Origin of the sequence: Pedobacter endophyticus, assembly GCF_015679185.1 — a bacterium.
Lineage (GTDB): Bacteria > Bacteroidota > Bacteroidia > Sphingobacteriales > Sphingobacteriaceae > Pedobacter > Pedobacter endophyticus.
This window is the reverse complement of the sequence record NZ_CP064939.1, coordinates 5,247,794-5,305,464: the sequence shown is the minus strand read 5'-3', so window position 1 is coordinate 5,305,464 and position 57,671 is coordinate 5,247,794. Positions and strand designations below refer to the sequence as shown.

47 protein-coding genes and 1 tRNA gene (2 of these 48 running past the window's edge) are annotated in these 57,671 nt (G+C 41.8%); 20 read left to right on the top strand and 28 right to left on the bottom strand.

Going from position 1 to position 57,671, the window contains the following annotated elements:
* On the top strand, positions 1 to 466 hold the 3' portion of the coding sequence (locus IZT61_RS21650; protein ID WP_196099077.1) for a lipid A deacylase LpxR family protein. Its footprint begins 482 nt before the window's first position; the window shows 466 of its 948 coding nt (coding positions 483-948); its start codon lies off the left edge, out of view; its stop codon occupies positions 464 to 466.
* 202 nt (positions 467 to 668) lie between these two features.
* Here the strand turns inward: IZT61_RS21650 and arfB are convergent, their stop codons facing one another.
* On the bottom strand, positions 669 to 1,079 hold the full coding sequence (arfB, locus tag IZT61_RS21645; RefSeq protein ID WP_196099076.1) for an alternative ribosome rescue aminoacyl-tRNA hydrolase ArfB: 411 nt from the start codon (positions 1,077 to 1,079) through the stop codon (positions 669 to 671).
* 73 nt (positions 1,080 to 1,152) lie between these two features.
* Between arfB and cmk the strand changes: the two genes are divergently transcribed.
* The 4 genes from cmk to IZT61_RS21625 all read left to right on the top strand — a co-directional run bounded on the left by cmk (position 1,153) and on the right by IZT61_RS21625 (position 4,387).
* Positions 1,153 to 1,833 (top strand): (d)CMP kinase, encoded by a 681-nt coding sequence (cmk, locus tag IZT61_RS21640; RefSeq protein WP_196099075.1) that lies wholly within the window; start codon positions 1,153 to 1,155, stop codon positions 1,831 to 1,833.
* A 324-nt stretch (positions 1,834 to 2,157) separates the two neighbouring features.
* Positions 2,158 to 2,994 (top strand): 3-keto-disaccharide hydrolase, encoded by an 837-nt coding sequence (locus tag IZT61_RS21635; RefSeq protein WP_196099074.1) that lies wholly within the window; start codon positions 2,158 to 2,160, stop codon positions 2,992 to 2,994.
* 229 nt (positions 2,995 to 3,223) lie between these two features.
* On the top strand, positions 3,224 to 4,219 hold the full coding sequence (locus IZT61_RS21630) for an SH3 domain-containing protein (RefSeq protein ID WP_196099073.1): 996 nt from the start codon (positions 3,224 to 3,226) through the stop codon (positions 4,217 to 4,219).
* 96 nt (positions 4,220 to 4,315) lie between these two features.
* Positions 4,316 to 4,387 (top strand) — tRNA-Arg (locus IZT61_RS21625).
* Positions 4,388 to 4,769: 382 nt separating this feature from the next.
* On the opposite strand, the gene IZT61_RS21620 is transcribed toward IZT61_RS21625, so the two are convergent.
* The 3 genes from IZT61_RS21620 to IZT61_RS21610 all read right to left on the bottom strand — a co-directional run bounded on the left by IZT61_RS21620 (position 4,770) and on the right by IZT61_RS21610 (position 8,493).
* Positions 4,770 to 6,362: a beta-N-acetylhexosaminidase gene (locus IZT61_RS21620; RefSeq protein WP_196099072.1), complete on the bottom strand. Its 1,593-nt coding sequence runs from the start codon at positions 6,360 to 6,362 to the stop codon at positions 4,770 to 4,772.
* Positions 6,363 to 6,512: 150 nt separating this feature from the next.
* Positions 6,513 to 8,249, bottom strand: a complete 1,737-nt coding sequence (locus tag IZT61_RS21615; protein ID WP_196099071.1) for an APC family permease — start codon at positions 8,247 to 8,249, stop codon at positions 6,513 to 6,515.
* A 79-nt stretch (positions 8,250 to 8,328) separates the two neighbouring features.
* Positions 8,329 to 8,493 carry a hypothetical protein gene (locus IZT61_RS21610; RefSeq protein WP_196099070.1) on the bottom strand — a complete coding sequence of 55 codons (165 nt, stop codon included), beginning with the start codon at positions 8,491 to 8,493 and terminating at the stop codon, positions 8,329 to 8,331.
* 216 nt (positions 8,494 to 8,709) lie between these two features.
* Between IZT61_RS21610 and IZT61_RS21605 the strand changes: the two genes are divergently transcribed.
* From IZT61_RS21605 to IZT61_RS21595, 3 genes are all read left to right on the top strand, one after another.
* Positions 8,710 to 10,608, top strand: a complete 1,899-nt coding sequence (locus IZT61_RS21605; protein WP_196099069.1) for a mechanosensitive ion channel family protein — start codon at positions 8,710 to 8,712, stop codon at positions 10,606 to 10,608.
* Positions 10,609 to 11,106: 498 nt separating this feature from the next.
* Positions 11,107 to 11,676, top strand: a complete 570-nt coding sequence (gene infC / locus IZT61_RS21600; protein ID WP_196099068.1) for a translation initiation factor IF-3 — start codon at positions 11,107 to 11,109, stop codon at positions 11,674 to 11,676.
* A gap of 267 nt (positions 11,677 to 11,943) precedes the next feature.
* A complete protein-coding gene (locus tag IZT61_RS21595; protein WP_196099067.1) occupies positions 11,944 to 12,831 on the top strand; it encodes a mechanosensitive ion channel family protein in 888 nt (295 codons plus the stop codon).
* A 63-nt stretch (positions 12,832 to 12,894) separates the two neighbouring features.
* On the opposite strand, the gene katG is transcribed toward IZT61_RS21595, so the two are convergent.
* Together katG and IZT61_RS21585 are read right to left on the bottom strand one after the other, a co-directional pair.
* Positions 12,895 to 15,177, bottom strand: a complete 2,283-nt coding sequence (gene katG / locus IZT61_RS21590) for a catalase/peroxidase HPI (protein WP_196099066.1) — start codon at positions 15,175 to 15,177, stop codon at positions 12,895 to 12,897.
* Positions 15,178 to 15,960: 783 nt separating this feature from the next.
* The gene (locus tag IZT61_RS21585; protein ID WP_196099065.1) at positions 15,961 to 16,746 is read right to left on the bottom strand and encodes a C40 family peptidase; all 786 of its coding nucleotides are present in this window, start codon (positions 16,744 to 16,746) and stop codon (positions 15,961 to 15,963) included.
* A gap of 109 nt (positions 16,747 to 16,855) precedes the next feature.
* Here IZT61_RS21585 and IZT61_RS21580 point away from each other — a divergent pair, with 109 nt between their 5' ends.
* Positions 16,856 to 17,308 carry a universal stress protein gene (locus tag IZT61_RS21580; protein WP_196099064.1) on the top strand — a complete coding sequence of 151 codons (453 nt, stop codon included), beginning with the start codon at positions 16,856 to 16,858 and terminating at the stop codon, positions 17,306 to 17,308.
* A 382-nt stretch (positions 17,309 to 17,690) separates the two neighbouring features.
* On the opposite strand, the gene IZT61_RS21575 is transcribed toward IZT61_RS21580, so the two are convergent.
* Positions 17,691 to 18,041 carry a 4Fe-4S dicluster domain-containing protein gene (locus tag IZT61_RS21575; protein WP_196099063.1) on the bottom strand — a complete coding sequence of 117 codons (351 nt, stop codon included), beginning with the start codon at positions 18,039 to 18,041 and terminating at the stop codon, positions 17,691 to 17,693.
* 77 nt (positions 18,042 to 18,118) lie between these two features.
* On the opposite strand from IZT61_RS21575, the gene IZT61_RS21570 reads away from it, so the two are divergent.
* The 7 genes from IZT61_RS21570 (at position 18,119) to IZT61_RS21540 (ending at position 25,514) form a co-directional block, all read left to right on the top strand.
* Positions 18,119 to 19,138 carry an acyl-CoA reductase gene (locus IZT61_RS21570; RefSeq protein ID WP_196099062.1) on the top strand — a complete coding sequence of 340 codons (1,020 nt, stop codon included), beginning with the start codon at positions 18,119 to 18,121 and terminating at the stop codon, positions 19,136 to 19,138.
* A gap of 258 nt (positions 19,139 to 19,396) precedes the next feature.
* Positions 19,397 to 21,307, top strand: coding sequence for a T9SS type B sorting domain-containing protein (locus IZT61_RS21565; RefSeq protein WP_230383792.1), 1,911 nt, complete (start codon positions 19,397 to 19,399; stop codon positions 21,305 to 21,307).
* Between the two features lie 52 nt (positions 21,308 to 21,359).
* Positions 21,360 to 21,563 carry a fructose-6-phosphate aldolase gene (locus IZT61_RS21560; RefSeq protein ID WP_196099060.1) on the top strand — a complete coding sequence of 68 codons (204 nt, stop codon included), beginning with the start codon at positions 21,360 to 21,362 and terminating at the stop codon, positions 21,561 to 21,563.
* Positions 21,564 to 21,565: 2 nt separating this feature from the next.
* The gene (locus IZT61_RS21555) at positions 21,566 to 22,249 is read left to right on the top strand and encodes a cell division ATP-binding protein FtsE (protein ID WP_196099059.1); all 684 of its coding nucleotides are present in this window, start codon (positions 21,566 to 21,568) and stop codon (positions 22,247 to 22,249) included.
* A gap of 206 nt (positions 22,250 to 22,455) precedes the next feature.
* Positions 22,456 to 23,037, top strand: coding sequence for a nucleotide exchange factor GrpE (locus IZT61_RS21550; RefSeq protein WP_196099058.1), 582 nt, complete (start codon positions 22,456 to 22,458; stop codon positions 23,035 to 23,037).
* Between the two features lie 171 nt (positions 23,038 to 23,208).
* The gene (gene dnaJ, locus IZT61_RS21545) at positions 23,209 to 24,372 is read left to right on the top strand and encodes a molecular chaperone DnaJ (protein ID WP_196099057.1); all 1,164 of its coding nucleotides are present in this window, start codon (positions 23,209 to 23,211) and stop codon (positions 24,370 to 24,372) included.
* A 218-nt stretch (positions 24,373 to 24,590) separates the two neighbouring features.
* The gene (locus IZT61_RS21540; protein ID WP_196099056.1) at positions 24,591 to 25,514 is read left to right on the top strand and encodes a Ppx/GppA phosphatase family protein; all 924 of its coding nucleotides are present in this window, start codon (positions 24,591 to 24,593) and stop codon (positions 25,512 to 25,514) included.
* Positions 25,515 to 25,891: 377 nt separating this feature from the next.
* Here IZT61_RS21540 and IZT61_RS21535 read toward each other — a convergent pair whose 3' ends face one another.
* The 16 genes from IZT61_RS21535 to IZT61_RS21460 form a co-directional block, all read right to left on the bottom strand.
* Complete coding sequence (locus IZT61_RS21535; RefSeq protein ID WP_196099055.1) at positions 25,892 to 26,452, bottom strand: Maf family protein; 561 nt, start codon at positions 26,450 to 26,452, stop codon at positions 25,892 to 25,894.
* Between the two features lie 72 nt (positions 26,453 to 26,524).
* Complete coding sequence (locus tag IZT61_RS21530; RefSeq protein WP_196099054.1) at positions 26,525 to 26,926, bottom strand: hypothetical protein; 402 nt, start codon at positions 26,924 to 26,926, stop codon at positions 26,525 to 26,527.
* A 234-nt stretch (positions 26,927 to 27,160) separates the two neighbouring features.
* Entirely contained in the window at positions 27,161 to 27,688 is a 528-nt protein-coding gene (locus IZT61_RS21525) for a KdsC family phosphatase (RefSeq protein ID WP_196099053.1), read from the bottom strand.
* A 255-nt stretch (positions 27,689 to 27,943) separates the two neighbouring features.
* Positions 27,944 to 28,186 (bottom strand): Fe-S cluster assembly protein IscX, encoded by a 243-nt coding sequence (gene iscX / locus IZT61_RS21520; protein WP_196099052.1) that lies wholly within the window; start codon positions 28,184 to 28,186, stop codon positions 27,944 to 27,946.
* Between the two features lie 135 nt (positions 28,187 to 28,321).
* Positions 28,322 to 28,654: a 2Fe-2S iron-sulfur cluster-binding protein gene (locus IZT61_RS21515; RefSeq protein ID WP_196099051.1), complete on the bottom strand. Its 333-nt coding sequence runs from the start codon at positions 28,652 to 28,654 to the stop codon at positions 28,322 to 28,324.
* Positions 28,655 to 28,694: 40 nt separating this feature from the next.
* Positions 28,695 to 29,459, bottom strand: coding sequence for a Rossmann-like and DUF2520 domain-containing protein (locus tag IZT61_RS21510; RefSeq protein WP_196099050.1), 765 nt, complete (start codon positions 29,457 to 29,459; stop codon positions 28,695 to 28,697).
* Between the two features lie 4 nt (positions 29,460 to 29,463).
* On the bottom strand, positions 29,464 to 31,932 hold the full coding sequence (locus IZT61_RS21505) for a heme lyase CcmF/NrfE family subunit (RefSeq protein ID WP_196099049.1): 2,469 nt from the start codon (positions 31,930 to 31,932) through the stop codon (positions 29,464 to 29,466).
* A gap of 4 nt (positions 31,933 to 31,936) precedes the next feature.
* The gene (locus IZT61_RS21500; RefSeq protein WP_196099048.1) at positions 31,937 to 32,371 is read right to left on the bottom strand and encodes a cytochrome c maturation protein CcmE domain-containing protein; all 435 of its coding nucleotides are present in this window, start codon (positions 32,369 to 32,371) and stop codon (positions 31,937 to 31,939) included.
* 1,838 nt (positions 32,372 to 34,209) lie between these two features.
* On the bottom strand, positions 34,210 to 35,631 hold the full coding sequence (locus IZT61_RS21495) for a Glu/Leu/Phe/Val family dehydrogenase (protein ID WP_196099047.1): 1,422 nt from the start codon (positions 35,629 to 35,631) through the stop codon (positions 34,210 to 34,212).
* 134 nt (positions 35,632 to 35,765) lie between these two features.
* Complete coding sequence (locus tag IZT61_RS21490) at positions 35,766 to 35,984, bottom strand: CcmD family protein (RefSeq protein WP_196099046.1); 219 nt, start codon at positions 35,982 to 35,984, stop codon at positions 35,766 to 35,768.
* Between the two features lie 54 nt (positions 35,985 to 36,038).
* Positions 36,039 to 36,734 (bottom strand): cytochrome c biogenesis protein CcsA, encoded by a 696-nt coding sequence (ccsA, locus tag IZT61_RS21485; RefSeq protein WP_196099045.1) that lies wholly within the window; start codon positions 36,732 to 36,734, stop codon positions 36,039 to 36,041.
* Positions 36,735 to 36,900: 166 nt separating this feature from the next.
* A complete protein-coding gene (locus IZT61_RS21480; RefSeq protein WP_196099044.1) occupies positions 36,901 to 37,566 on the bottom strand; it encodes a heme exporter protein CcmB in 666 nt (221 codons plus the stop codon).
* A gap of 718 nt (positions 37,567 to 38,284) precedes the next feature.
* Positions 38,285 to 38,998, bottom strand: a complete 714-nt coding sequence (locus IZT61_RS21475; protein WP_196099043.1) for a DUF421 domain-containing protein — start codon at positions 38,996 to 38,998, stop codon at positions 38,285 to 38,287.
* A gap of 688 nt (positions 38,999 to 39,686) precedes the next feature.
* Entirely contained in the window at positions 39,687 to 41,363 is a 1,677-nt protein-coding gene (locus IZT61_RS21470) for a sodium/sugar symporter (protein ID WP_196099042.1), read from the bottom strand.
* Positions 41,364 to 41,384: 21 nt separating this feature from the next.
* A complete protein-coding gene (locus IZT61_RS21465; RefSeq protein ID WP_196099041.1) occupies positions 41,385 to 42,536 on the bottom strand; it encodes a galactokinase in 1,152 nt (383 codons plus the stop codon).
* 10 nt (positions 42,537 to 42,546) lie between these two features.
* Positions 42,547 to 43,608, bottom strand: a complete 1,062-nt coding sequence (locus tag IZT61_RS21460) for a UDP-glucose--hexose-1-phosphate uridylyltransferase (RefSeq protein WP_196099040.1) — start codon at positions 43,606 to 43,608, stop codon at positions 42,547 to 42,549.
* Between the two features lie 153 nt (positions 43,609 to 43,761).
* Here IZT61_RS21460 and IZT61_RS21455 point away from each other — a divergent pair, with 153 nt between their 5' ends.
* Positions 43,762 to 44,460 (top strand): NUDIX hydrolase, encoded by a 699-nt coding sequence (locus IZT61_RS21455; protein ID WP_196099039.1) that lies wholly within the window; start codon positions 43,762 to 43,764, stop codon positions 44,458 to 44,460.
* 449 nt (positions 44,461 to 44,909) lie between these two features.
* On the opposite strand, the gene IZT61_RS21450 is transcribed toward IZT61_RS21455, so the two are convergent.
* Positions 44,910 to 45,680 (bottom strand): SDR family NAD(P)-dependent oxidoreductase, encoded by a 771-nt coding sequence (locus IZT61_RS21450; RefSeq protein WP_196099038.1) that lies wholly within the window; start codon positions 45,678 to 45,680, stop codon positions 44,910 to 44,912.
* Between the two features lie 618 nt (positions 45,681 to 46,298).
* Positions 46,299 to 46,934, bottom strand: coding sequence for a hypothetical protein (locus tag IZT61_RS21445; RefSeq protein ID WP_196099037.1), 636 nt, complete (start codon positions 46,932 to 46,934; stop codon positions 46,299 to 46,301).
* A 315-nt stretch (positions 46,935 to 47,249) separates the two neighbouring features.
* Between IZT61_RS21445 and pta the strand changes: the two genes are divergently transcribed.
* The 3 genes from pta (at position 47,250) to IZT61_RS21430 (ending at position 50,888) form a co-directional block, all read left to right on the top strand.
* Complete coding sequence (pta, locus tag IZT61_RS21440) at positions 47,250 to 49,337, top strand: phosphate acetyltransferase (protein ID WP_196099036.1); 2,088 nt, start codon at positions 47,250 to 47,252, stop codon at positions 49,335 to 49,337.
* Between the two features lie 3 nt (positions 49,338 to 49,340).
* The gene (locus IZT61_RS21435) at positions 49,341 to 50,537 is read left to right on the top strand and encodes an acetate/propionate family kinase (protein WP_196099035.1); all 1,197 of its coding nucleotides are present in this window, start codon (positions 49,341 to 49,343) and stop codon (positions 50,535 to 50,537) included.
* 120 nt (positions 50,538 to 50,657) lie between these two features.
* Positions 50,658 to 50,888, top strand: coding sequence for a hypothetical protein (locus IZT61_RS21430; protein WP_196099034.1), 231 nt, complete (start codon positions 50,658 to 50,660; stop codon positions 50,886 to 50,888).
* 1,091 nt (positions 50,889 to 51,979) lie between these two features.
* On the opposite strand, the gene IZT61_RS21425 is transcribed toward IZT61_RS21430, so the two are convergent.
* The 3 genes from IZT61_RS21425 to IZT61_RS21415 all read right to left on the bottom strand — a co-directional run.
* The gene (locus IZT61_RS21425; protein WP_196099033.1) at positions 51,980 to 54,391 is read right to left on the bottom strand and encodes a GAF domain-containing protein; all 2,412 of its coding nucleotides are present in this window, start codon (positions 54,389 to 54,391) and stop codon (positions 51,980 to 51,982) included.
* A 586-nt stretch (positions 54,392 to 54,977) separates the two neighbouring features.
* The gene (locus IZT61_RS21420) at positions 54,978 to 55,202 is read right to left on the bottom strand and encodes a hypothetical protein (RefSeq protein ID WP_196099032.1); all 225 of its coding nucleotides are present in this window, start codon (positions 55,200 to 55,202) and stop codon (positions 54,978 to 54,980) included.
* Between the two features lie 97 nt (positions 55,203 to 55,299).
* A protein-coding gene (locus tag IZT61_RS21415; protein ID WP_196099031.1) for a BamA/TamA family outer membrane protein crosses the window boundary here: on the bottom strand, positions 55,300 to 57,671 show its 3' portion. The gene runs 1,234 nt beyond the window's last position; the window shows 2,372 of its 3,606 coding nt (coding positions 1,235-3,606); its start codon lies beyond the right edge, outside the window; the stop codon is at positions 55,300 to 55,302.

The window sequence follows — 57,671 nt, the reverse complement described above, 5'->3', positions numbered from 1 at the left end:
TTTAGCAGCCAACTACAGCAAACTTCTCATTCGATCATCAGATCGTTCCGTTGATCTTGTTGGACAAGGCTATGCAAATTTAGGGACGACGTTTTCGGGGCTTGGGGCTTCTGTGCTATTCAGGGCCGGAAGACTAAATCAATTGTTCAATAGTGCATCATACAATGCCGTAATCGGCAATTCGAGAACCGAGGCTTTCAACAAATCCGAATTTTTCTTTTATGTAAAACCACAGCTTAACTTTGTTGCGTACGATGCAACCATTCAGGGCAGCTTGTTCAATAGTAACAGTCCCGTAACGTTTGGCGTAAAACCTATTGTTTTCGAACAGCAGTTTGGCGTAAACTATAGCTCACAACGATTTACGATAGATTTCAACATTATTTTTAAAACCAGGGAAGTGAAGAGTTCGGCCAAAGCGCAAAATTATGGCGGCCTGAGTTTGTATTACAGGTTTGGAAGGTAGCTCGGTTAACTGTTTAACTGCCTATTGCTTATTGTCTATTGCTAATTGATTATTGCATTGAGTCATCCGATGAATATAGGCAGCCTGTTCATATTCATCGGATGACTTCCCTTGCGTACTGCCCATTGCTAATTGTTAACTGAAAACTATTAACTGAAAACTCCCAACTGACAAAACTGTCAACTGAAAACTAGAAAGCTGCTCACTCAACATTCGGCTTTTTGCGGGCCTCTTTTCTTTGCGCCGTAACAGATTTTGTTTTTAACCTTTTTTCGATAACCGTTTTCGGGACTTTTGTAGGTTTTCGTTTCTTTTGAATTTGCAACGATCGCTTCAATAGTTCAATAAGTTTTGCCACTGTTTTTTCCTTATTTAAAAGCTGGCTCCTATCCTCTTGCGAAACAATGTGCAGCAAACCATCGCTATCCAGCCTGTTCTCTAATTTCGATTGCAGCAAAAGTTTTTCCTCTTCGGTTAAATTCTCGTTGTTTTCAATGTTAAAAATCAGCTCAACCTTACTCGAAACCTTATTTACATTTTGCCCGCCTTTACCGCCGCTTCTTGACGTTTTGAACGTAGCCGATCGCAATATTTCTTCTCTGGTGGGTAGCATATTCACAAAAGTATAAAGAATACTGATGTAAAAAAAGTTGTAAATCGATCGCTTTTTTTACCTTTGCACCATCATGACAAAGAACTTAGTTATAGCTATTGATGGCTATTCATCTTGCGGAAAGAGTACTTTAGCAAAGGCATTAGCTAAAAAATTAGGTTTCATTTATGTCGATAGCGGCGCCATGTATCGTGCAGTAACCTTATACTTTTTAAGGAACAATGTTGATATTAGCAATGATGATGCTGTGGCCGATGCGCTTCAACACATTGAACTCAACTTTCACTCCCGCGATTATGAATCGCACATTACCCTAAACGGTGAAGAGGTTTCTGATGAAATTCGTTTAATGCCTGTTTCTGAAAATGTGAGCGAAGTATCTGCGCATAAAATTGTTCGCCATGAAATGGTGAAACAACAACAGCGCATGGGCAAATCAAAAAACATTGTTATGGATGGTCGCGATATTGGCACAACCGTTTTTCCTGATGCGCCGCTCAAATTTTTCATGACTGCGGATCCGAAGATCAGGGCCGAGCGCCGATTTAAGGAACTAGAAAGCAAGGGTAACAACGAAACCACCTTAGAAGATGTTTTCGAAAACCTGGCCCACAGAGATTATGCCGATACAACCCGAAAAGAAAGTCCTTTAGTAAGGGCCGAAGATGCTGTTATTCTCGATAATACCGATTTAACACAAGATGAACAATTGGCATTCGCGTTAGAAAGAGTGGAGCCGTTGTTGGTTCATTAGTTCACTGGTTCATTAGTTCATTGGTTTAACTGTCTAATTGGTTAACTGTTGAATCGGTTTTCCAACTAAAAACTGTTAACTGCCAACTGTCTACCGTCAACTGACGCATTTACCAGCTCATCACCATCATATCTGCGGCACTGCCTTCTGTCTTCAACATCGCCCCGCTCGAATACGCCTTCAATTACAAACGAAGCCCGTTTATCCTAATCAAGTGTTTCAAAATTTACATCCCAAAATATTCGTTTTTCGAACCTGGGTTTATTTTTAATTTCCGACATCACACAAATTTATGTATTATTACCAGTAATAACCTTTTTGTACATGAAATATCCGCTAAAGCATATCACTTTCCTATTTGTATTTTTCGCTTGTTTGTCGTTTACCGCCAATGCACAAAAAGGCTGGATCAATCTCTTCAATGGGAAAGATTTAAAGGATTGGAACATTAAAATCGCTAAACACGATTACAAAGAGAATTACGCCAACACCTTTAGGGTTGAGGATGGCCTGATAACGGTAAGTTACGATGGGTACACAGAATTTGATCAACAGTATGGTCATATATTTTATAAAAAACCATTCTCCTATTATCTGTTAAAAGTTACGTATCGCTTTATTGGCGAGCAAGCTAAGGGTGGCGAGGGTTGGGCTACGCGAAATAGTGGCGCAATGTTGCACTGCCAGGATCCGGCTACGATAGGCAAAAACCAAAATTTCCCCATTTCCGTTGAGGCACAAATTCTTGGTGGCGATGGTGAACACGAGCGCCACACCAGTAACGTTTGTACGCCAGGAACACTAATTGATTATAAAGGAAAATTGTTTACCCCGCACTGTTTAGATTCTAAATCAAAAACGTACGCCGGAGATCAATGGGTTACTGCCGAGTTCTTAGTTCTGGGCGATTCGGTTATTAAACACATTATAGACAATGAAGTTGTATTGGAATACACGAAACCGCAAATTGGAGGCGAGGGTGTCACCAATTTTGATCCAAAAGTTAAGGTTGATGGTACGCCGTTAACGTCTGGATATATTTCGCTGCAAAGTGAGAGCCACCCCATCCAGTTTAAAACCGTAAAACTCTTCGATTTGGCGCCGTATGCTAAGGATAAAGCCAAATTAGACCAAGTAGTGGAAAAGATTCTAAAAAATTAATCGACGATTCACTTCACCCGATTGAAACGAATAACTTTAAGATACTTCAGTTCACCGGCTGATAAAGTTGGCGTTACGGGCTAAAAAGTGCCAGTTAGGTAAATGAAATTCAATTAATCCAGTCATATAGCGTCGTAATTAAAAGTATTTTATAATTTTGAAGCGCATAGCAACATGTTTGTTTTTAACGATGCCTATTTTATAAATGCTCTGCTGAAATCCGAAAATTATGACTAGAATTCTCTTCCTTTTAACTGCTCTTTTTATTTTTTCGAACGGCCTAAGCGCACAAGACGTTTACCGTGTAACTGCCGATAAGCTGAGAGTCAGGGAAACGAACGACTTAAAGAGCAAAGTGATCGGATCGATTCTCCAAAATGAAAAAGTGTCGGTTTTGGATGCGAGCAACCCTAAGTTTTACAAGGTAAAGTTTAAAAACGGACAAGGTTGGGTGAGTAAAGACTTTCTGGAAAAAATTTCGACAGCAGCAAAACCCACGACCCCGCAAACTACCGCCCCATCGTCGGCCACACCACCACCAAGCGCAACAACTGCCGATTCTACAAATGATGTAATTTATCGCGTAACTGCCGATAATTTGAGGGTGAGGGAAAAAGCCGACCCAAAAAGTAAGGTAATCGGGTTTTTGCCCGAAAATGAGAACGTGGCGGTTATCGATTCGACAGACGCGAGTTACTTCAAAATTAAGGTTACGAATGGCCAGGGCTGGGTAAGCAAAGAATTTTTAACCAGGATTTCACCAGTAAAAGCAGTCGTTAAAAAATCAACCGTTGCTGTAGAAATTCCAAAAATCGACAAAGATTACTCAAGCATCATATTTTTTGTCATTGTTGCCCTCATCATGGGTACCATTTTATATTTCATTTTTAAGTACTCTAACCAGAACAGGTTTTTAATTGGCATTTCTGCCATTGTAGTTTTAATTGTTATCTATTTTTGCTTTGTAACCTTCATTCAGGAAAGAACCGTTTCTGGAATGTATGTAAGCGACAGCGAAACACAGTATCGGAGCTTTGATTTTGGCGCCAATGATTCGGTTACGGTTAAAGATATTTATACCGATTCGACCTTTAAATCGAAATATGTAATTGATGGCGACATGATTAAAATGTACGACCAGCAAAACCTTATTTTATTGTTGATTAGAGATGAAAACACGTTAATTGGCGAGGGATTTACCCGGGGAACGTTTAACAAAAAGTAGATTGTCATTTTGCTACACCCCGTACACGGATGAAGCAATATTTTTATAAAAGCAGCGAAATATAAGCGTTTGAATCCCTATATTTGCAGCCCTTACGCTCCCGTAGTTCAATGGATAGAATTATGGTTTCCGGTACCATCGATATGAGTTCGAATCTCGTCGGGAGCACAATAAACATAAAAGCCACATTTTTGAGAAAAAGAATGTGGCTTTTTGATGTTTGCGTTTTTTTAAAAATAGTTATCCAAACGAAATCGTTGTCAGTCTGAGCGGCCGCCCGATGTCGTTTAGTTAAGCATGAAAGGTCAGTCTGAGCCTTTCGACTTGAGCTTGTATTGAGCGTAGTCGAAATGCTCAAGATAAACTCAGTCGAAGACTTTTTTCTAGGATAAATCTATAAACATGTGCCCAACTAAGCCTATATTAAGCGGAGTTCAAATGCTCAGGGTGACAATATTTCTCGGTTTTTTGCTTTCGAAGCAACACTGAGCGCTCGCCACACACAAAGAGTCGAAAATTCAGTTTCACTAAATGACACTAAGTTTTGGCGCTAATCTTTATAATCTAACGATTGCTTACTTTTCACCGGTAGCTCGGGGTTTTGTAGGGGTTTGGCAGGATTGTAATAATAAAGCCCTGCCTTTCCGTAAAGCAAAAAATGAGGCTGCATGCGAGTGTTAAACTGTTTGAAATCCTTATTTTTGGCTTCAGTCCACGCCGCTTCAGCCAGCGCTGCTATTCGGGGAAACAGTAAATAATCCAGCCGAAACTCATTGTCTACAGTTTCTGTCCATATATTGGCTTGAATGCCTAAAATCAATGATTTTTCCTTATCAATTTGGGCAAATGACTTTGCATCAAAATTGTAAACGCTTTCGATCGGATTATACAGTTTATTCCATTTACGGCCGTATCGGTGCGTACTATCCTGAACAAAATCTAAATATAATGGCAGCCGAGGGCAAAGAACCGTTTGGTAGCCTTTACTCAAAGCGGTTTGCAACTGAACGGGTTTATCATGTCGCCACCAAAAAATGATCGTTTTATCTTTCGGTAAATCAGTATCTGCCATTTCATCCCATAAAAGTGCCTTTGCGTTTAAGTGATAAACCGAATCGGCCATTCTTTTCATAAAATATCGCTCAACCGCTGTTTCGTCCTTTAAATGTTCGCGTAGCTTAAGCTTTAAAATATCGGGGTTAACTTTCCACTTTTCGTTACCAAAACTAACCTCGTCGCCACCAAGATGAATTAATCCCGATGGAAACAGCACATTGGTTTCTTTTAATATGTTGGTTAAATACCCGTAGGTCGACTCGAGGCCGGGGTTGAAGGTAAACGCTGGATGAGCAGCCGAGCCACCGCCCGAGTACTCCGGGTAAGCCATATTTGCTGCTGTGGCATGACCGGGCATGTCAATTTCGGGTATTACGGTAATGTACCGCTCGGCTGCATAAGCAACAATTTCATTTATATCAGCCTGTGTATAAAACTGTGCCGGTAAATTCGGGTTGAGGTAATCGCCAATGCCACCAACCAGCGATAGCTTCGGGTATTTCTTAATCTCCAAACGCCACCCAGGTTCGTCGGTTAAATGCCAGTGAAAAGTATTTAACTTATAAAAGGCCATCCAATCTAAAATGGATTTCACCTTTTGCTTACCAAAAAAGTGCCGCGATTCATCTAACATAAAACCACGCCACGAATAGGCTGGACTATCGTTAATTTCGCAAACCGGAATTTTATTGCCCTCACTGGTCAACGCCATTTGCAAAACGGTAATCAAGCCATAAAAAATGCCGTTCGGATGCGATGCCGAAATTAAAATGTGATTGGGTTTTACACTAATTTTGTAAGCGGCCGAATCTGCCCCCCTTTTTTTTGGCTCTACCGATAAGCGGATAGCTGGAGAAGCTGTGTTTTGCTGAATGGTGATGCCCCGTTGCCTCAATAATTGGTTTTGCAAATAATAGATCGATTGTTTCAGTCGCGAATCATTAAAGCCGATTGTTTTTTCGCTATTCAATTGAAAAAAACCTTTTGCTGCAACTAACTTGACAGGTTTAGGAATTATTGCCGGGACTGTTTGTGCGAATACATTTCCTGAAATGAATACTAAAATAAGGTGTAAAATCTTCTCCATTTGGTTGTCGTTTATCGTCGGGTATAGGTTCAATTCAAAACTAGAATTTTATCAACTAAAAATGGATGAAAATACAAAGGTAAAGGGTAGAAAATTGCCTTAAATATTTGTACATGGCCGTGCTACTTGCTATCGGCAGCATCAAACGCTCTAAATAATCAACCTCACACCTCCCAAATCAGACACCCTGTGGCTAAAACTATCGCTTGGAGAACTGATAAACATGAAATTGATCGGAATTTGCCAATCTGCACTCAATTGTTCAATAAATTCGGGGCCGAAGTCACCTTCGAGACTGAGAAATTCAATTTTTATTTCGGGATAGGCCCGATCGAGCACGCTAAGATCATCTAAGAAAGCCTTCGAAACCTCACCTCTGCCGCCCAAAACGGTCACAATCCTGAGCTTTTTGGTAATCTCATTCTCCTGTACATAAATCATTACCTTATTAAGCACCGAAATGTCGTCAGCCTTCGTAAAATACACAAACTCCTGGTCGTTCAGTTTTTTCAAATTACGGCTAATGTGCAGCCTTGTTAACGCTGCAGCTCTTTTAAGCGTATTAAAAAAGCCATCAACTACAATCAATAAGTACTTAAGCATCACGTTCCTGCTCAGCAGTATAAAGATGATAACCATGGCGGGTACAAAGTATTGTAAAAAAACGATCAGATAATCTGCATGCATAATCACGTTGCCGTAAAGCGCCGCAGCAACCGCCAAAATGGCCAATGCTACCGACAAGGTTGAGGCCGTTTCGGGGCGGGGTAACCGGGCCCGTTTAATTTTTAGCAGAAAGTTTCCGAAACCGAAATAAATCATTACCAAAAGAAACGATATCGTGTATACGCCAGCAAGCGGCCCCAGCTCGCCCTTGGTAATGAGCAATACCGAAATGCACAACAGATAAAACAATATCAATATCCGCGGCGAACTGCCTTTTTTGTTCTCTTTAAGCAGAAATTGCGGCAAAATCCGGTCAAGCGTCATCCGTTTAATCAATCCGTTTACGCCCACGTACGAGGTTAATAAAGCGCCGCTAAGCACCAACACCGCATCGATAGAGATAAAGGTGGCCAACCATTGCCCGCCTGTATTGGCACCCATATGCGAAAGCAGTGCTTCCTGATGACCTGCAATTTCTGCAATAGGCAACACAGCCACCGCCGTAAGAGCCATTAAAGGGTTTATTACCGATACCGCCACCCACATATTGCGAAGTGTTTTCCTAAAAACACCCTGCTTTTGTTCTTCCACAAAATTGGCAGAGCTTTCGAAGCCCGAAATCCCAAGCATGGCCGTGCTAAACCCAAGAAAAAGTGCCGTACCGAAACCATTTTTCAATGGCTGGCTAAAGTTCAGCTTCGCTACATCGAGGCCATTGTGCATTACAAACCACACCCCACTCCCAATCAGCAGTAGCATGGCTAAAATATGCAGTACAAAAATAACAATGGCTACTATTGATGATTCGCTTATGCCGGACATCACCAAAAACAAAAACAGGGTGATTAAAACCGCCGTGGCCGCCATTACCGGAACACTTGGAAACACGTTGTGCAAATAATGCATTCCTTCGCTGGCAGAAATTACAGCCGTAGTCATATAAGAAAGAATGGTTAAACAGGCCGCAATAGAGGCATTGCTTTTACTCGTTGTATTAAGCAACACGTTATACGCGCCTCCATTTAGCGGAAGCGCTCCGACTACCTCGCCGTATATTTTCCTGAAGATGAACAAAACAGCGGCTACAATAAGTAAGGCCAGCCAGGCGTATTGGCCCGCGTAAATGATCGTTAAGCTTGATACATAAAGGCACGAAGAGGTAATATCGTTACCACAGATTGCGGTTGCAGCAAGTTCGGAGAGTTTTTTATGGTGTTGCATGTTTAAGTGTAATAATTGGCCAGAGAACAAAGATGTGTGTTAGAAAAATTGGTAGAGGTAAAGAACGGGCAACGTGGCGTTAAGGCTGAAAAGCGATAACTTTTAACCCCACGGCATTGGCATGGTTGACGCCAGACATGAAGAATTTCGACAATTTCGAGATTCGGATGCCAGTTGTTTCATCATTAAGTTTACCAAAACAGATCGGCAACCAGCGGTAACCGACGAGCATTTTTTTTTGCATGGTTGTTTTTTATGTCAAATAATTAGCGGCATGGAAACCCCAGAGGAAATAACTACCGCGATATAATTAGGAAACTCCGTTTTGGGATGGAGGTAAAAAGCGTTATAGTTAACGGAATTTTTACAAAGGTAATAAAATTGATTACTTTTTTTTAGAAAGATAGCAGTTTTGTAATCGCGATGCTTTAATTTTATCTTTTCAGGATAAACCAACAAAATGATCAAAATCTTTGCCGCATTCTTCTTTCTTTCCCTTTCTGCATCTATCACCTGCCTTGCACAGAAAGACAGTACCGCATCGAGGCAGGATAGCCTGATCGACAAAAAACTTGACAACAGTCTGGATGGTGTTCGCCAATTAGCCGCTGAGCGACTTTCTGATTCGCTAAAGCGATCGGAGCTTGAACGAAAATTTAGCGACCTAGGAACAGACGATAAGGCCCAAAAAGCTGCGCTGATGAAAGAGCTGAACCAACTTAAGCAAAGAGATTCTGTTCATTTGGCCCGCCAGCTTCATCAAATAGACTCGTTGCGGGCTATTGTTAAGGGAATGCCGGTGGTATTTGATGCCGATACCATTTTCTACATATTTGCAAAGTTTGGCAGTTTCAGCGCCAGCGACCGGGCGCATGCTATTACCGAAAGGCTCGAGCGTATTAGCGAAACGCCTGGTTTTTCTACAGATTCACTAAAACTTAGCCCCGGCGAACAAGCAATCGATTTGCTTTATGGCAACAACTTGCTGCTTTCTATAACCGAGCAGGATGCCATGTGGGCCAGAAAAGACCGCAATTCGTATGCTGCCGAGATCAAACGTAAAATCTCCGCAAGTTTAAATAAATTTAAGGAAGAAAATAGCTGGCAGGTGCTGCTAAAAGAGATTCTGCTAACCTTACTCGTTATCTCTGTTGTAATTGGGCTTATTTATCTGATAAACAAGCTCTTTAAAAAATTAAAAAGTAAAATTTTATCTACAGACAATAAGTTAGGGAAGGGAATAAAAATAAGAAATTATGAGCTTCTGGATTCCGAAAGGCAGCAGGGCGCACTTAATATCCTGATCAGAACTATTCGTTACATTGTTATTTTACTGGTCATATACCTTGCAATTCCGGTTTTGTTCGGCATATTTCCTTTCACCCGCGACCTTTCTGTAAACCTAATCAATTACATTCTTAGCCCCTTAAGAAAAATAGGTGTATCAATATGGAATTACATTCCAAATTTGATGACAATACTGGTGCTGCTTTTGGTATTCCGGTACGTAATCAGGTTAGTCAGGTTCCTTAAAACGGAAATTGAGCGAGGCAAGCTCACCATCCCCGGGTTTTACAAGGATTGGGCAAATCCTACTTACCAAATCATTCGGGTGCTTATTCTTGCCTTTATGCTTATCGTTATCTTCCCCTATCTTCCCGGGTCTGATTCTGGTGTGTTCAAAGGCGTATCGGTTTTTGTTGGGGTGCTTTTTACTTTCGGCTCGGCAGGGGCGCTCGGCAACCTGGTGGCTGGCCTGGTACTTACTTATATGCGTGCCTTTAGAATTGGCGACAGGGTACGAATTGGTGATGTAACGGGGGATATTATCGAAAAAACCTTGCTGGTAACCCGGGTGCGCACCATTCAAAACGAAGTGGTGTCTATCCCAAATTCGACGGTAATGAACAACCACACTATTAACTTTAGCATAGAGGCTGCCGAAAAGGGCCTTATTGTAAATACTACGGTTACTATCGGCTACGATGTGCCCTGGAGACAGGTGCACCAATTGCTGATCGATGCCGCACTTGCTACCGAATTGATAGAGGCTGAACCCGCTCCGTATGTACTTCAAACCAGTTTGGATGATTATTATGTGAGCTACAGATTAAATGCGCACACAAAATCGCCCAACCGCCAGGCGGTGATTTATTCGGGTTTACATGCCAACATTCAGGATGAGTTTAACAAGGCCGGTGTGGAAATTATGTCGCCGCACTACAAAGCCCTCCGCGATGGAAATGCCACCACCATTCCTTCAGCGTATTTGCCAAAGGATTATGATGCGCCGAAGTTTAGAACCGAAAGCTCGGCAACCAGGCAAAAAACGCCTTCCGCAACGAAAGAAAGCAACTAATACTGTTCGGGTAGTAAGCAATCACCAGGCGCAAGAAAAACTATTGGCCAATTTTTAGTCACAACCTTTATTCTGCTCGCGAGCGAGAATTTGGTAACAGCTATAATGGTTTGAGGATCTTTCACGTCATTAATTGCAAAAATATTTGGTATTCTGCGCTAAAAATGCTATATTTATAATTATGGATAACTTCCATTAGTAAAAGCTTCCCGAAAATTAGGTCGTTAAAGAACACCGCTGTCATTCCGGCGTCCGGAAAATTTTCACGCTAAAGCTGGTTTTTATCAACCAGATGTTATCAATTATATGCCTTCTGATTGCCCATCATCATCAGAATGCGTTCTCAACCCAGTACATCGCTGGCTTTAATCATGTTTAACTAAAATTAAAACCTGGTTAATGAAATTAATATAATATAATCGATGCAAACGACGGCACAAAACGCCACCAATTTTGAGGAGCAATAAATAACACATTTTTAACTAAAACCATTTTAATTTGGCATTACGAAAATCAGGATTTTACAAAGGGCCACGCTTGCCTTTCAGAAAAAAACAAGCAGCACACAGAATTAACGAATTGATCATCTCTCCGGAGGTGCGTGTAACAGGTGAAGATATCGAAGCAAAGATATTCCCAATTGAGGAAGCCATTCAAATGGCGAAAGAACAGAATCTCGATCTGGTCGAAATTTCTCCGAAGGCCGTACCCCCAGTCTGCCGCATTATCGATTACAATAAGTTTCTTTACGAGCAGAAAAAAAAGCAAAAAGAAATTAAATCCAAGGCGAAGCAAACTATTATAAAGGATATCCGCTTCGGACCGAATACCGACGATCATGATTTTGACTTTAAGCTTAAACACGCCGTCTCATTTTTAGAAAGCGGCGAAAAAGTAAGGGCCTTTGTCCATTTTAAGGGAAGATCTATTGTTTATAAAGACCGTGGTGAGATTTTACTTTTAAAATTTGCGCAGGGTTTGGAAGAGGTCGGCAAAGTGGAGCTGTTACCCAAAATGGAAGGAAAACGAATGTTTCTTACCATGGCCCCTAAAGCAGTAAAAAAATAAAATAAGTAAACTAATCAGTATTCAAATCCATAAAGTAAAGAAGCTTTGCGTGAGCGAAGTTTTTTTACTTTTCAACCCCCAACCATTTGCATTTAAGAAACTAAATCGTGTTCTTTGCAAAAAATCCCCCCTATTGTTATCTGATAACGCCTGATGTTGTTCAATTGTATGTATGATTAATAACATTAACCCGGGCCATAAACAAACTTTGTAGGTGTAAAAACTCCGCCTACAACGCCAATAAACGCCTTCCTTTAACAGATTATCATGGATTTTAACAATGCCTATCATTTAATTACTGATAAGTTACTCTCGTGGGCAAGAGACATTATCAAACTGTTGCCGAACATTGCGCTGGCCATAATTATTTTAATTCTTGGAGTACTTATCGCCAGGTGGCTAAAAAAGCTGATCAAAAAACTAATTGGGCGGTTTGTACAAAACCAAACGCTTGAGCACCTCTTTGCCTCAATAAGCTATATTATTTTAGTTGGGATAACCATTTTTATTGCGTTGAGTGTACTTAAACTCGATAAGGCCGTGACCTCTATTTTAGCAGGTGCCGGAATACTCGGGTTAACCATTGCCTTTGCCTTTCAGGATATTGCCGCCAACTTTATGTCGGGCATATTAATTTCAATTAGAAAACCGCTGCATGTTAACGATACGGTGAAAATACAGGATTATATGGGCGAAGTTGAAGAGATTAATTTAAGGGACGTAGTAATTCGCACCTATCAGGGCCAAATGGTCATCATCCCAAATAAACAGATTTTTCAAAATCCGATTGAAAATTTCACCCTACTTGGTAAGCGCCGTGTAGACCTGGAAGTGGGTATATCGTACGGCGAAGATCTGGAAAGAGTTAAAGCCATAACGCTCGAATCGGTTAAGGACATTGACGGACTTTCGAGAACGGACGAAGTGACTATGTTTTATACTACATTTGGCGACAGCTCTATTAATTATGTAATTAGATTGTGGGTTAGCAATACGCAACAACCCGACTTTTTAGAAGTTAGAAGCCAGGCGATTATTCGCATCAAAAAAGCTTATGATAAGAATAACATCATGATTCCTTTCCCAATCAGAACGTTAGACTTTGGGATAAAGGGCGGTGTTCCTTTAAACGAAGTGACACAAAAACCGGCCTAAGATCTGGCAAAAAGCATCAACAAAAAAAGGCATCCGAAGATGCCTTTTTTTATTGCTAACTGATTACGATTGAACAAGATCAAATCGATCGAGATTCATTACCTTATTCCATGCCTTTGCAAAGTCGTTTACAAACTTTTCTTTCCCATCGGCACTTCCATAAACCTCTGCAATAGCTCTCAATTCGGCATTAGAACCAATTACAAGATCGGCACGAGAGGCCGTCCATTTTGGCTGACCGGTTTTGCGGCTGCTTCCAATGTACACCTCTTTATCATCCGACATGGCTTTCCATGCTGTACCCATGTCGAGCAGGTTTACGAAGAAATCGTTGCTCAGCTGACCGGGCCTGTCGGTAAACACACCATTTTTCGAACCATCAAAATTGGTATCTAAAACCCGCATACCGCCTAACAAAACAGTTAATTCGGGCGCAGTTAGGGTTAGCAATTGTGCTTTATCAATTAACAATTCTTCGGTTAAAACAGTGGAACCCGTTTTTTTATAATTCCGGAAACCATCAGCAATTGGTTCCATATACCGGAACGACTCGACATCGGTTTGCGCTTGAGAAGCATCCATACGGCCCGGCTTAAATGGCAAGGCAACACGGAAACCACCATCGTAGGCTGCCTTTTCGATAGCTGCGTTGCCCGCCAATACGATTAAATCGGCCAAAGAGATCTTTTTTCCCTCAACTTGCGCAGTATTAAATTCGCTTTGAATTTTATCCAAAACCGCCAGCACTTTTTGCAATTGCGCCGGATTGTTTACTGCCCAGTCTTTTTGTGGAGTTAGGCGAATACGGGCACCATTGGCACCGCCACGCTTATCGCCTCCTCTAAAGGTAGACGCCGATGCCCATGCGGTTGATACCAGTTCAGCCACGCTCAATCCTGCGGATAAGATGGTTGATTTTAATGCGGCAATATCTCCCTCATCAATCAACACGTGATTAACTGCAGGTATCGGATCTTGCCAAAGTAATTCTTCTTGCGGCACATCGGGCCCTAAATAGCGTTCTTTGGGGCCCATATCGCGATGGGTTAACTTAAACCATGCCCTTGCAAATGCATCAGCAAATAAATCGGGGTTTTCTAAAAACTTGCGGGATATTTTCTCGTAAGCAGGATCGAACCTCAGTGCCAAATCGGTGGTAAGCATAGTCGGAAGATGTTTCTTCGATTGATCGAAAGCATCGGGAATAATCGCTTCCGCATTGATCGCCTTCCATTGGTGCGCTCCGGCCGGGCTTTTAGTTAATTCCCACTCAAAGCGGAACAAGTTTTCGAAGAAATTGTTGCTCCATTGCGTTGGCGTAGTTGTCCATGTAACCTCCAGGCCACTTGTAATGGTATCGGCACCTTTTCCGGCTCCATAACTGTTGTTCCAGCCAAATCCCTGACTTTCGATATCGGCGGCTTCGGGCTCTTTGCCCACATGATCTGCCGAAGCCGCACCGTGGGTTTTGCCAAAGGTATGCCCGCCGGCAATAAGTGCAACCCTTTCTTCATCATCCATTGCCATTCTGCCAAATGTATCGCGAATATCTTTCGCCGAAGCAATTGGATCGGGGTTGCCATCCGGGCCTTCAGGATTCACATAAATCAATCCCATTTGTACCGCAGCAAGTGGTTTCTGCAAATTACGGGTATGTTCATCACCGTCTGCATCATCATCACTCACCAATACGCCATGGTTTTCGCGTACGCCTTTGGAACCATGTGCATAGCGTTTGTCGCCACCAAGCCAAGTCGTCTCCGCTCCCCAAAACACCGATTCATCAGCTTCCCAAACATCCTCTCGCCCACCCGCAAAGCCGAAGGTCTTAAATCCCATCGATTCTAAAGCGACGTTTCCGGTTAAGATTAATAAATCGGCCCACGAAATTTTGCGCCCATATTTTTGTTTTATTGGCCAGAGTAATCGCCGGGCCTTATCTAAACTTACATTATCGGGCCAACTGTTTAATGGTGCAAAACGCTGTAACCCGGCGCCCGCTCCTCCCCGGCCATCGCCTACCCGGTAGGTACCGGCGCTATGCCAGGCCATTCTGATAAACAAACCTCCGTAATGGCCAAAATCGGCAGGCCACCAGTCTTGCGAATCGGTCATTAAAGCATGCAAATCGCTTTTTACGGCATCCAGATCAAGGCTATTAAAAGCCTCTGCATAATTAAAGTCATCGCCCATTGGGTTTGAAAGCGACGAATGCTGACGCAAAATATTAAGCTTTAACTGATTTGGCCACCAATCGCGATTGCGGGTTCCACCGCCGCCTACACTGCTTTTCTGCGAACCGTTATGAAACGGACATTTACTGATATCGTTTGATTCTTCTTCCATGTTCTTATTATTTTATAGTTTGAAATTGGTTTAACTTCTGCTTAAACTATAAATTTAAGGTATTGATCGCAATAAACACAATCATTTAATTCTATGGATTGATAGGCAAAATCTATAAGCGGTGTAACTTTTTCGAAATTAAACGTTTAGAGCGTGGCCCGACCAGCTTCTTTTGGAAATGAACGATTCGGTTTTCTTGGCGGCCAGCAGACCCGCTCCCGCTTCTGCCGATAGAAAAATCCGATAGCTATCGGATCGGGATCTCGCTTCGATCGGGTTTAGAAACAATGGTTTATCCGAAGAAATGAAAACTTGTTTTGGTTACCGACCGCTGTTAATAAACGCGACAGCAGCGGCAGCCCCAAATTTTTCTTGCGGGCTATAGCGAATGGTTCCAAAAGAGTGCCTTCGGCACGGGGCTACAGTTGCCACAGTGCTGCTGTCTGTTCGTTTCCAAAAAGAAAAACAAGAAAATATCTGTAATGCGCAAACAACCTATCTGGTTTGCGTCTCATAGATTTGTCCAAATGACCGGATTTCTCGGGAAAGCAATCTCTTTTCGTAAATCAGATTGCTTCTGCTGAGTTTATCCTGAGCGTGTCCGAAAGGCACAAGCCCGGCCTCGCAATAACGACCTTTGGGAAGAAATGTGTCAACACAACCGGCTAGGTCATGAAAAGTGGCTCAGGCGAAACATTGCTTTGGCAAAAAACCGGTTTTGCCAAAGTAATTATAGAATAGCTATTAACTAATTTAATGGGTTTAGAATCGGAAAATAAAATGCTACTGCACAAAGCGTTTTATAATCCTCAAATTATGGCTATAAACACCCAATTCCTTGTTAAAAATGCCTTGATCATCTATGGGATCTATTTTTACCTTAGCTGAGGAATGAATAATTTCGCTCGGGCTTAGCATAATGCCCACATGGGTAATTTTACCTTCCGCATTATCGAAAAACGCAACATCGCCCGGCCTGCACTCGGCTAAAAAAGCCACAAGTTCGCCTTGTTCGGCTTGTTGCGAGGCATCTCGGTTAAGCTTAACGTTGAGCATCTTAAATACGGTTTGCACAAAGCCCGAGCAGTCTAACCCGAACAAATGCCTGCCGCCCCACAGGTATGGAACGTTCTGAAAAAATCTGGCTGTTGCCTCAATGTCTGCTTTGAAATCGCTTTTCGAAGCATCGTGTGGCGTAAAACTGAGCTCGAATTTTTCGGCACCGGCATAACAAAAACCATCTTTTAAATAAGGTAGGTTACTACCCGGGCTTAAGTGGTAAACACTTCCGTCGGCCGCTGTTAACACATTGTTAAAACTCAATGGCGCCAGCAATTTACAATCACTCTGCTCTTCAAACTGGCTTTGCGTAATCGAAGCCAATTGCCTGAAGTCTATCCAGCCCCGATAGGCGTCGTAACCGTTCTCAACCAGCCACCAGCGTTCGTCTTTCTCTACAACTTTTACCGGCTCGCCAAAGAGTAGCTGCGAAACGATCTCTGCCCTATCTGATGGTTCGGCTCTTAATGGTGCCACTGCTATTCTACAAATACCGTACTGATTTTCCATTTAATTATGCTCGTGAATGATTTAGTAAAACTAATAAATAACTACGATTGCCTAACATTTTACGTATAATTTTGTTATTTTTATGATATTACATTTAAAACTGCTCGTTATGAATTTTAAGAAAATATTAATTGCCGTTGATAATAGCACCTGCTCAGAAAAAGCAGCCAAGGCCGGTTACGACATGGCCGAAACCTTCGGCGCCGAAGTGGCACTGGTAAACATTATCGAGCCAATTCCCGCAAATGTGAACCCCGATTTAACATTAGCGCCTGTATTTTTAGAAACGTACGACAATAGCGAAGAAAACAGCCATTTGCTTTTGAAAGAGATGGAAGCGAAATACGGTAATGGCATTACAACAACGTATTTAAGTGTGGTTGATACTGCGGCACACGGCATTATTCAACAATCTGACGAATGGGGATCGGACTTAATTGTTATCGGTACCTACGGCCGTACAGGATTGTACCACTTTTTGATGGGAAGCGTAGCTGAACACGTGGCCCGAAAATCGGCTTGCCCGGTTTTGATTATCCCGAATAAATGTGACGTGGACTAGTTCGCTGGCTCATTAGTTCATTAGTTCATTGGTCATTGCGAATTGTCCTTCGACTCCGCTCAGGATGACAATTGGTTAATGAGTCACTGGTCATTGGTTATTGCGAATTGTCCTTCGACTCCGCTCAGGATGACAATTGGTTGGTTAATTGGTTATTGGTTATTGCGAATTGTCCTTCGACTCCGCTCAGGATGACAACTGGTTAATTGGTCATTGTTTATTGCGAATTGTCTTTCGACTCCGCTCAGATCCGATAGCTATCGGATGACAATTGGTCATTGGTTCAATAGATTGAAAACTGCCAACTAAAAACTGGAAAAACTCATAAATAAAAAAATCCCGATGAAAATCGGGATTTTTTGCTGTAATATATTTCTTCAGCTTATCCTTCCTGGTGTAGCCAAGCTTTCTTAGCCAATAGTTCTTCTTCTGTTTCACGAATATCTTCATCATCAACGCAACAATCTACCGGACAAACGGCAGCGCATTGAGGCTCATCGTGGAAGCCTTTACATTCGGTACATTTATCAGAAACGATGTAATATACCTCATCAGAAACCGCTTCTTGCGCAGCGTCTGCTTCTATTTGTTGATTTCCAAAATTAATGATGCCTTCTAAATTGGTTCCGTCAGAAAAACGCCATGCAGTACCGGCATCGTAAATTGCATTATTTGGGCATTCTGGTTCGCAGGCCCCACAATTTATACACTCATCTGTTATTTTAATCGCCATGTCTTCGTCTAATTCTTTTGCTTAAGTTACCTTTGCAGGTGCAAATATAAGATATAATCAATTAATAATAGTTCTAAATGTCGGCATTAACTCACGAAAAAGTAATAATTGCGTTCAAGAAATTAGGTCAAATGCTTAGTAACCCTACTGACATACTAGGAAATGCATTTTTTAGTGCCGAAAGCAACAATCCGTGGTTCACCAGAGAAAATATAGAAAAATCAATTTTGTCGTTTTCGGAGATGTTGAACGAGCATGATATCGACGTTTGGATCGAATCTGCAAAGTTCACTCCCACGCCAAAAAAAGTTGGGCTTATCCTTGCCGGAAACATCCCGATGGTGGGTTTTCATGATGTATTATCAGTTTTGGCTACGGGAAACATTGCACTTATTAAATTATCCTCATCTGATGATAAACTGATTACCGCCGTTATTTCCGAATTAATCAAAATAGAGCCTGCTTTTGAGGATAAGATAGCATATGTTGAACGGTTGAAGGATTTCGACGCGGTAATTGCCACTGGGAGCAATAACTCATCGAGATACTTTGATTATTATTTTTCGAAAGTGCCGAACATTATCAGAAAAAACAGGAATAGCGTTGCGGTACTCGATGGTTCGGAGACATTTGAAGATATACAACGACTGGGTTCGGATATCTTTGATTATTTTGGATTAGGCTGTAGAAATGTTTCAAAAGTGTACTTCCCTAAAGGTTACGATGTGGCAAACTTGTACCAGGGAATTGAAAGCTTTTTACCTGTTATTAATCATTTCAAATACCAGAATAACTACGACTACAACAAGTCGATCTATTTAGTTAATGCGGCGAAACACTTCGATAATGGCTTTCTGCTTTTAAAGGAAGACGAGAATCTGGCTTCGCCACTGGCCGTGCTTTTTTACGAGGAGTATGAAAGTTTGAAAGCGGTTTCGGAAAAACTCGGTTTACAGCGCGAAAATATTCAATGTATCGTTTCTAAGACAGATCTTAACCTGCCAACTTATGCTTTTGGCGATAGTCAGCATCCAAAACTTTGGGATTATGCCGATAACGTAAACACGATAGCGTTTTTGAATGAGCTGGCAGATTAGTTAAAAACTGGCAGGCGTAATTTACTTTTTACCATCCTTGCTCACTCACCGCCCTCTCTGGGCAGTAGCGAGTTGAGGTGCTAATTTGCGCACTCATCACAATTCCCTTATGTTCTGAAAGTGCAATTAGCCGTAATTTCGACTGTAGCAAAATTCCCGAACTGGCTCGTATTGGTAAGAAATGATGGCGAGAACTTCTCGTTAACCAATTGAAATCTAATTTTTTATTTGGATATTCGCTAAATCCCTTTTAAAGCAATGCGTTATCCCTGTATCGTTTTGACTTTCATGATGTTGTTATGCACTTCGAACGTACTGTTTGGGCAATGCAGTGGCACGCTCGGAGATCCGATTATTAAAAAAGACTTCGGATCGGGAACCAGCACCTTCGGCCCTGCCCTTACCAACGGAGAAACAAACTACGGTTTTATTGCGGGCTCGCCAGACGACGGGCAATATGCCATCGTAAAAAGTACCGCAGGATTGAACAGTGGCTGGATTCAAAATATCGTAAATCATACACCCAACGACCCGAATGGATACATGATGCTGGTGAACGCCAACGACGTGCCGGGCATCTTTTACCAATCTGCAGTTAACGGTTTATGCCCAAACACCACTTACGAATTTTCGGCCTGGATAATTAATGTGTTACGGAATCCCGGAATTAAACCTAAAGTTAAGTTTTCTATAGAAAATAATGGGGTTAACATTGTGCCGCCATTAGTTACTCCCGATATTATTGAGGGCAACGCAAGCAATTGGATTAAATACTCGTTAACGTTTACAACTCCGGCAAATCTGGGCAACATTACCCTAAAAATGACCAATGAAAACCCTGGTGGCAGGGGTAACGATCTGGCCTTAGATGATATTACGTTTAGCGCCTGCGGCCCCTCCTTAACCCCATCGATAGGTGGAAGCAATGCTACTTTTACCTCGATATGCGAGGGAACAGACGCAACGTTTGAGTTTAAAACGGAGGTGAGTCCCGGCGTTTATCAGGATGCCCGATATCAATGGCAGATTAATACAGGTTCAGGTTTTTCGGATCTTGACAGGGAAACGTCGACAACACTAAATGTAAGGTTTCAGAATGCTGCCCGTGGCGTTTACCAATACAGGTTGCTGGCTGCCGATGGCGCAAATATCAGCGCTGCAAATTGTCGCATCGCCGGATCACCATTAACGGTACAGGTTACTCCCCGCCCTATTGCCAACATCGAAACGCTTGCGCCCATCTGTGCAGGAAACGCTATACAATTAAGGGCCTCGGGCGGAACAACCTATAAATGGACGGGACCAAATGGGTTCACATCAACAGCCCAAAATCCAATTATCCCAAACGCCACAACGGCTATGACAGGCAACTACACGGTTAATGTATCTGCCAACAGCTGCGATGCTGCAGCCACCATCAATGTTAGGGTTTTACCAGCGGTATTGCCAGCGGTAAATGTACAATCGGCAACCATTTGCGAGGGAAACGCCATTCAGTTGGTGGCATCGGGTGGTACCGCTTACCTTTGGCAGCCGGCACTGGGCTTATCAGATCCGCAAGCTCCAAACCCGATTGCCTCGCCTACAGAAACCACAACTTACCGCGTTCGCATATCAAATTCCGCCTGCACTGAAACTGTTGAGGTTAATATTAAAGTAAACAAAAAAGCTTTTGCCGATGCAGGCGAAGACCTGAAAATTATCAGCGGGCATTCGGTTTCGCTAAATGGTAAAGTAAGTGGCGAAGATTTTACTTATTACTGGACGCCCGCGGATTATTTAGACGACCCGACAAAACTTAACCCCGTTGCGAGTCCGCCAACTGATATCACTTACACCCTACACGCCATTTCGAATTTAGGCTGTACGAATGGTGTAGACGAGGTGTTTGTAAAAGTATATCCGAAAATTGTTATTCCAAATACTTTCTCACCCAATGGCGATGCCGTAAATGACACTTGGAATATTCCAGCCGCTTCGGCATTTGCAAGTCCGCTTGTAAGAATAAGCAATAGAAATGGGCAGTTGGTGTACGAAAGCAAAGGCCCGTTTAAGCCCTGGGATGGGAAATTTAAAGGCAAAGACCTTCCGCCCGCCCCGTATTATTACACCATTTACTTCAACCAAGATTTCAAAATGTTTAGTGGCTGGGTAATGCTGATGCGATAAAAAAGGCAGGCTGGCTTCGGCTTATCATTTGGAAATGCTATTTTTGAGCACAATGTATATCATCAAAGTTAAGGGCATAGCCAAAATTCCGGATTACGTACAGCTTAGAGATGACAAGTTTACGCTATTGGCTTATTTTAGGGTCGATAGGCCGGATAAATCTTTGGAGAAGCTTGGCCTTGGCGATCAGCAGGATTACATTATGGAAATGGTTAAGGACTTGCCTTTTGGGCAAATAGCTAAATTAGAAATATAAATATGGCAGGAAACGCAGTAATTCATTTAAGCAATGTTGATGTTTTTCAACAAAAACACTTAGTGCTCTCCAACGTAAATTTGCACATCGAAAAAGATGAGTTTTTATTTTTGATCGGTCAAACCGGCTCCGGAAAAAGCAGCTTGCTTAAAATATTATATGGCGATTTGCATATTGGCAATGGCGAAGGAAATATCGCGGGTTTCGACTTAAAAAATCTTAAAGAAAGTCAGGTTCCTTTTTTACGCCGCAAGTTGGGCGTAGTATTTCAGGATTTTCAGTTGTTGACGGACAGAACGATCGAAAAAAACCTCGAATTTGTTTTGAAGGCAACGGGTTGGAAAGATGCAAAACTGATTGATGAGCGCATTAAAGATGTTTTGGACAAAGTAGGTCTTCGCTCAAAGATCAAAAAAATGCCGCATGAAATATCGGGTGGCGAACAACAAAGGATTGTAATTGCAAGGGCTTTACTTAACGACCCCGAGATTATTTTGGCGGATGAACCAACAGGAAACCTGGATCCGGAAACGGCCGAGGGAATTGTATCGCTGTTAAAACAAATTAGTCAAAACGGTACTGCGGTACTGATGGCCACTCACGATTACCAGATCCTCCGCACCCTACCTTCGAGGATTATCAAATGTGAAAACGGACTGGTTTTAGAGGGTGGGCAAATTGTTTAATTTACGATTTTAGATTTACAAATCACGATTAGCGAAAATTGTACACCACTCACTCTTTAATATAGAACCGTAAATCTACAATCGTAATCTCTTGTCAGTCAATCAGCCAATCTGTTCACATAAATTCAAATAAATGTGACAGCTTGGCTGATTTTCGTTTATGGCAAAATAGTTGAGATTGATTGGAAAAAATTCAGCCTAATATTATGTTTAATAAGAAGAAAAATAACGATAAAGACGAAAATATAATGAATACTGAAAATACATCAGAAAATGCTGCAGAAAATGTAGAAAATGCTGATGCTCCTGCGAATGAGACAGAACAGGCTGCAGAATTGTCTCCTGAAGAAAAACTACAGGCAGAAGTTCAACAGCTTAATGATAAATATTTACGGTTATATGCTGAGTTTGACAACTTTAAGCGTCGTACACAGAAAGAACGTGTTGAGCTGTTACAAACTGCTGGTAAAGACGTCATTGTATCCTTATTGCCGGTTTTAGATGATTTTGATCGTGCGTTAAAGGCCATGGAAACAGCTTCTGATGTTGCTCCGGTTAAAGAAGGTATTCTTTTGGTGAGCAGTAAGTTGAAAAACACGTTGGCGCAAAAAGGCTTAAAAGATGTAGAAAGTATTAATCAACCTTTCGATACCGATTTCCACGAGGCCATTACCAATATTCCGGCACCTACCGACGAGCTTAAAGGCAAAGTGATAGACGAGGTTGAGAAAGGCTATACCTTAAACGATAATGTAATTCGCTTTGCGAAGGTAGTAGTTGGAGCATAGAAGGAATTGTTGAATGATTGAATTTTGATTGAGTGAATGAACATTCTATCATTCTATCATTTAATCATTCTTTCATTCAATCCTAAAAATAGTTATTGGATGATAGATTTTGACTGAGTGAATTAACATTCTCTCATTTAATCATTCGATCATTCATTCATTAAGAAAAAGATGAGTAAAAGAGATTATTACGACGTACTAGGCGTTAGCAAAAGTTCTTCGGCAGATGAAATAAAGAAAGCCTATCGCAAGATGGCGATCAAATATCACCCTGATAAAAACCCAGGTGATAAAACTGCGGAAGATAAATTTAAGGAAGCGGCAGAGGCTTATGAGGTTTTAAGTAGCCCGGAGAAAAAGCAACGATATGATCAGTTTGGTCATGCAGGAGTTGGCAGCAGTGCATCCGGAGGTTATGGTGGCGGAAGCATGAACATGGACGATATCTTCAGTAATTTTGGAGATATTTTTGGCGGTCATAACCCTTTCGAAAGCTTCTTTGGCGGTGGTGGCGGCGGTCAGCAGCGTGGTGGCCGCAGGGTGGCCAAGGGTTCTAACCTGCGGATCAAAGTAAAGTTAACGCTCGAAGAGATTGCACATGGAGCAGAGAAAAAAATTAAGGTTAATAAACTGGTTGGCTGTAAAACCTGCGATGGTACGGGAGCAAAAGATAAATCATCAGTAAGTACTTGCGGTACCTGCGGCGGTAGCGGACAGGTGCGAAGGGTTACCAATACCATTCTGGGCCAAATGCAAACGGCTTCAACCTGCCCTACCTGTAACGGCAGTGGGCAACAAATTACGGCGAAATGTGGTGTTTGCCACGGCGACGGCGTAGTGCGTGGCGAAGAAACCATTACAATTAACATTCCGGCCGGTGTTAGCGAAGGCATGCAGTTAAGCATGAGCGGAAAAGGTAATGCCGCACCAAACGGTGGCATACCAGGCGATTTGATTATATTGATCGAAGAAACCCCGCACGAAACATTGAAACGCGAAGGAAACAATATCGTTTACGATTTGCACCTCAGTTTTGTTGATGCAGCCCTCGGAATGAGTATTGAGGTACCGACGATAGATGGAAAAGCGAAAATCAAGATCGACCCGGGAACGCAAAGTGGCAAATTGCTGCGCTTAAAAGGAAAGGGATTACCTGAGGTGAACTCGTACCACAGGGGCGATGAGATTATTCATATCAATATCTGGACACCAAAGGCCTTGAGCAGCGATGAACGTAACGCCCTCGAAAAGCTACGCGAATCGCCTAACTTTAAGCCGCAACCAGGCAAAAACGACAAGAGCTTCTTCGAACGAATGAAAGAATACTTCGAGTAGTAAATTAAATATAAATTGAAAAACCGATGCCGAAAGCATCGGTTTTTTGTTTGAAAGGTCAATATTCATCCGATGAATAATTGGCGTGTTGCATATATTCATCGGATGAATCAAGGCAGCAATATCATTATTCCGATGAACAATTGGCGTTTTGCAGCTATTCATCGGATGAATGGCACGAAAATTAAACGACGTATTTAACACTAAAACTTTGTACTATGCGCATTGCAGCCATCGATCTTGGAACCAACACTTTTCATTTGCTTATTGCCGAAGTGGGTGGGGCGAATATTAACGTGCTGTTTAAAACAAACGTTCCGGTAAAGCTGGGTGAAGGAAGAATAAACGAGAACGTTATTATCCCGGCGGCATTTGAGCGGGGAATCAGTTGTTTGAAAGACTTTAATTCGAAGATTATTGATTTTGGGGTAGATACGGTTGTTGCGACCGCTACATCGGCGGTTAGAAGTGCCCAAAACGGGCAAGAATTTGTTGCTGCTGCGAAAGCCGAAGCCAATATCAGCATAGCGGTAATTAGTGGCGATGAAGAGGCGGAACTGATTTATAAGGGCGTAAAGCTGAGCGGCGCAGTAAGCGCTCGATCGTTAATTATGGATATTGGAGGGGGTAGCGTAGAGTTTATATTGTGCGATGAAGATGAGCTGATTTGGAAGAAAAGTTACAACATTGGTGCCGCCCGGCTGATGCAACAGTTCTTTAAAACCGATCCCATTTCTGATAACGACAAAAATGCTATTCTCTTCCATATCCAAAACGAATTGGCCGATTTATTTGAAATTGCAGCACAGTTTCAACCTACAACTTTAATTGGGTCGGCAGGTGCTTTCGAAACTTTTGCAGAGCTTATTGAGCGGAAACACCTTCGGACGATTGATCTTGCAAACTTAAAAACCTACCAGTTCAATTTTGATGATTACATTGCAATAAGTTTGCAATTACTGAACGCCACGCACCAGCAACGGGCTGAAATGCCGGGCATGATTCCGTTACGTATAGACATGGTAATGATGGCAACGCTGATTACCAACTATGTGCTGGGCAGACTAAAAATCAACAACTTAGTGCTTTCTACCTACGATTTAAAAATGGGAATTATAGCGAATGCACTTAACAATGCTTGATTTGATGAGCTATGTTTGTTGACTTTCCGAGTTTCAATCTTGAATAAAAGACTGCTAGTCAGGACGAGGAACCCTGTCATCCTGAGTGCAACGCGTGTCCCGATAATTCGGGGAAGGCTGTTCCTCAGCATGACAAAACCTTCTAGCTCTGGATTTTAAAACCAGCGTTAGCCAGGAACTCCACGGCTCACATCCGATAGCTATCGGATGTGAGCCTTTCGACTTCGCTCAAGATAAACTCAGTCGAAGACCTTTTATGTAAGAAATAACAAATAAACACCCGCCAGTCAGAATTTGTAATCCCGACTCCCCTAGCTCTGGATTTCAAATCCAGCATTAGCTAAGACGAGACTGCAAATCTCCATCAACATAGATTATTATAATCTCAAAAGTGCCTGGTAAAGCTTCTCTGTGGGCAAGCCCATTACATTGGTATACGATCCCTCTATGCGCTGCACAACGGTGTTGCCCCACCAATCTTGAATGCCGTAGCTTCCGGCCTTATCAAAAGGCTTGTAATTTTCGATATAGAAATCAATTTCGTCTGCGGTAACTTCCCTGAAATATACTGTTGTACGGTCGAAGAACGACTCGATATATTCGCCCTTAACAAGGGTAACGCCAGTAAAAACCTCGTGTTTTTCTCCAGAAAGCTTTCTCAACATTTCCCGGGCTTGGGCAACATCTTTCGGTTTGCCCAAAATCTCTCCGTTTATGGCCACAATGGTATCGGCTGTAATTACAATCTCGCCTGCAGCTTCAAAAGCTTTCGCCTTTTGTTCGGCAATGTAAACGGCAATCTCCGCAGGTTCGAGGTTTCCGGGATAGCTTTCATCAACGTCTTTAAGCTCCACCCTAAAATTAAGGTCCATTAACGATAAGAGTTCCTGGCGGCGTGGCGATTTTGAAGCCAGTATAATAGGTAAGTGTTTTAACATAATGATCTTAAAAGCCCAAAAATAACAAAAGCGACTGATAAGCCGCTTTTGTTGAAATTCATTTATCGAAAATTAGTTGTTTCCCCCTCCCTGACGTTCTTGCATACGTTTTTGCATTTCAGCACGCTGCTCATCTTGCCAGGTTTTATAGGTTTTTTGCTGATCTGCTGTTAAAACAGCATTCACTTTAACATCGTTATCGGTACGCATCTTTTGCATTTTCTCTCTCATTGCAGCTCGATCGCCACCTTGTCCTTCTTCACGCATTTTTTTCATCGCGTCTGCCTGCTCAGTAAACACTGTGGTTAATTTTGTTTTCTGATCATCGCTAAGCTTCAGCTTTTCATCCAATTGCTTCACCCTGTCTTCGGGTTTCATCATCATTCCGCCCCTGCCCTGACCGCCGCCTTGTTGTGCGTTTGCAAAAGTTACTACTGAAAATAACAGTGCACAAATCATCATTAATTTTTTCATGTTGTTTTTATTAGAGATTTTAGACACGTTTGATGGGCAATGCAATCGAAAGTTTAACGGGCAAATGTAACTTCACTGTTGCATACAATTATTTTTAATCTTCGAGCAATCCTGCCCGTGCCGCCGTATCATTAAGTCAGCTATAGCTGCAAAAAATTGACCACATAGATACATAGGGCACATCGCGTTACGCTAAAATAAAAACGATGCTTTTTGTACCGTTGCGGCTAATACTCAAATGGATGAATCGGCGGCATTGGGGTGTTCGTCGTGCCATTTGCCCTGCACTTTCATTACCTTTTCGATAACGTCTCTAACCGCAGTTTTGCCGCCATTATACGGGGATATAAATTGCGAACTGGCCTTAACTTCTTCAACTGCATCTGCCGGACAGGTCGGCAATCCCACCCTTTCCATAATTTCTAAATCAGGGATGTCGTCGCCCATGTAAAGCACTTCGGCAGCGTTAACGTTTTTATCTTTTAAGTATTGATCAAAAACCGCTCCCTTATCTTCCACCCCTAAAAACACATCAGATATGCCGAGGTTAAGAAAGCGCCTGGCCAACGCAATACCGTTGCCGCCCGATATGATACAAATAGTATATCCGCGTTTAACGGCCAACTGCATGGCATAACCATCTTTGATATTAAAGGTGCGTAATGATTGTCCGTTATCGGTAACTTGCACCGAACCGTCGGTTAAAACGCCATCTACATCGAAGATAAATGTGTTAATTTCGCGTAGCTTTTGTAGAAACATGTTGGGTTGGAAGTGTGTTCAATTAATTGACCATATTTACCTATAGTACATATAGTTTTTATTAGGTGCCCTCATGCCTTGGTGCTTCATATTATTTAGTTGTCGCTATTTAAACCATATAGACATATAGGTCTTATAGTTTTTTGACGCCGCAATCGATGAATCGGCTATTTTTAGACGCTAATTCCTACTTCTAACTATTCAGCGTTGACAGAGATTCACAACTCGAGACTCACGACTAAGACTCCAGACTAACTACTGATTATCTCTCCACTCGTAAACCCAGGCCGATTGAATTTGTTCTAAATGGCCTTCATTACTTTCTTCGCGGGTACCTTTAAAGTTTGGCAATGTTAACACCCACTCCAACAATTCGGTAAAACGGATGCGGTAGATTTTTGTTTCACCAAACTCGTCGCCAAACTTTTCATACAGAGACATCGCAATATCTTCATAATCGTTCCAGTAAAATGGGAGGGCAAACTTATCGTTATTCATGTATAGGAGTTTAAATTGGGTAACTGGGTAATTGGTTAATTGGTCATTAGTTCACTGGTCATTGGTCATTAGTTCATTGGTCATTGGGTCATTGGTTGTCGAAATTTTGACTCAAGACTTCGGACTTAAGACTAATTAATGTCCCATAAAGCCAGATTGATCAGGGATGGTAACCTCAATATCGCCATTAATTACCACACATTGGCAACCTAAGCGGGAGGTAATTCGAGGGCGAACGGCCCGATCGATAAAGTCTTCTTCTTTATCAGAAATTTCCTGAATGTTATCCATGCCCTTGGTTACGTAAACGTGGCAGGTACTGCAACCGCAAACGCCGCCGCAGTTATGCTGAAGCTCGATTCCGTTATCAAGGCAAACATCTAAAACAGATTCTCCGGCTGCTATTGGTAATTCAACCGGCTGGTGATCTGCTTCCTCAAAATTTATTTTCAGTTTAAAAATGCTCATAAGTATTATGCAAAAGTAATAAGCAAAAGCGGCAATTGTACTATTTATGTACTAATTTAATGCTCTCGCTAAGGGATTGATATATTTTCTGCAATTCGGGCAGGTTGTTGAGCATGCTTAAATGCTCATTTATAGTATTTTCATCTTTTCGAACGGCCGGACCAGTTTGCACATCGAAAGGCCTGTTCGTTTCTATTTTTTCGGCAGTTTCTAAAATCAGTGGCCGCATCAAATCAAAATCTAAACCATTCTCGTCCAAAATTTGAGCAGCCAAAGCGTACAGATGATTCGGAAAATTGCAGGCAAATACTGCCGAAAGATGCAATACCTTTCTTTTTCCGCCATCCATTTCATAAACCCTCTGGCTTAATTTTTTAGCCAATTGTTGTAATAGGCTCAAATCACCTGGTTGTTTCGCCTCTAAACAAAGTGGAATCTGATCAAACGATACCGATTTTTCTTTGGAAAAGGTTTGAAGCGGGTAAAAAACGCCTGTGCGCTTGCAGTGCTTTGCCAAAACGTTAATATCGGTAGTACCGGATGTATGTACCACCAATCCGCCAACAGCACTTAACGCAATGGCAAGGCTTTCAATAGCATCATCTTTTACAGCAATGATGTATAAATCGGCGTTCTTTTGTATTTCGTTCACTGCCGAAACTGCAGCTGCGTTCACTTTATTGGCCAACAGTGCTGCATGGCTTAAGTTGGGGCTATAAACCTGCACAATTGTTTCGCCTTTTGCTGTTAAAGCCTTGGCGAGTTGTGTGGCAACGTTCCCCGAACCTAATAAAACAATATTCATTTGCTTATGCAGTTTTCGCTTCTTTTCGTCTCCTAAAAATAGATAACAAAAATCCAATCACCATTACAATGGTTCCTGCCCAATATAAATTGATAAACGGAAATTCGATAGCTTTAAAAACCACCCAATCTTTGGCTTGCTGAGGTTTCTCAAAAATCTGTAATTCTACTTTTTTCTCTTCAGGCAAAACACGCGTAAACCGGAACTTTAAATCGAGCTGATCTATTTTCCGTGCAAAATCGAAAGTGTTGTTGCCTTTGATCAGAAAGATAGGCTCTGTATTATAAACTTTTCCGGCGCTGTTAATCTCCAATGGCAGGCCAACAGCAAAATCGCCTTGTGCCAACGCCAAATCTTTTGCTGTAGGCTTATTGTTTAAACCCTTAACGGTTATAATTCCACTCGATGTGTGGATGGTATCGCCTTCGGACACCTTAACAATACGTGGTGCTTTGTAATTCTCATCGTCTGAATGCCCTTCATGGTCTTCGTGCGATTCTGCCTTTATGGCTGCACTGGTAATGTGGGTATACACATCGTAAGTTAAATAATGCTTGGTATCGGGCGATGCAATCAATCCCATTTTTTCATTATCCTGAACGTGAGGATGCAGGTTAAAATCTTCCTTCACTTTCCCTGTTGCCTCATCCACAACCTTAAAATTAAGCTCGTAAATGGTATTTGGCGCCTCGGTGGTATCGCTAACATAAGTTACGGTGTACTTGCCCATTTTTTTAGGCTCATTTTTATACAACATAATGTTCTCGCCGGGTTTTTCGGTCTTTTCGAAATCCTTAACCGGAATAAACCTGTTTGCATTGATAGACAAAGGCTTATTTGTAGCGGCCGAAATTAATGCGCCAAGAATCAACAAAGCGAAACCAATGTGCGCAATAGCTGAGCCTGCAAGCTTCGCCTTTCCGCCGAAAGCCTGGTACAATACGGCTGCATTTGACAGGATGGCAAACAAACAACTAAACGTTATTAATATGTACATGGTGTTTGTGTACACATCGGCTACGTAAACCAGTGCCGCAGTTAAAACAATAGAAAAAAGTATAACTGAAATGAGGCTGCTGTAAAATTTACGCGGATCGGTCCTTTTGTATTTTAAGTATTGCGAGAAACCGGAGATTAAAGTAATCAATACTGCAAACGGTGCCTGCCACTGGTTGTAATATTTAACGGCATCAATTGGTGGCGAAAAGTTGGTTCCGAAGGCTTTGTTAAATACGGGAACGGAAGTGGAGAATATGACCTGAATACAGGCTATGGTTACTACCAAGGCACCAATAAACATCCAAAATTCACGAGAATAGGTTTCTTCATCCTTTGTGGTAATGGGCAATTCTTTCCATCTCATTACAATTAAAGTAACGGCCAATGCGGCAAAAACAACATTGTAAAGGATCAGGTGACCAAACATACCCATATCGGTAAACGAGTGAACCGAGGTATCGCCCAAAATGCCGCTTCGGGTTAAGAAAGATGCGTAAAGCACCAGCAAGAAACTCAGAAAAACGAGTGCAATTGCGGTAAAATAGGCATGACCTGTGTTTTTATAGGCAATCATAACGTGTACTGCGCCAATTAAGGTAAGCCACGGAATTAACGATGCATTTTCTACAGGGTCCCAGGCCCAGAAACCGCCGAAGTTTAGCGCTTCGTAAGCCCAAAAAGAGCCCATAATAATACCGGTTCCCAAAACCATTACCGCAAAAAGCGTCCACGGCATTGCCGGCTTAATCCATTCTTTGTAGCGTTTTTGCCAAAGCGCTGCAATTCCATAAGCAAAAGGAACCACCATACTGGCGAAACCCAAAAATAAGGTCGGCGGGTGAATCACCATCCAATAGTTCTGCAACAAAGGATTTAGTCCTCGCCCATCGGTAATAAACTTTAAATAGTTAGCGAAGTTTTCGGGGTTGGCGAAAACCACCGGCGCCATCGATTTTAAATCGAGCGAATCTCTTAAAAGGATGAATGGAGAACTGCCGATGCGCTCGCCGAAAATTTCAACGCCCAGCATCATTGAGGTTAAAAACAATTGAGAAAAAGCAACAACTGTCATTACCGGACGCTCCCAGGTTTTTGCCTTCCAAATTAAAAGTGCACCTAAAAACGACTGCCAAAAAGCCCAAAGCCAAAAACTTCCCTCTTGTCCTTCCCAAAAGGCCGAAACGATATAATAAACGGGCAACTGTTTTGATGAATGCCAGTAAACGTAACTGTATTCGTTGTAATGCCCTAAAATGAGGTAAAACAAGGTTACCCCGATACCAATAATACTGGCCCAGTTAACAAGGAATCCAATTCTTCCCAGATTTCTCCACGATTTATCTTCAAGGTTTGTGTTGCGACTGGCGAAAAAGTACGCAACTGTTGATAACAACGATGCACTAAACGCCAAAACAATAAAGAACTGACCGATTTTACCCGGTAATAGGTTTTCGCCTATAAATTGAATATCCATTAAATTAGTTATATTTTTTCTCGCCGTACTTACCTACTTCGTCCACTTTACCATCTTTGTTAATTTCGACGAGGTTATCATTATATTTTGAAGGGCATTTCATTAAGATTTTTGAGGCGTAGAACTTGTCCTGATCCATTTTGCCTATCAGCACAAGCTTTTCCGATTTTTCGAAATCTTGAGGCTTTGTGCCTGAGTAAACAACTTCGCGGATCTCCCCTTTTTCATCTTTCATGTGGAAAGAAAAGTGATTAGGGTCTTTTACTGCATCGTAATAAGTTCCTTGCGATTTTTCCCAGTAACCCATTACATGCTCTTCTTTTTGCGAAGCAGCGGCTTCCTTAAAATTTGAATAAGTGTCTGTATTTGCATTTAAGCTAAATAAGATTCCCACAGAAATAGCAATGGTTATCAGACCAATTATTGCACTTTTTTTCATTTTATATGTTATTGTAAAAGCTGGTAACAAAGATAGAAAAATAGCCATAGTGAACATTCATTTACATTTTTCTTGTCTTTATATTGACAATTAGCTGATAGTGGAAGCCCGAAAGTCTGGAGTCGAAAAGTCCGAAGTCCGAAGTTCAATTGTTCACTAGTCTTCCTATGCCCTTACATCGTCGTAGCGTTTCGACTACACTCGATACAAGCTCAAGCCGAGAGGCTCATTTTCAGGCTCGAAGGGGCGGTCATCTTTCATTAAATATACCGTCATGCTGTTTTGGCTTAATAAACTAACGCCCTTACAGAGAAGTCAAGTTTTTTAAAACTTGACTTCCCCAGTTGCAAACGGAAACAAATAGCAAAAAAACCCCCGAAAATTATACATCTGCAGGGATTTTTTTAAAAAGATTGCCACATCCGATGAAAAATCGGGATTCGCAATGACGGCAGTGTTTAACCGGACTATCGTAATGGCAGATGAAAAATTAACGGCCCTTACAGAGAAGTCAAGTTTTTAAAACTTGACTTCTCTAATTGCAAACCGAAACAAGCAGTACAAAAAAACCCTGCAAATGATACATCTGCAGGGATTTCTTTTAAAAGATTGCCACATCTCGATGAAAAATCGGGACTCGCAATGACGGATGTGTTTAACCGGACTATCGTAATGGCAGACGAAAAATTAACAGTGTTACAGAGAAGTCAAGTTTTAAAAACTTGACTTCTCTAATTGCAAACGGAAACAAATAGCACAAAAAATCCCTGCAAATTATAGACATGCAAGGACTTTTTTAATAAGATTGCCACATCCCGATGAAAAATCGGGATTCGCAATGACGGATGTGTTTAACCGGACTATCGTAATGGCAGACGAAAAATTAACGGCCCTTACAGAGAAGTCAAGTTTTTAAAACTTGACTTCTCCAGTTGCAAACGGAAGCAAATAGCATAAAAAACCCCCGAAAATTATAGACATGCAAGGACTTTTTTAATAAGATTGCCACATCTCAATGAAAAATCGAGATTCGCAATGACGGATGTGTTTAACCGGACTATCGTAATGGCAGAAGAAAAATTAACGGCCCTTACAGAGAAGTCAAGTTTTTAAAACTTGACTTCTCTAATTGCAAACCGAAACAAGCAGTACAAAAAATCCCTGCAAATGATACATCTGCAGGGATTTCTTTTAATAAGATTGCCACATCCCGATGAAAAATCGGGATTCGCAATGACGGATGTGTTTAACCGGACTATCGTAATGGCAGACGAAAGATTAACGGCCCTTACAGAGAAGTCAAGTTTTTAAAACTTGACTTCTCTAATTGCAAACGGAAACAAATAGCACAAAAAATCCCTGCAAATTATAGACATGCAAGGACTTTTTTAATAAGATTGCCACATCTCGATGAAAAATCGGGATTCGCAATGACGGCAGTGTTTAACCGGACTATCGTAATGGCAGACGAAAAATTAACGGCCCTTACAGAGAAGTCAAGTTTTTAAAACTTGACTTCTCCAGTTGCAAACGGAAACAAATAGCAAAAAAACCCCCTGCAAATTATACATCTGTAGGGATTTTTTTTTAATAAGATTGCCACATCCCGATGAAAAATCGAGATTCGCAATGACGGATGTGTTTAACCGGACTATCGTCATGGCAGACGAAAAATTAACAGTGTTACAGAGAAGTCAAGTTTTAAAAACTTGACTTCTTTAATTGCAAACGGAAACAAATAGTACAAAAAATCCCTGCAAATGATATATCTGCAGGGATTTTTTTAAAAAGATTGCCACATCCCGATGAAAATCGGGACTCGCAATGACGGCAGTGGATTAAGGCCACACGCCTAAATTCATATACGAAACAGCAATTTTATCGATCGAGTTTACAAAAGCAGCCGTTCTTAATGTTTCGGTTGCTGGCTTGGTCATTCTCGTTTCACGAATTTCGTGATAAGAATGGATCATTGTATCTTCCAACCCAGAGTTTACCAGTTCCATTTCCGAGGCGCCTTTAACAATCATTAAACGGTGCTCAGGAAGAATGGTTTTACCCGTTAAATTTTCGAGTGTAGCAATTAAGTTTGCGTTCGAGTTGGCTGCATAACGGTTCTCCATACGGCCAAAAGCCACATGCGAAAGGTTTTTTAACCACTCAAAATACGAAACAGTTACACCACCTGCGTTGCAATACATATCGGGGATAATGATACCGCCCATTTGCGTAAAAATAGTTTCAGCCTCTGGTGTGGTTGGCCCGTTGGCACCTTCGGCAATAATTTTAGCCTTAATGTTGCGGATGTTGTGCTCGGTAAACTGGTTTTCTAAAGCTGCAGGTACAATGATATCGCAGTCTTGCTCCAGACCTTCCATTGAGTTTTTAAAATCTGTTGCACCCGGAAAGCCCAATATCGAACCGGTATTTTTACGGTGTGCAAAAACCTCATCAACATTAAGGCCGTTAGGGTTATAAATTGCACCTTCGTATTCGCACAAACCAACAATGGTAGCGCCGAACTCGGCCAAAAATTTGGCAGAATGATAGCCCACATTACCCAATCCCTGAACAATTACTCTCTTATCGCCCAAGCCAGCTTTAAGGCCGATTTTTGCCATATCTTCGGCTACATCAACACATTCGCGAACCGCATAAGCAACACCACGTCCGGTGGCTTCTTTACGTCCACGGATACCATGCAACGCAATTGGCTTACCCGTTACACAACCCAGCGCATCTAACTGACCGGGATTCATTGTCATATACGTATCGGCAATCCAGCTCATTTCGCGTTCGCCCGATCCATAATCCGGTGCAGGAACATCGATGCCGGGCCCGATAAAATTTTTCTTGATTAACTCTGTGGTATAACGACGCGTAATGGTTTCCAACTCGGCAACGCTATATTGTTTGGTATTGATTTTGATTCCGCCTTTTGCACCGCCAAAAGGTACGTTTACGATAGCACATTTATAAGTCATTAACGCAGCAAGGGCCATAACCTCATCTTCGTTTACCATTTCGCTGTAACGAATACCGCCTTTTGTTGGGCTCATGTGGTGCGAGTGCTCTACACGCCATGCATCTATTACTTCGAAACCATTTCCACGGCGAATTGGGAACTGGAAACGATAAACACTATTACATGCTTTAATCTGGTTCAATAACCCATCGGGATGATTGGTGAATTGAGCCGCACTGTCAAAGTTTTTACATACGTCTGCAAAAAACTTGTTCTCGTCTGCTAGATTAGCCATTTTTTATTTTTTAAGAATTAAAGTATGGCGCAAAATTGCCTAAAAAAACTGCATATATCCAAATCGAAAAGTACTTAGTGTATAGCAAACACCAATAAAAAACGTTTTAAAAAACACTTTTAAACCGTTTAAACTTAGTTTTTAGGTAGGTTTTCTTTCTCTATTTTTTTTAATCTTTTGTCGATTGTGAAAAGATAAGCCAATAAACCGAGCAAGATAATGACGATGCAGGTTACCACAACGTAAATTTTACCATCCGTACGCATTTTATCGGCCATTTCTACGCCGTTATCCTGAGCAAACAGTTGTATCGACGAAATCATTAGCAATAGTGAAAATAATATCTTTTTCATTTTTATTTGTGTTGTGTGTCGCTTTTATTTGGTTGTTAGTCCCGTGCCTATTCCTTATAAGCTATTGTCGCCTTTTCTATCTTCAATTTGAGGCGTATTAATTGTGTTTTCTATGGCACGGACTCTGAAACGAATGGTATACACCCAATAACCGATCAAAATCCAGCCCAAACATGCGGGATAGAACACCATGCGCATGCGACTATCGAGATCGTAGCTGTTAAAGCCGGGGTTGCCACCGTTACCCGGATGCAAAGAATCTTTCAATCGCGGTAAAACGAAAAGTAAAACAACCATCATCGGAAACGCGAAGATGTTATAAATGGCCGAGATTTTAGCCCGTTTCTGCTCTTCATCTATCGCATTGCGAAGAATTAAATACGCAAAGTAGAGTAATACGGAAATGGCAGCAAAATTTTGCTTCGGGTCGAAGCTCCAGAATTGCCCCCAGGTGTATTTGGCCCAAATGGCGCCGGTTACGAGCCCCAAAAGACCAAAAATAATACCTGCATTTACACTTTCTACAGCTTTCATATCATCGATTTCGCTTTTGCTACTCAACGACCTGATGCTGTAATAAACCGAAATAGAGAAAAGCACAATCATGGCAAACCACATCGGAACGTGGAAATACAAATTTCTGATTGTTTCATTTAAAATGGCTAAACGCGGAACGCCCATCAATAAGCCAGCAATTGCAGTATAAATTACCAGCACCGAAGCTAAAATTTTCCACCAAGTTTTATTCATGCGTATCTATTTATAGAATGAGTGAGTTTTGAATGAGTGAGTTTTGAATGAGTGAATGTTTATTTTCTATCGTTTTATTTTTTTATGAATGAGTAATTTTGGCTGTTACTTTCCATTCGATCAATCTTCATTCTTTAAATCAATCATTCTCTTATTCAATAATTTCCTAATCCCTCCAAAGGTATGGAAATAACAATAAAGAGGTTGCAACTGTAAGTACATTCACCACCAGTAACATTCCTATTTCATCGTAACTATTTTCCCATGGCAAGCCATCAACCGCATTTTTTGCCAGTTTAATTAAAAGTATCAGCACCGGAATGATGATCGGAAAGCTTAAAATGGCCATTAACATGCCACCGTTGCCTGCTTTACTTGCAATGGCTGAAACCATTGTAAAAACAGTTGAAAAACTAATGCTTCCTATTACCACCGCAACGTAGTATAAAAGCAGATCAGGCGGAGTAAAAGAATCAAAAACCAAAGTGTAGAAACCCAGCGCTATGGTGGTTAAAACGAGCATCAACAAGGTGTTATATACCGTTTTCGAAATTAGCACGGCAGCCGGACTTGCCAACACATAACTGTACAATTGTTGCCCCTTGGTTTCTTGCAAAAAACTTTTTGATACCCCGTTAATCGAAGCAAAAAGCATAATTACCCAAAACAGCGCATTCCAGGCCAGCTTGTCGCCGAGGCTTACAAAAGAAAGGTAACAGGTAAAAATGGTCGACACTACATATAACAGCACCCCGTTGATGGTGTACTTGGAGCGCCACTCTAACAACACCTCTTTGTTGATTAAATATTTAACCTCTTTGGCCAATTGCATAACCGCAAAGATACTTTTATTGGCAAATATTGCGATGGCAAATTGTTGGATTGTTGTAAATTGTTTGAAGATAAAAGCTACTACCCCCCAATGTGGTTTAGTTGGGTAAGACAGGTGTCAGTCTGAGCCTTTCGGCTTGAGCTTGTATTGAGTGTAGTCGAAATGCTCAAGATAAACTCAGTCGAAGACTTTTTTATACGATAAATCTATTAACATCTGCCATTCGATTAAGCCTGTATTGAGCGTAGGCGAAATGCTACCATTGACGTTTTTATGCACTTCGCTCTTTTATAACGCTAGACATGAACGGCCGTCATCCTTCCCGAAACTTTGGGAGGAATGACGACCGCCTTAAAAACGTCATTCACATTAATTTTTATGCAATAAATTCCCCTACCATTGACGTTTTCTGAAAACATTAAAAAAATCGTCATCCGATAGCTATCGGATTCTACCGAAGTGCTCCAAAGGTGCTCCTATGGAGGAGAAACCTTTGAACCTTGAATAAAGATTTCTCGGCTACCCTCGAAATGACGACGCCTCTTAGCGTATTTTCTAAAAAACAATGTCATTCATATTGTTTTTTATGCAATAAATTACCGCTCAGGATGACAATGTTTTTTGTTTTTAGTTAACTGAATAACATTGGACTTGCACCTAACCAGATGTGCAGTAAAGAAAATCAACAGAAAGATAGCTAGCTGTAGTTCTGTGCGTCCTAATCCGGCTCTACAGATCTGCTCCACTCTTTCTCGCCGCAGTTTTTGCACTCACCAAGCTTTGTTAAGAGGCTTACATGGTCAGTATAACCGCAATTTTTGCAACTGAAATGTCCCGCATCCTTTATGGCCGTGCCCGAAGGGATGATGCTGTCTTCGGCAATCTGCTCTTCGGGCAGGATGCCTAAACCCGGGCGCACTTCGGGCTTACTGAAACACCATACAGAAACCAGCCCTGACGTTTCGAAAAAAGCATTTTTAACCTGACCCAAATGCTCAATATCTTTAGTGCGAAGAAACCTGAAAAGATCTTCATGGCTCAGGTTATTGCGATCTAACGAAGTGTTTACGATTAACCCATTTTCGACGAGGCAATCAGGCCGTCCTTCCATAAACGCCTCCAACCGCTTATTTCGGTTAATTACCCACTCGGCTCCTGTTTGTAACAAGGCCACACTGGTAATAACCACCATTCCGTGTATAATCGGAATGTCTTTTCCCATCATTGGATCGCCAACAGCTGAACCAAAACAGATGATGATTGCAAGCTCTAAGGTAGAAAGCTGCCCCATGCTGCGCTTACCTAAAAAACGCAATAGCACAATGGTGTAGAAATACATTATGGCCGTGCGAAACACAATTTCAAGCAAGAAAAGATATGGAAGGTCGCCAAAGAAGATTCTGTGAAAATCGAAAGTTTTAAACTCGTCCATAGATTTAATAATCAAGCCGAAATAAGATTTAGTTGAAAACACACAGGCGACATAAAAGTTTTGACAGCGCCGCTTGATGATAGTCGAAGTGCAGATAAAACGCAGAGCGACCTAGTGATGAAAAGACACCATTCGTCATTCACGCATGTGGTCCCGTATGTAGGCGACAAATGCTAGCGATACTTTTTTTGAATTACGATTCCCCAATCCAGCTGAGTCGTAATTTTTCAGGAAAAAAATCCATATGAATGACGTTTATATTCTTGCCGTCTTTCCCGCGCAGGCGGGAATCCTAATGCCAAGCTAAAGCCTTTCTTTCGCTTTAAGATTCCCAATTAAATTGGGAATGACGGCCGCTTTGTCATTCTGAGACACGAAGAATCTCTTGCCGATTCGCACTAATCTCCGCTTACTCACTTCCTTTTTTGGACAGTGGTTTGTTAGCGTCTGGCATTCATCGCCTGGAGATTCACTTCGTAGCTGCTTCGCGGTCTTCACTGCGTTCAGAATGACAAGAAAAGGTAGCCACTCCGTATTTACCCCACTCATATCAATTTTATGCAATTAATTACTCCTCAGGACCACAATGTTGTTTGTTTTATACCATAACTAATCATGCTATCAATAAAAAAGGGATAAGACCGAATGATCTTACCCCTTTTTTCACTGAATTTTAAGCAATTAAAGCCTACCAATAAACGCTGTAAAGTGCAACCAGCAAACCAATAACTATTAACGAGCCAACCGCGAAGGCAGTTGAAGTTTTAAACATTTTGGCGTCGATTTCAAGTCCTTTAGCTTCGGCCTTGGTTTTATCAGACAGCATGCTGATGATGACCATACCAATGATACAGAACACGAAAACAAATCCCATTCTATCTAAAAAAGGAATTTCGTAGATGCCATCGGCGTTTTTTACCGAAAATCCCATTCCCGATAACCACGAAAGATCTGTCATGTTAGGCAAGAATTTCAACAGGATGGATAAGCCAAAGCCACCAATTGTTGCAAATAAGGCTGCACCCGAAGTGGTTCTTTTCCAAAAGAAACCTAAAATGAACATGGCAAAAATACCAGGCGATACGAAGCCCGTATACTCCTGAATGTATTGAAAACCACCTTTTTTATCGATACCCAAATGTGGTGCTATCAAGACACCCAATATCATGGCTACAACGATAGAAATTTTTCCGGTATTTACCAGATTTTTCTCTGTAGCATCTTCTTTTAATACTTTTTTGTAGATATCTAACGTAAAAATGGTAGCGATGCTATTTGCCTTACCGGCAAGCGAGGCCACTACCGCAGCGGTTAATGCGGCGAACGAGAGGCCCTTTAATCCGGCAGGTAATAAATTTAGCAGTACCGGATAAGCACGATCAGGGTTCACCGACCCATCTTGAAGCATTTCTGTTTGAAAAGCACCATCCTTATACAAAACATACGCCGCGATGCCGGGCAAAACAACTATAATGGGCATCAAAAGCTTTAGCAAAGCGGCGAATAATAAACCGCCGCGGGCCGTTTCTAAGTTTGCACCCAGCGCCCGTTGCGTAATGTATTGGTTGCAACCCCAATAATTTAAGTTTACAATCCACATACCGCCTACAAGTACACTTAAGCCCGGAAGATCGATGTAATTTTCGTTATCTGGCTTCAAAATCATGTGAAAATGTTCAGATGCCTTGGCAGTCATTAAGCTGTAGCCTTCAAAAATTCCGCTTGTACCATAATGTGTCGAAACCAGATTTAAAGCAAGATAAGTTGTAGCTAATCCGCCGAGGATTAAAAAGAACACCTGAATAACATCGGTATAGCCAATTACTTTCATTCCGCCCAGCGTAATAATAATGGCGAAGGCGGCAATGGCATACATGCAAAACTGGAGGTTAAAGCCCGAGATACTGCTTACCGCAAGTGCGCCAAGGTAAAGAATTGAAGTTAGGTTTACCACCACATACAACAACAGCCAAAACACAGCCATAATCATGGCAACCGTGCCGTTGTACCGCTGGTGCAAAAACTGCGGCATGGTGGCAATTTTATTTTTTAGGTACACGGGAATAAAAAACACAGCCACAACAATTAACGTGGCGGCGCCCATCCACTCGTACGTTGCTATGGCCAAACCCATTTTAAAGCCAGATCCGCTCATGCCGATAAACTGCTCGGCAGAGATGTTCGATGCAATTAGCGATGCGCCGATTGCCCACCATGTTAGCGACCCTTCGGCAAGGAAATAATCCTTTGAACCCGTCGATTCAGATTTTTTCTTGTTGTAAATGTACAGCCCGTAAGCCGCCACAATAACGAAATACACCGCAAAAACAATGTAATCTTTCGCTTCTAATAAATTATTGTTCATTGTATCGTTTGATTATAGATTTTAACTGATTACACTTGTTCCATCATCCGTTGTTACCACGTAAGCACCAAGCTTCAATCCAAATTGTTGCTCGTATTTTAGGGTGAGCTCCTCAATTAACCGAGGTATCTTTTCTTCTTTAATAATGTTAATGGTACAGCCGCCAAAACCGCCGCCCATCATCCGTGCACCAAGCACCTCATCGAGCGGCTTTACACAATCAACCAAAAAATCGAGCTCTGCACAACTTACCTCGTAATCAGCGCTTAATCCTTCGTGCGTTTCCAGCATCAATTTGCCCAAAGCTTTCAGGTTGCCGTTCTTCAGTTCTTCTGCAGCTTTTTGTAGGCGTTCAATTTCTTCGATCACAAATTTGCATTTGGTGTACACCTCTTTATCCTTCGCCTTTACACAGTTATCCAACATGGCCATATCAACATCGCGAAGGCTCGTTACGTCGGCGTATTGTTCCTTTACCCAGGCTACGCCCTGCTCGCACGATGCCCGTCTTTTGTTGTAAGCCGAATCAGAAAGGGAGTGTTTAACGTTGGTATTTAAAAGCACAAGTTTATAGCCATCTAATTTCAACGGAATGTAGCTGTATTCCATCGATCTGCAATCCAACATTGTAGCATGATCTTTTTTACCAAAAACTGAGGCAAACTGATCCATAATACCGCAGTTAACGCCCGCAAATGTTTGCTCAGCTTTTTGTCCGATCAAGGCAATATCCATCTTCTCAATATTTAGCCCAAATAGCTGATCGAGTGCATAACCTGTTGCACATTCTACCGCTGCCGACGACGATAACCCGGCACCCAGTGGCACATCGCCATCAATGTAAAAGTTGAAGCCGCCGAATTTATAGCCTCGCTTTTGAATTTGATCGGCTACCCCCAAAATGTAATTTGCCCATTCGTTTTCAGACTTTTTTAAATCGGTTACCGATGAGACATCGCTTTGCTGGTAGCTTGCAGAAAACAGGTGCACTTCATTGTCATCCCGTTTAGAAATGCCCACATATATAGCCTTATCAATAGCAGCAGGCATTACAAAGCCATCGTTGTAATCGGTATGCTCGCCAATAATATTGATCCTTCCCGGCGAACGAACTAACAGCGGCTCGGCATTATAAAGGGCTTTGAATTTAGATTTTAGATCTTGAAGATTCATATTGAAAGATTTAATTTTCAGCTTTGCTGATTTTATAGTGCACATTCGACGTCTCCCGCAAGCGATTTGCAGCAAACTCTGCCGTAATATCTCGTTGTGGATTTGCCAGCATTTCGTAACCTACCATAAACTTCTTTACAGATGCAGAACGTAAAAGTGGCGGGTAAAAATGCATATGCCAATGCCATTCCGGGTAATCGCCATCGTTTACCGGCGCCTGATGCATACCGGCCGAATAAGGGAAAGAGGTTTCGAAAAGATTGTCGTATTTGGTTGTAACTACCTTTATGGCTTCCGCTAAGGCAACTTTCTCAGCGTTGGTAAACAGTTTAATGCTGTTGACATGACGTTTGCTCACAATCATAATTTCGTAAGGCCAAACCGCCCAAAACGGAACAAGGGCCACAAAATGATCGTTTTGAAATACAATACGCTCCCCTTTTTCCAGTTCGAGTTTTAAATAGTTTGCCAAAAGGCTTTTTCTATGTACCGCGTAATAGGTTTTCTGACGCTCGGTTTCTTTAACAATTTCTAAAGGAATATCGCCTTGCGACCAGATTTGGCCATGTGGATGCGGGTTACTGCAACCCATAATTTCACCTTTATTTTCAAAAATCTGAATATACCTGATCCATTCTTGCGCTGCAAGGTTTTCAAATTCACTTTGCCAAACGTTTACCACCGCTGTAATAGCCTCTAAACTCATTTCGGGCAATGTAAGGTTGTGTTTAGGACTAAAACTAATCACTTTACAAACTCCTTTTTGGTTAGCGGCTACCAATAATCCATCTTCGTTCAGGCTTCCGTTTGGAGTTTCGGGCAGCAACGCAGCGAAATCGTTGTTAAAAACAAAGCTTTCCGTATAATCAGGATTCGTATCCCCGTCGGCCCTGCCGTTTCCCGGGCATAAATAACATTTGGGGTCGTAATCCGGGCGATTATCAGGAGTAACATCCTCTACTTTTCCCTGCCACGGCCTTTTTGTACGGTGCGGTGAAACTAAAACCCAATCCCCTGTTAATATATTTAATCTGGTGTGTGGGTTATTATCTAATTCGAAAGCTTGATCCATTTGTTTATGTTGGTTAGAAAGTAATCCGTTTCCGGCTAAAAATATCGCGAGTGCAAATTATAAAAAAAATATTAATTGTCAAGCAGACATTTAATATTAATTTTTATATTCGCAGAAATTTCAACATATTAAGCTTTCAAAACCCTATCATAAATGAAAGAGTATTCGAAACAGCCACATTATCTCGTTGCGGTAGATTGCATTGTATTTGGATTTGACGGGGAACACCTCAAAATCCTCCTGGTAAAAAGGGGCCTGGAACCCGAAATAAACAAGTGGAGTTTAATGGGTGGCTTTGTTGGCCCCAATGAAACGCCCGACGATGCAGCAAATCGGGTACTTAAAAAAACAACTGGCCTCGAAGGCGTTTACCTCGAACAGTTACAGGTGTATGGCGAACCTAATCGCGACCCGATTGAGCGGACATTTTCGGTGGGTTATTTTGCCTTAATTGATATTCATAAATATGAGGCGCAATTGAACGACGACCATAAAGCTGAATGGTTTTTAATTAACGATCGTCCGAAATTGATATTCGATCATAACCAGATGGTTGCTGATGCGAGGAAAAAATTAAGGTACAAAGCGGCGCTGCATCCGATTTTATTTGAAATGTTGCCCAAAAAATTCACTATTCCCCAACTTCAGATTCTTTTTGAAGAAGTGAATGATACGAAAATCGATACCCGAAATTTTAGCCGGAAGATTACCTCAACTGGCCTTCTCATTAAACTGGATGAAAAAGACCGGTCGGGATCAAAAAAAGGAGCGTTTTACTTTAAGCTCGATAAGAAAAAGTACGTAGCAAATGCACAGGCATTTTTGAATCTGGTGCCTCAATTAAAGGGTTGAGAAAGGTGCTTGTCATTTCCCGACTTCTCGGGAAAGAATCTGTTTCCTATTTTGCACTGGTGTTAGTTAATTCTCCTATTGTGTGGACACATTTTTGGTGGCATAGTTTTATGATTTAAGAAAATCAAATGGCAACAAATTTCTAGCATTATCCGAGAAGGGTCCTCAGCTCATTTTGAAACAACCAAGGAGTTGGGATGACAAGTTCTCCACCGAGTCGTCATTGCCCCAAAGGGGCTACTTTGTAGCGAGGCCGGGCCTGTGCGAGCCGAAGCAATCTGATTTTCGGAATGAGATTGCTTTCCCGAGAAGTCGGGACAGGCTCTGCCTCGCAATGACGGTCTTTCATATGTATGTCATTGTTAGCTTGTAGGGGATGTTAATGCGCAAAATTGGGTGCCTTGTATTGATCTCGACCTTTACGATTCCCGCCTGATCTCTTTTACCTTTTACTGTTCTTCGTAATGATAAGTTAATCCGCCATCAACAAAGTAAGTAGATCCGGTAACGTAGGCGGCCTCATCAGAAGCTAAAAAAGCCACTACCGAAGCTACATCTTCAACCTTACCCATGCGCCGCAGCGGAATATTCTGGATTACTTTTTCCAATTGCTCCTTATTGCTCAACAGCGCCTGATTAATGGGTGTTGACACTGCCCCGGGCGCCACGTTATTTACCCTGATGTTAAATGGAGCCAGCTCCGTGGCTAAATTGCGGGTTAACATTTTTAGCCCCCCTTTGCTTGCGCAGTAAGCTGCAAAATGAGGGAAAACGATTTCCTCGTGTACAGAACTCATATTAATGACCACCCCGGGCACATTTTTTTGCCTGCAATATTTCACAAATGATTGGGTGCTAAAAAAAATGCCTTTCAAGTTGGTATCCATAACCAAATCGTAATCTTCTTCGGTAACTTCCCAAAAATTGGCGTTTTTTTCAATTCCTGCATTATTGATCAAAATATCTAAGCGGCCATAAGTAGCTACCGCATCATCAATTAACCGCATAGCTTCTTTGGCCTTACTCAAATCCGCCGTAACAAATGTGGCTTTTCTGCCTAGCGCTTCTATTTGATCAATTACTTCCTGCCCCCGTTCGTCGAACTTGTGCCCATTTAAAATAATATCACAACCATCTTTTGCCAACCGCAAAGCGCAAGCGGCGCCAATTCCCTGACTGCTTCCTGTAACTAATGCAACTTTATCCTGAAAACGACTCATATTTTATGCTGTTTATTATTAGTTAAATACAATTTGTGCCGAATAAGTTTGAGAAATTGTTAAAATGAGCCGCTAAAGGTTTGTCACCACATAGGCACATGGAAAACATGGTGTTTCACCTGGCCAGACTAATCGAGGGATTTTTTACCACATAGGCACATAGAAAACACAGTATTTATGCGCCTAGCCTTCGCTAAACCTTTGAACTACCGCTCAGGTTGGTTGCACTAGCATTCCAGTTCGTTGCACAAACATTCCAGTTCGTTACACTAACATTCCAGTTGGTTGCACTGGCATTCCAGTTCGTTACACTAGCAGTCCAGTTGGTTGCACTAACATTCCAGTTGGTTGCACTGGCATTCCAGTTGGTTGCACTAACATTCCAGTTGGTTGCACTAACATTCCAGTTGGTTGCACTGGCAGTCCAGTTCGTTGCACTAACCTTCCAGTTGGTTGCACTGGCATTCCAGTTCGTTACACTAGCAGTCCAGTTGGTTGCACTGGCAGTCCAGTTCGTTACACTAGCAGTCCAGTTGGTTGCACTGGCACAACGGACAGCAGCCCCATTTTCCAGCTACCGCTCCCTAAACCATTAACAATTTACAATTCTCAGAAAACTTAACTAATATGAAACGTAGATTTTGTTAAGGGATAACGCTCGCTTTTAAATCTCGAAATTGCAGCACTTAAACCAGCATAAAAATCTTGAAACACGAGTTGATCAAAAATTCCCTCATGGGAAATCAGATCGTTCTGATGAGATTGAAAAACTGACGACAGAAAGCAAACGGCCTGATCAACCTCAGTTAATAAAAAGAACTCGAAAGCTTTTAAAATGGTACTCCATTCAACTTGCAGCGGGTTTAAGAGAAAAGCCCGGGCCACAGGCCGAAGATTTCTTTTGAACGCAAGGTAAGCATCTTCATTTACGGCGAGCGACATGTTCGATGCATCTTCGGGAAATGTATGCATTTCGGCGGCCACCCTTTCAGCACCAAACGTTTCGATGGTCAGGCAGCAGATTCCAGCAATATTTACAAGCGCCAGGTGATCGTAGATTGGAGGAGACAGCGCTTTTTTACTACTTCTGACGATCTTCAAGCCCGTGTTTTCCGTCAAACCTACGTTTACCAGCTCAAATTCATCAACAAAACACATCGCCATGATGTATTGAGCCGCATTAATTAAGCACGAATTAAAATCTCTGCTTTCGCCTACCCTATCTTCCTGCAGAGAAAATATATCAAGTTGCACTGTAAAATCTGTTTGGTTAATCCTTTATATCAGCATGGCGCTGATCATGCCTACTAAAATAGAACAGAATAACATTTAGTCAAAACGGAAAACGACAATTTATAGCTTCAAAAAGGTAATTATTTGACGGCTAGCAAGAAAAAATCGTTTTTTATTTGCCACCATCACGGCAAAGCCATTTTCAACGGATAGAAAGGCTAATTTAGACGAGATTTTGAATAAAAAAGCGAATGATTGACATCACTTTTTAGCTTAATTCATTTTTTTACAACTATCTTCGTCGATGTTGGTTATTCATATCTCATTATCCTATCTATGACTAAAAACATCTTTATTGCTTCCGCAGAACCTTACACCGGAAAATCAGTTATCGCCTTCGGCATGATTAACATGTTGCTGGCCAAAACAAAAAAGGTGGGTTATTTTAAGCCGATTATTGCGCAGGAAGACCCTAATATGGAAGATGAGCATGTAAAAGCGATGCTCGATTATTTCTCGTTGCCCGTACCCTATCAGGATGCCTTTGCGTTTACGCGGCAGGATATGTTGCACCATGCTGAAGATAGCGGCGCCATAATTAACACCATTATAAGCAAGTACAAGAAACTTGAAGATAACTATGATTTTACAGTAATTGAGGGCAGCGATTTTTTAGGCGAGGGAAGTGCGTTTGAGTTTGAATCGAATGCTTTAATGGCCAAAAACCTCGGCGCCCCTGTTCTTATCGTGGTTTCCGGAAAGAATAAAACTGCTAGTCAGCTTTTTAAATCGGCCATTAACATTTACCGCAACTTTTTGTTGAGGGATGTGCAGGTACTTGGTGTTGTGGCCAATATGGTTAACCCCGAAGAAGCGGAGCGGATTAAGCAAGCACTAAGCAACCAACTGCCGCCTGAGCTTTTGATTGCCGTAATACCCATAGAAACCGGTCTGCAAAGCCCCACAATGAAAGAAATTACCGCGGCATTAGAAGCCGACGTGTTATTTGGCGCCGACCTAATGGATAACCAGGTGGATAACTTTGTAACCGGTGCGATGATGTTGCCCAACTTTTTGCGGCACATTAAAGATAACCTGCTTATTGTTACGCCTGGCGATCGTGGCGACATCATTATTGGTTCGCTGCAAGCCAACCTTTCGGCCAATTACCCTAAAATTGCCGGCATTGTACTCACCGCCGGAAGTTTACCCGACGAACCAATGATCAGGCTGATAGAGGGCTTGCAAACAATTATCCCCATTATATCGGTAAAAAAAGGCACTTTCGAAACAACGACAACAATTGGCGCCATCCACTCGAAAATTACCATCGATAACAAGAAGAAAATTGAACTTGCCATCGATATTTTTGAGCGTCATGTTGATATTAAAGCACTCGACGATAAAATTATCACCTTTAGTTATCAGGGCATTACACCACACATGTTTCAATACCAACTGGTTAAGTGGGCCAGGCGGGAGAAAAAGCACATTGTTTTGCCCGAGGGAAACGACGACCGGATTTTAAAGGCTACCGAAAAACTCATCGCTCAGGATATTGTGGACATTACGCTGCTGGGCGATCCGGTTGAGATTGGCAATTCCATTAAACGCTTGGGCCTAAACCTCGATCTTGACGCGATTCAGATCCTTAATCCCACACATTCACAACATTACGATAATTACGTTGAGGAACTTTACGAACTCCGAAAAGCTAAAAACGTAAACATGGAAATGGCCCGGGATATGATGACTGACGTGTCGTATTTCGGCACCATGATGGTGTATAAAGGCGATGCCGACGGAATGGTTTCTGGTGCCGTTCATACCACCCAACATACCATTAGGCCAGCACTGCAGTTTGTAAAAACCAAGCCCGGCGTTTCGGTCGTTTCGTCGATATTTTTTATGTGCCTGCCAGAACGTGTGGCCATTTTTGGCGATTGTGCCGTTAACCCCAACCCTACTGCCCAGCAGTTGGCAGAAATTGCAATTTCATCGGCCGAAAGCAGCGCAAGGTTTGGTATTGAACCGCGTATTGCCATGCTTTCGTACTCATCCGGCACTTCAGGCGAAGGAGAAGATGTAGAACGGGTAAGAGAGGCCACGGCAATTGTTCGCCAACGGTTTCCCGAACTCAAAATTGAAGGGCCAATTCAATACGATGCGGCGGTTGACCCTGTTGTGGGCCGACAAAAACTGCCAAATTCAGAAGTTGCCGGGCGTGCCAGCGTACTGATTTTCCCCGATCTCAACACAGGAAACAATACGTATAAAGCCGTACAACGAGAAACGGGAGCTTTGGCCATCGGCCCAATGTTACAGGGGCTGAACAAGCCGATAAACGACCTGAGCCGGGGTTGTACTGTTGATGATATCTTTAATACGGTTGTAATTACAGCCATCCAATGTCAAGAAATTTAGCTAATGAATATTCTCGTAATCAATTCTGGAAGTAGTTCTCTAAAATACCAGCTTTTTAAAATGCCCAACCAATCGCCTATTTGTAGCGGTTTGGTAGAGCGAATCGGTATTGAGGGCGCTTTCATCAAACATACTTCTTTTAAAGGCGGCGAAAAATCGGTAACGGAGAAGTCTGGTTCCATTTCCGATCATGCTGAGGGATTAAGGCAAGTTCTGTTCATGCTTATCGATGGTAAAGACGCTGTTATCGATAGTCCCGATGATATCGCCGCAGTTGGCCATCGCGTGGTGCATGGTGGCGAGCATTTTACTGGCCCCACGCTAATTACCGCAGATGTTAAGGCGCAGATAAAGAAACTTTTTTCACTCGCTCCGTTGCACAATCCCGTCAACTTAAACTGCATTGAGGTGGCCGAAAAAACCTTTCCGAACAGTAAACAAATTGCTGTTTTTGACACCGCCTTTCACCAAACTATTCCTGTTGAAGCCTTCCGATACGCCATTCCCGATCAATATTATCGCCAAGATGGCATTCGGGTTTATGGGTTTCATGGTACGAGCCACAAATACGTTAGTGAGCAGGCAATAAAATGGCTAAATAAAAAGCAATCGAAACTCATCAGCATCCATCTGGGTAATGGTTGCAGCATTACTGCGATTAAAAATGGAAGATCAATTGATACGAGTATGGGCTTTGGGCCTTTAAGTGGCCTGGTAATGGGCACACGATCGGGCGACATTGACCCCTCAGTAATTTTTCACCTGATTGAACATGCGGGCTATTCCCTTTCGCAACTGAGCACGCTTTTTAATAAACAATCGGGGCTTTTGGGTGTTGGCGGATCAAGCGATATGCGAGATATTAGAAAGCTCGCATCGGATGGAAACGACGAAGCTATTTTAGCGCTGACACTTTATGCGTACCGAATTAAAAAATTTATAGGAGCGTACGCCGCAATATTAAATGGCATTGATGCCATCATTTTCACTGCCGGTGTGGGCGAAAACGATTCTGCAATGCGGGCGGCAGTTTGCAGCGAACTCGATTATCTTGGCCTCAGCTTAAATGCTGATAAAAACTCAAGCTACACTGGCGGCATTATGGATGTAAGTGCTGATGATGCCAAAACAAGAATTTTGGTCATCCCGACAAATGAAGAGTACGAAATTGCGCTTCAATGTTATGCCATGCAAGGTTAATGCTGGTTATCTGACGCATAAACATCATTTTTCAATTACTTAACGATTCACTTGAAAATAATTCAAAAAATTTAAAGTAATTCTTGTGGTTGATCGTCTCCAATAACAAACCATAAATTTATGATCTCTATTTTTAAAACAAATATTGGCGATGAGGATGAGTTATTGAGTATCGCAAATACCTTAAACAACAAGTTGCCAGAGATTAACTGGAACGTAGACCTTGCTGATTGCGACCGGATTCTCCGTGTAGAATCGACCAGTAATTTCAATGATCATATCGTTTCGTTATTTAAAAAACTCGGGTATATGTGTGTCAATCTTGAGGTTTTTTATTCGGCGCCAAAGTAAACTAAAAACTGTTAGGTATCGCGATTAATACTTTTGTAGTAGCCAAACTTCAGTTCAGCATCGGCGTTATTTTGCCAGACACAGCAATCTAGTTTTTTTGGCATTCTGAGGCACGAAGAATCTGTTCGCTACCAGCACTACTTTATTTATCCGCTCACATCCCCATTTGGGCTTGTGCTTTATTGGAGCTCGCATTCCATCGCCTGGGGATTTACTTCGTGCCTACCATTAACGTTTTCTGCAACCTCCTGTTTATAGCTCCTACATGAACGGTCGTCATTCCCAGCTTGACTGGGAATCTTAATGCAAAAAAGTAGCGCAACGCTTTAGGATTCCCGCCTGCGCGGGAATGACGGCAAGAATAATTTACGTCACTTATATTGATTTTATTCCAATAATTACCCCTACCATTGACGTGATTGAGTAATATGCTGTTTTATAAGATACGACATGAACGGTCGTCATTCCCAGCTTGACTGGGAATCTTAATGCAAAAAAAAGTAGCGCAACGCTTTAGGATTCCCGCCTGCGCGGGAATGACGGCAAGAATAATTTACGTCACTTATATTGATTTTATTCCAATAATTACCCCTACCATTTACGTGATTGAGTAATATGCTGTTTTATAAGATACGACATGAACGGTCGTCATTACCAGCTTGACTGGGAATCTTAATGCAAAAAAAGTAGCGCAACGCTTTAGGATTCCCGCCTGCGCGGGAATGACGGCAAGAATAATTTACGTCACTTATATTGATTTTATTCCAATAATCACCCCTACCATTGACGTGATTGAGTAATATGCTGTTTTATAAGATACGACATGAACGGTCGTCATTACCAGCTTGACTGGGAATCTTAATGCAAAAAAAGTAGCGCAACGCTTTAAGATTCCCGCCTGCGCGGGAATGACGGCAAGAATAATTTACGTCACTTATATTGATTTTATTCCTGAAAAATTCCCCCTCAGGATGACAGCAAAGTTTAACTTCAATGCTGTTGATGTTTTTGAAAATCTATATTCTTAAATCACACAAAAAAGCCTGTTGAATTTGTTATTCAACAGGCTTTGTACGTTGCAATGAGGCAGATTAACTCTGCAGCATTTTAGCAATTTCCTTTTCGATAGATTTTAGCTCCTTTGGCTCTAATTTCTTTGCCGATTCTTTACCATCAACATACTTTACGCCAACACGCAAGGCTTTGAGCCCCGAAACGCCTTGGAGCTCATCAAGTTCAAGATGTTCCAAATCATCGCTCAAGTAGCCCTGAACCTGCATATATTTGATATATTCAAGGTATTCTTTAGCTTCATCAGGATTGAAATAAACCATTGCAATTTTGTGCGGTTGCGTTAAGCGTTCGCTGGTTCCCTTAATCAAAACTTTGTCAATACGTTTTTTCACCACTTCGTACCTGATGTTATAGGCGCCTTCTACATCAAACCTGCGTTCGTCGTTTCTAAAACTGATGTCGATAGCATTAGAGTGAATAAAAATCAATTGGGTGGTCTCCAGCGGACGCGGCATCTCGCCAATAAGACTCTTAGATAAACGAGCAATATCCACCATGGATGTTAATTGCCATAAACGGATATTCTTTAAGTACAATAAATCGAACGGTTTCTCAGGTGCAATCTCTTGCCCAATATAAATATCGTACTCGACGCCATCGGTTCTGAATTTTGCAAAATAGCAAGGATAAGAAGCCTGCAGGTTCGACTGCGATTTTTCGAGATACTGGCTTACCTCGGTATTAATCAACTGCATTGAAATTTCCAGCTGCCTTCTATTTGCAAATGCAGCTCCAGTTTCGGGCACAATTACCTCAAAATACTGATTAACAATTTCTCCGGTTTCAGGGTAATTGCCCTTTATAATAGACAGAAACGGATACACTTCCAGTTCTAAAAACTCATTTAACTGATTCTCCTCATTGGAGGATGCGAAACTACCGATTCGTTCAATCCAGTCTTTGCAGTTAAAAAGCAATTTATCCGTAAGCTCCAAAGTAACCGTTTTTCTAATCGCCGTTAATGCAGTAATCAGGCTATTTAACAACACGTTTAAATCCTCTTTTAAGGCTTTATTGCGCTCAGTTGTAGAGTTGCGAATGTCGATAGCCCCGAACAGCGGATACATGTGCCTGAATGTTACCGTTTCAATTTCCTTAATTTTACTGTTGTTGTTTTTCTGTTGCAGGAAATGCCAAACAGCCTCGTTAAACTTCCACTGAACAGAAGGTTGCAAGGCAGTAAATTTATCCATTAAAACCTCGTCCATCTTCGCGTCGAACTCTTCAATGCTGTACTGGAAGAGCTGGCCAATTAGGGGCATTGCTGGACGCAACCGCGACAATAGTTTATCATCGACTACCACTTCATGATCGGAATACACTTCCAGCACGCCCGCCAATTGCATGTTGTAATAAACGGGTAAAACCGAATATGAGCAAACACCGGCGGCTTTCAACACCCTTAAAAAAGGATCCTTTGAAATCTGATCATCGTTAATGGAGCTTACAAAAATTGCCCTCGGATTCTCCTTGTATTTATCAACGAGCGAGTAAAAAACTTCTTCTTCTAAGTTTGACGCTTTTGCCGAATTGATGAGCATGCTTTGCGAAAACTCCTGATTATCGAAAACAAGTTTATCATTTACGGTTAAAAAAGGCATTAAGCCAAACTGCAGATTGCCATCGCCGCTGAGGCTTTTTAAAGCCTGTATAACATGTGTATAAGCCTCAGATTGATAGTTGTGGTTAACTAACGCATCGCGGATTCCGTCGATAGAATGTTGCAGTGTAACATCGGTAATGGATATAATACTGAAGCCTTCGAAGCAAAAATTATTTAAGGGAAGGTTATCTATAAGGTACTCTAACTCGTTATCGTCTTGAAAATATCGCCCAAGCTCCTCAAAGTTGATTTCGGGCAAATCTCCCTTATGCTTAATGTTAACAAACCTGGTATCGGTTTGAATATTGTAGTATTGGGTTAACTTGTTTTCTTCGTTGATGTGACCATAAATAATTTCGTTTCTTAAAACGGAAGTAAAATTATAGAACCGATCTAAAATGATGTTGTAAATAAATTTGAGCTGTTTTTTCTCAACGGGCTCACCATCTTTATTTACCTTGTTTTTAGGGTCGTGATCTTTGAAGAATTTATAGAACGCATTTGTACTGAAAAAGATCTCATCAGGAATTGGTGTACTTAACGCCCAGAACAAATCTTCCTCATCGCCCATTAGCGGCGTAAGTATCGTAAAAATTAATTCTAAGGTATCTTTGTATTTCGATAATTCCTCTGCACTGATGCTGTTCAGAAGCATTTCATCTTTTTCAATTTTTTGAAGTAAAAACCTGTAGAATTCTGATTTTACTGACTTCTCGGTTTTCAATCTATCTTTTAAATACTCCACAAGGGGGCGAAAAGATAGTGATGATTCTACCTGGCAACCTATACATTCATTTTTATGTATTTTTATTACGTTGGTATTCATTGTATAAGTTTTGCTATAGTGTAAAATTTAAAGGTTATGTAATTAGTTATTAATTCATTGCAAAGATACGCACTACCCAAAGCAACATTAGTCTGCCTAACGTAATACTTGGATGATGAGATTCTAAATAAGTTACGCAAATTTAGTACCTAAAGTTTTTTAATGCCGTATTGTGCCTTCTGAAGTGTAGCAATGGCATTGGTTTGCAATAGCTTATAATCATTTATAAGTCTGGGCTAACGCTTGTATCATTCTCCCTTTTCAGAGACTTGTTCGTACCTTATTCGGAAGGGCTGCGCAAGCGAAAAACACCGGGATCTTCACAAGGAAGAAGAATTTTCTTGGATCATCTCCTCCCAAAGGGATGCCTTTGGCACTCCCCCCTTCGAAGGGGGGCGCATGGCGTACATAGCAAATCTTATAATTTTTTTAAAGCAATTTGTTTCTTATGTATTACTGTCTATCATGTTGGTTCTATCGTGTGGGCACATTTCTATTCATAGGTCGTCATTCCCGCGCAGGCGGGAATCTTAATGCTATTGATCTAATTTTAGCATTAGGATCAAGATTTGTATCAATAATAATTCTATGCCTTGTTTTTACCGGCATAATGTTTTGACCTTACATTTTCAACTTCTTTTGTTATTTCTTGTAAGGTAGGCGGGTTTACAGCGGCATTTGTTCGTAGCCGATTAACTATAGTCAAAAAGGGATCGTTAGAAGCTTTTGAAATAGCAATTAATTTTAAGTCAGCAAGATCATGTAGCAACTTGTCAGCCTTGGGATCTAATATATCTACTTGGTAAGTCATTACTATCAAATTTAAGAAAATTATAAACAATTAACCTCCAGATAGCTATCAGGATCTAACAATCAACCAGTTCACTCAATCAGCAATCGCACCAATATTAGTACCTAAAGTTTAGCGAAACGTAAGGATACCAGCCATCTGTAGAATGACCCACTATAAATCGAACAACTGTGAGTGATGCCGGAGCGAAATATACCCCTCCGCCAACGCCGTGGTGCCAGGTATCCGAAACTTCGTTTCGCTTCCACACGCGGCCTACATCGTAAAAACCTAATAAGCCGACCTGCCCGGGTAAAACGTAGCTTACTAAATCACCTAGTTTGGCTCTGAGCTCTAAATTATTGTAGAATAGGTGCTCACCAGCAAACCTGAACTGACGGTAACCCAATAAATTGCCCTGCCCGCCAAGAAACAGCGACTGGTAATATGCGGGCTTTCCTATGGTAAAACCGCCGCCAAACCGATCGGCGAAAATGAAGTTCTTTCTTCCATCGAGGTTTTTATAAAGGGAAATGCTGCCCGTAAACTGACCGAACGAATTTGAATATTTATTGATGCCCTTAAAGCCTACGAGCTTAAAATCGACATAACTTCCTAATGTTGGCAGCAAATCATTATCGCGGGTATTGTTGATGAAGTTAACGGTTGCCCCGGCAAACATTTTCTCGTTGCGTACCGTTGAGCTATCGGCGGAGTGCAACTTGCTTTGCTCCAATATGAAACGCCCCTGATTATCATCTTGATCAAATGTGTAATATTGATAGGACGGGCCTACAGAAAACGTCGATTTTGGTCGCCGCCAACGTATCGCCGCATCAACCTGATACAGACTAAACCTTGCCCGGTAATATTTAATATCATCGCCATGTTCATCGAAACGGGTGTCGTTGCCAAGCCCAAAGAAATTTTGTGTATTGTTTGGTGCATACACATTCCCGTTAACTACCAAATCGCCCTTACCTAAGGCCTTTAACCATTCTCCTTTATAATTAAATCGGTAGGCCCGGGTAGAAAATGAGTGCAAAAATGAAACGGTTTGCGAGTTTCCCCAAGGCTGTTTTCTGAACCCAGGGTTGGTTTGATTATAAATTAAACCGAGTAAAACACCATCGTCATTATTGTAACCCGCATTGATCAGCCACGAATTTCTGCGGTACATATCTTTCGGGATGTAGCTGAAGTTTGCCGTATCATTTGAAATGATTTTTCTGATTCGATCTTTATCTTCGCCTTCGTAGGTTGCTTTGTCGGTTCTGCCATACAGTTTAACCTTACCGTTACTATTTGCAAAATCGTAATACTTGTCGCCTTTGCCGCCGATAATCCGAATTTTGATCTTTGAATTTTTATTATCTAATAAGAGGCTATCTTTTCCATTGTGCATGTAAATGCGAAGCTCCTTTGTAACTTTCGGATCGAACTTGCGGTCGAATAATTCATCTTTGATGTTCCCTTCTTTCGATATTTTATTGATTTTTACCCGAAGCCCATCGTTTTTAGTGTCGGTAACTTTAATCAGCTCATTCTTGTTGGTTAACTCTATGTCCACAATTCGGTTGAAGAAGTGATAATAATCATTCATCATTTTAGGCATATTGGCAATACGCTCGCGCAGGGTTGCCAAAAACACGTCGTGATGTAGCGAGTAACTCGGTTCAGGAAGCTTGCGCAGGGCTTTTTCAAACACTTCATCGTTATAGTTTGCACAGAAATCGCGAACGATTTTATCAAATTCCTCTTCGTCGATGTTGGCTGTCCAACGGCTACTGATTTCCCTTCCCTCCCATAAAAACCAGTTGATATTTTTAATCGGGCGTTCGTAACCCTGCATCATAGGCAATAAAGAGGAGCTTTGCGTGTAACGTTGCATAAAACCATCAGACATAAAAAATACCTGATCGCGATCTCTGGGCACAGGGGTATAATTTGAGCCGTCTTTCGTTTTCGTTTCCTTCCAGCGCCATTGATCTTCGTGCCGGTCCCAATCGCCCAGTAATACATCAAGCGCTCTCGCCCTTACCCATCCCGGGCCATCCAGTTTGTTGTCGTTGTCGTCGGTTAACTTCTTATCCATTTTGGGCGAACTGTCCGATTCGCCAACAGGTTCTCTTTCTTCAAAAAGGCAAAGCGTATTTGCAAATGCCGATTCAAACTCTCCAAGGCCATCATCTGGCGAAACCCAGCCAATAATCGGGTTGCTATGCGGAATATTAGCCGCCTTGGCCAACTCGGGCACTACCAATGCCGAAAAAGGATGCTGGGCCGACATGTTATCTTTAATGATGTCTTTGGCAAAAGTGTTTCTCAGTCCTTCGGGCAATAGCACTTCCGGGTATTTTTCTACACTCCGCAGCACATATTCTTTGCCATTTTTATCTTCGAGGCGCAATGAGCGAGATTGATTGCCGCCGCCCCGCTGTGTGGCTTTTAATCCACCCATCATTTTTGAAACATGCAACACCGGAACCT

What these genes read in the sequence shown, in the direction of transcription:
- IZT61_RS21515 (WP_196099051.1), bottom strand. Translation starts at nt 28,654, where the DNA reads ATGAGCATTTTTAAACTGAAAATAAATTTTGAGGAAGCAGATCACCAG.
- IZT61_RS21540 (WP_196099056.1), top strand. Translation starts at nt 24,591, where the DNA reads ATGCGCATTGCAGCCATCGATCTTGGAACCAACACTTTTCATTTGCTT.
- IZT61_RS21610 (WP_196099070.1), bottom strand. Translation starts at nt 8,493, where the DNA reads ATGCAAAAAAAAATGCTCGTCGGTTACCGCTGGTTGCCGATCTGTTTT.
- IZT61_RS21570 (WP_196099062.1), top strand. Translation starts at nt 18,119, where the DNA reads ATGTCGGCATTAACTCACGAAAAAGTAATAATTGCGTTCAAGAAATTA.
- IZT61_RS21435 (WP_196099035.1), top strand. Translation starts at nt 49,341, where the DNA reads ATGAATATTCTCGTAATCAATTCTGGAAGTAGTTCTCTAAAATACCAG.
- IZT61_RS21455 (WP_196099039.1), top strand. Translation starts at nt 43,762, where the DNA reads ATGAAAGAGTATTCGAAACAGCCACATTATCTCGTTGCGGTAGATTGC.
- IZT61_RS21575 (WP_196099063.1), bottom strand. Translation starts at nt 18,041, where the DNA reads ATGGCGATTAAAATAACAGATGAGTGTATAAATTGTGGGGCCTGCGAA.
- IZT61_RS21535 (WP_196099055.1), bottom strand. Translation starts at nt 26,452, where the DNA reads ATGTTAAAACACTTACCTATTATACTGGCTTCAAAATCGCCACGCCGC.
- IZT61_RS21425 (WP_196099033.1), bottom strand. Translation starts at nt 54,391, where the DNA reads ATGAATACCAACGTAATAAAAATACATAAAAATGAATGTATAGGTTGC.
- cmk (WP_196099075.1), top strand. Translation starts at nt 1,153, where the DNA reads ATGACAAAGAACTTAGTTATAGCTATTGATGGCTATTCATCTTGCGGA.
- arfB (WP_196099076.1), bottom strand. Translation starts at nt 1,079, where the DNA reads ATGCTACCCACCAGAGAAGAAATATTGCGATCGGCTACGTTCAAAACG.
- IZT61_RS21490 (WP_196099046.1), bottom strand. Translation starts at nt 35,984, where the DNA reads ATGAAAAAGATATTATTTTCACTATTGCTAATGATTTCGTCGATACAA.
- IZT61_RS21465 (WP_196099041.1), bottom strand. Translation starts at nt 42,536, where the DNA reads ATGAATCTTCAAGATCTAAAATCTAAATTCAAAGCCCTTTATAATGCC.
- pta (WP_196099036.1), top strand. Translation starts at nt 47,250, where the DNA reads ATGACTAAAAACATCTTTATTGCTTCCGCAGAACCTTACACCGGAAAA.
- IZT61_RS21565 (WP_230383792.1), top strand. Translation starts at nt 19,397, where the DNA reads ATGCGTTATCCCTGTATCGTTTTGACTTTCATGATGTTGTTATGCACT.
- IZT61_RS21505 (WP_196099049.1), bottom strand. Translation starts at nt 31,932, where the DNA reads ATGGATATTCAATTTATAGGCGAAAACCTATTACCGGGTAAAATCGGT.
- IZT61_RS21530 (WP_196099054.1), bottom strand. Translation starts at nt 26,926, where the DNA reads ATGAAAAAATTAATGATGATTTGTGCACTGTTATTTTCAGTAGTAACT.
- IZT61_RS21620 (WP_196099072.1), bottom strand. Translation starts at nt 6,362, where the DNA reads ATGGAGAAGATTTTACACCTTATTTTAGTATTCATTTCAGGAAATGTA.
- IZT61_RS21500 (WP_196099048.1), bottom strand. Translation starts at nt 32,371, where the DNA reads ATGAAAAAAAGTGCAATAATTGGTCTGATAACCATTGCTATTTCTGTG.
- IZT61_RS21615 (WP_196099071.1), bottom strand. Translation starts at nt 8,249, where the DNA reads ATGCAACACCATAAAAAACTCTCCGAACTTGCTGCAACCGCAATCTGT.
- IZT61_RS21635 (WP_196099074.1), top strand. Translation starts at nt 2,158, where the DNA reads ATGAAATATCCGCTAAAGCATATCACTTTCCTATTTGTATTTTTCGCT.
- IZT61_RS21560 (WP_196099060.1), top strand. Translation starts at nt 21,360, where the DNA reads ATGTATATCATCAAAGTTAAGGGCATAGCCAAAATTCCGGATTACGTA.
- IZT61_RS21495 (WP_196099047.1), bottom strand. Translation starts at nt 35,631, where the DNA reads ATGGCTAATCTAGCAGACGAGAACAAGTTTTTTGCAGACGTATGTAAA.
- IZT61_RS21630 (WP_196099073.1), top strand. Translation starts at nt 3,224, where the DNA reads ATGACTAGAATTCTCTTCCTTTTAACTGCTCTTTTTATTTTTTCGAAC.
- IZT61_RS21450 (WP_196099038.1), bottom strand. Translation starts at nt 45,680, where the DNA reads ATGAGTCGTTTTCAGGATAAAGTTGCATTAGTTACAGGAAGCAGTCAG.
- IZT61_RS21420 (WP_196099032.1), bottom strand. Translation starts at nt 55,202, where the DNA reads ATGACTTACCAAGTAGATATATTAGATCCCAAGGCTGACAAGTTGCTA.
- IZT61_RS21525 (WP_196099053.1), bottom strand. Translation starts at nt 27,688, where the DNA reads ATGTTTCTACAAAAGCTACGCGAAATTAACACATTTATCTTCGATGTA.
- IZT61_RS21580 (WP_196099064.1), top strand. Translation starts at nt 16,856, where the DNA reads ATGAATTTTAAGAAAATATTAATTGCCGTTGATAATAGCACCTGCTCA.
- IZT61_RS21595 (WP_196099067.1), top strand. Translation starts at nt 11,944, where the DNA reads ATGGATTTTAACAATGCCTATCATTTAATTACTGATAAGTTACTCTCG.
- iscX (WP_196099052.1), bottom strand. Translation starts at nt 28,186, where the DNA reads ATGAATAACGATAAGTTTGCCCTCCCATTTTACTGGAACGATTATGAA.
- IZT61_RS21480 (WP_196099044.1), bottom strand. Translation starts at nt 37,566, where the DNA reads ATGCAATTGGCCAAAGAGGTTAAATATTTAATCAACAAAGAGGTGTTG.
- IZT61_RS21555 (WP_196099059.1), top strand. Translation starts at nt 21,566, where the DNA reads ATGGCAGGAAACGCAGTAATTCATTTAAGCAATGTTGATGTTTTTCAA.
- dnaJ (WP_196099057.1), top strand. Translation starts at nt 23,209, where the DNA reads ATGAGTAAAAGAGATTATTACGACGTACTAGGCGTTAGCAAAAGTTCT.
- IZT61_RS21430 (WP_196099034.1), top strand. Translation starts at nt 50,658, where the DNA reads ATGATCTCTATTTTTAAAACAAATATTGGCGATGAGGATGAGTTATTG.
- ccsA (WP_196099045.1), bottom strand. Translation starts at nt 36,734, where the DNA reads ATGAATAAAACTTGGTGGAAAATTTTAGCTTCGGTGCTGGTAATTTAT.
- IZT61_RS21475 (WP_196099043.1), bottom strand. Translation starts at nt 38,998, where the DNA reads ATGGACGAGTTTAAAACTTTCGATTTTCACAGAATCTTCTTTGGCGAC.
- IZT61_RS21470 (WP_196099042.1), bottom strand. Translation starts at nt 41,363, where the DNA reads ATGAACAATAATTTATTAGAAGCGAAAGATTACATTGTTTTTGCGGTG.
- IZT61_RS21510 (WP_196099050.1), bottom strand. Translation starts at nt 29,459, where the DNA reads ATGAATATTGTTTTATTAGGTTCGGGGAACGTTGCCACACAACTCGCC.
- IZT61_RS21460 (WP_196099040.1), bottom strand. Translation starts at nt 43,608, where the DNA reads ATGGATCAAGCTTTCGAATTAGATAATAACCCACACACCAGATTAAAT.
- IZT61_RS21585 (WP_196099065.1), bottom strand. Translation starts at nt 16,746, where the DNA reads ATGGAAAATCAGTACGGTATTTGTAGAATAGCAGTGGCACCATTAAGA.
- katG (WP_196099066.1), bottom strand. Translation starts at nt 15,177, where the DNA reads ATGGAAGAAGAATCAAACGATATCAGTAAATGTCCGTTTCATAACGGT.
- IZT61_RS21605 (WP_196099069.1), top strand. Translation starts at nt 8,710, where the DNA reads ATGATCAAAATCTTTGCCGCATTCTTCTTTCTTTCCCTTTCTGCATCT.
- IZT61_RS21550 (WP_196099058.1), top strand. Translation starts at nt 22,456, where the DNA reads ATGTTTAATAAGAAGAAAAATAACGATAAAGACGAAAATATAATGAAT.